This is a genomic window from Synechococcus sp. WH 5701 (genome assembly GCF_000153045.1).
In the GTDB taxonomy this organism is placed as follows: Bacteria; Cyanobacteriota; Cyanobacteriia; order PCC-6307; family Cyanobiaceae; genus Regnicoccus_A; species Regnicoccus_A antarcticus.
This window is the reverse complement of sequence record NZ_CH724159.1, coordinates 507,413-560,939: the sequence shown is the minus strand read 5'-3', so window position 1 is coordinate 560,939 and position 53,527 is coordinate 507,413. Positions and strand designations below refer to the sequence as shown.

52 protein-coding genes and 5 pseudogenes (1 of these 57 only partly in view) are annotated in these 53,527 nt (G+C 63.2%); 27 read left to right on the top strand and 30 right to left on the bottom strand.

Features of this window, described 5'->3' with window-relative positions; translation table 11 throughout:
• The 8 genes from WH5701_RS03755 to fmt form a co-directional block, all read left to right on the top strand.
• A partial coding sequence (locus WH5701_RS03755) for a S1 RNA-binding domain-containing protein (protein ID WP_006170623.1) occupies positions 1-361 on the top strand: 361 nt, incomplete at its 5' end.
• A 4-nt stretch (positions 362-365) separates the two neighbouring features.
• A complete protein-coding gene (locus WH5701_RS03750; protein ID WP_006170622.1) occupies positions 366-989 on the top strand; it encodes a flavin prenyltransferase UbiX in 624 nt (207 codons plus the stop codon).
• Positions 990-1,028: 39 nt separating this feature from the next.
• Positions 1,029-1,529 carry a hypothetical protein gene (locus tag WH5701_RS03745; protein WP_006170620.1) on the top strand — a complete coding sequence of 167 codons (501 nt, stop codon included), beginning with the start codon at positions 1,029-1,031 and terminating at the stop codon, positions 1,527-1,529.
• Between the two features lie 76 nt (positions 1,530-1,605).
• Positions 1,606-2,016, top strand: coding sequence for a DUF2996 domain-containing protein (locus WH5701_RS03740; protein ID WP_037980213.1), 411 nt, complete (start codon positions 1,606-1,608; stop codon positions 2,014-2,016).
• 72 nt (positions 2,017-2,088) lie between these two features.
• Entirely contained in the window at positions 2,089-3,180 is a 1,092-nt protein-coding gene (gene acsF, locus WH5701_RS03735) for a magnesium-protoporphyrin IX monomethyl ester (oxidative) cyclase (protein WP_006170613.1), read from the top strand.
• Positions 3,181-3,220: 40 nt separating this feature from the next.
• Positions 3,221-4,666, top strand: coding sequence for a TldD/PmbA family protein (locus tag WH5701_RS03730; protein WP_006170612.1), 1,446 nt, complete (start codon positions 3,221-3,223; stop codon positions 4,664-4,666).
• 2 nt (positions 4,667-4,668) lie between these two features.
• Entirely contained in the window at positions 4,669-6,060 is a 1,392-nt protein-coding gene (locus WH5701_RS03725; RefSeq protein ID WP_006170611.1) for a TldD/PmbA family protein, read from the top strand.
• A 24-nt stretch (positions 6,061-6,084) separates the two neighbouring features.
• Positions 6,085-7,110, top strand: a complete 1,026-nt coding sequence (fmt, locus tag WH5701_RS03720; protein ID WP_006170610.1) for a methionyl-tRNA formyltransferase — start codon at positions 6,085-6,087, stop codon at positions 7,108-7,110.
• 67 nt (positions 7,111-7,177) lie between these two features.
• Here fmt and WH5701_RS03715 read toward each other — a convergent pair whose 3' ends face one another.
• The 3 genes from WH5701_RS03715 to WH5701_RS15650 all read right to left on the bottom strand — a co-directional run bounded on the left by WH5701_RS03715 (position 7,178) and on the right by WH5701_RS15650 (position 10,843).
• Positions 7,178-8,179, bottom strand: a complete 1,002-nt coding sequence (locus tag WH5701_RS03715; RefSeq protein WP_198005127.1) for a toll/interleukin-1 receptor domain-containing protein — start codon at positions 8,177-8,179, stop codon at positions 7,178-7,180.
• A 437-nt stretch (positions 8,180-8,616) separates the two neighbouring features.
• Positions 8,617-9,651 carry an IS5 family transposase gene (locus tag WH5701_RS03710; protein WP_006170608.1) on the bottom strand — a complete coding sequence of 345 codons (1,035 nt, stop codon included), beginning with the start codon at positions 9,649-9,651 and terminating at the stop codon, positions 8,617-8,619.
• 289 nt (positions 9,652-9,940) lie between these two features.
• Complete coding sequence (locus WH5701_RS15650; RefSeq protein ID WP_006170607.1) at positions 9,941-10,843, bottom strand: tetratricopeptide repeat protein; 903 nt, start codon at positions 10,841-10,843, stop codon at positions 9,941-9,943.
• A gap of 26 nt (positions 10,844-10,869) precedes the next feature.
• Here WH5701_RS15650 and WH5701_RS03700 point away from each other — a divergent pair.
• Positions 10,870-11,406, top strand: a pseudogene (locus WH5701_RS03700) (IS630 family transposase); the annotation flags it as partial.
• 267 nt (positions 11,407-11,673) lie between these two features.
• Here the strand turns inward: WH5701_RS03700 and WH5701_RS17495 are convergent.
• The 4 genes and pseudogenes from WH5701_RS17495 to WH5701_RS15645 all read right to left on the bottom strand — a co-directional run bounded on the left by WH5701_RS17495 (position 11,674) and on the right by WH5701_RS15645 (position 14,311).
• Positions 11,674-12,699 (bottom strand): STING domain-containing protein, encoded by a 1,026-nt coding sequence (locus WH5701_RS17495; protein WP_156776529.1) that lies wholly within the window; start codon positions 12,697-12,699, stop codon positions 11,674-11,676.
• A 96-nt stretch (positions 12,700-12,795) separates the two neighbouring features.
• Positions 12,796-13,356, bottom strand: coding sequence for a hypothetical protein (locus WH5701_RS17490; RefSeq protein ID WP_156776528.1), 561 nt, complete (start codon positions 13,354-13,356; stop codon positions 12,796-12,798).
• 300 nt (positions 13,357-13,656) lie between these two features.
• Positions 13,657-13,962: pseudogene (locus WH5701_RS03685) on the bottom strand (transposase); the annotation flags it as partial.
• 22 nt (positions 13,963-13,984) lie between these two features.
• Entirely contained in the window at positions 13,985-14,311 is a 327-nt protein-coding gene (locus WH5701_RS15645; protein WP_006170601.1) for a hypothetical protein, read from the bottom strand.
• A 152-nt stretch (positions 14,312-14,463) separates the two neighbouring features.
• Here WH5701_RS15645 and WH5701_RS03680 point away from each other — a divergent pair, with 152 nt between their 5' ends.
• Positions 14,464-14,802, top strand: coding sequence for a hypothetical protein (locus WH5701_RS03680; protein ID WP_156776526.1), 339 nt, complete (start codon positions 14,464-14,466; stop codon positions 14,800-14,802).
• A gap of 12 nt (positions 14,803-14,814) precedes the next feature.
• On the opposite strand, the gene WH5701_RS17125 is transcribed toward WH5701_RS03680, so the two are convergent.
• Positions 14,815-16,575, bottom strand: coding sequence for a peptidoglycan-binding protein (locus tag WH5701_RS17125; RefSeq protein WP_006170599.1), 1,761 nt, complete (start codon positions 16,573-16,575; stop codon positions 14,815-14,817).
• A gap of 209 nt (positions 16,576-16,784) precedes the next feature.
• On the opposite strand from WH5701_RS17125, the gene WH5701_RS17485 reads away from it, so the two are divergent.
• On the top strand, positions 16,785-17,219 hold the full coding sequence (locus WH5701_RS17485; protein WP_156776525.1) for a hypothetical protein: 435 nt from the start codon (positions 16,785-16,787) through the stop codon (positions 17,217-17,219).
• A 591-nt stretch (positions 17,220-17,810) separates the two neighbouring features.
• Here WH5701_RS17485 and WH5701_RS17480 read toward each other — a convergent pair.
• Positions 17,811-17,969, bottom strand: a pseudogene (locus tag WH5701_RS17480) (IS5/IS1182 family transposase); the annotation flags it as partial.
• A 448-nt stretch (positions 17,970-18,417) separates the two neighbouring features.
• A complete protein-coding gene (locus WH5701_RS03650; RefSeq protein WP_006170593.1) occupies positions 18,418-19,881 on the bottom strand; it encodes a hypothetical protein in 1,464 nt (487 codons plus the stop codon).
• A 407-nt stretch (positions 19,882-20,288) separates the two neighbouring features.
• Between WH5701_RS03650 and WH5701_RS15640 the strand changes: the two genes are divergently transcribed.
• From WH5701_RS15640 to WH5701_RS17475, 3 genes are read left to right on the top strand one after another with little or no spacing between them, the layout of a single operon-like run.
• A complete protein-coding gene (locus tag WH5701_RS15640; RefSeq protein WP_083781811.1) occupies positions 20,289-20,714 on the top strand; it encodes a patatin-like phospholipase family protein in 426 nt (141 codons plus the stop codon).
• 33 nt (positions 20,715-20,747) lie between these two features.
• Positions 20,748-21,014: a hypothetical protein gene (locus WH5701_RS15635; RefSeq protein ID WP_006170591.1), complete on the top strand. Its 267-nt coding sequence runs from the start codon at positions 20,748-20,750 to the stop codon at positions 21,012-21,014.
• A gap of 54 nt (positions 21,015-21,068) precedes the next feature.
• Complete coding sequence (locus WH5701_RS17475; protein ID WP_006170590.1) at positions 21,069-21,776, top strand: hypothetical protein; 708 nt, start codon at positions 21,069-21,071, stop codon at positions 21,774-21,776.
• A 26-nt stretch (positions 21,777-21,802) separates the two neighbouring features.
• Here WH5701_RS17475 and WH5701_RS03635 read toward each other — a convergent pair whose 3' ends face one another.
• From WH5701_RS03635 to WH5701_RS03620, 4 genes are all read right to left on the bottom strand, one after another.
• Complete coding sequence (locus WH5701_RS03635) at positions 21,803-22,426, bottom strand: Uma2 family endonuclease (RefSeq protein ID WP_006170588.1); 624 nt, start codon at positions 22,424-22,426, stop codon at positions 21,803-21,805.
• A gap of 425 nt (positions 22,427-22,851) precedes the next feature.
• The gene (locus WH5701_RS17120) at positions 22,852-25,773 is read right to left on the bottom strand and encodes an SUMF1/EgtB/PvdO family nonheme iron enzyme (protein ID WP_006170587.1); all 2,922 of its coding nucleotides are present in this window, start codon (positions 25,771-25,773) and stop codon (positions 22,852-22,854) included.
• A gap of 4 nt (positions 25,774-25,777) precedes the next feature.
• The gene (locus tag WH5701_RS03625) at positions 25,778-27,055 is read right to left on the bottom strand and encodes a patatin-like phospholipase family protein (protein ID WP_156776523.1); all 1,278 of its coding nucleotides are present in this window, start codon (positions 27,053-27,055) and stop codon (positions 25,778-25,780) included.
• Positions 27,056-27,086: 31 nt separating this feature from the next.
• Positions 27,087-29,084 (bottom strand): TRAFs-binding domain-containing protein, encoded by a 1,998-nt coding sequence (locus WH5701_RS03620; protein ID WP_156776522.1) that lies wholly within the window; start codon positions 29,082-29,084, stop codon positions 27,087-27,089.
• 313 nt (positions 29,085-29,397) lie between these two features.
• Here WH5701_RS03620 and WH5701_RS03615 point away from each other — a divergent pair, with 313 nt between their 5' ends.
• Positions 29,398-30,729 carry a toll/interleukin-1 receptor domain-containing protein gene (locus WH5701_RS03615; protein ID WP_198005124.1) on the top strand — a complete coding sequence of 444 codons (1,332 nt, stop codon included), beginning with the start codon at positions 29,398-29,400 and terminating at the stop codon, positions 30,727-30,729.
• Positions 30,726-32,699: a lysozyme gene (locus WH5701_RS03610; protein ID WP_006170582.1), complete on the top strand. Its 1,974-nt coding sequence runs from the start codon at positions 30,726-30,728 to the stop codon at positions 32,697-32,699. The genes WH5701_RS03615 and WH5701_RS03610 overlap by 4 nt, the downstream gene beginning before the upstream one ends.
• Before the next feature lie 143 nt (positions 32,700-32,842).
• Here the strand turns inward: WH5701_RS03610 and WH5701_RS16620 are convergent.
• The 4 genes and pseudogenes from WH5701_RS16620 to WH5701_RS03590 all read right to left on the bottom strand — a co-directional run.
• Positions 32,843-33,218: pseudogene (locus WH5701_RS16620) on the bottom strand (hypothetical protein); the annotation flags it as partial.
• Positions 33,219-33,385: 167 nt separating this feature from the next.
• A complete protein-coding gene (locus WH5701_RS03600) occupies positions 33,386-33,778 on the bottom strand; it encodes a type II toxin-antitoxin system VapC family toxin (RefSeq protein WP_006170579.1) in 393 nt (130 codons plus the stop codon).
• Positions 33,778-34,044 carry a type II toxin-antitoxin system Phd/YefM family antitoxin gene (locus tag WH5701_RS03595; RefSeq protein WP_006170578.1) on the bottom strand — a complete coding sequence of 89 codons (267 nt, stop codon included), beginning with the start codon at positions 34,042-34,044 and terminating at the stop codon, positions 33,778-33,780. Before WH5701_RS03595 ends, WH5701_RS03600 begins: the two co-directional genes overlap by 1 nt.
• A 472-nt stretch (positions 34,045-34,516) precedes the next feature.
• Positions 34,517-35,800: a DEAD/DEAH box helicase gene (locus WH5701_RS03590; RefSeq protein WP_006170577.1), complete on the bottom strand. Its 1,284-nt coding sequence runs from the start codon at positions 35,798-35,800 to the stop codon at positions 34,517-34,519.
• A gap of 205 nt (positions 35,801-36,005) precedes the next feature.
• On the opposite strand from WH5701_RS03590, the gene WH5701_RS03585 reads away from it, so the two are divergent.
• On the top strand, positions 36,006-36,512 hold the full coding sequence (locus tag WH5701_RS03585; RefSeq protein WP_006170576.1) for a hypothetical protein: 507 nt from the start codon (positions 36,006-36,008) through the stop codon (positions 36,510-36,512).
• Between the two features lie 24 nt (positions 36,513-36,536).
• On the opposite strand, the gene WH5701_RS03580 is transcribed toward WH5701_RS03585, so the two are convergent.
• From WH5701_RS03580 to WH5701_RS03570, 3 genes are read right to left on the bottom strand one after another with little or no spacing between them, the layout of a single operon-like run.
• Positions 36,537-37,949 carry an NAD(P)(+) transhydrogenase (Re/Si-specific) subunit beta gene (locus WH5701_RS03580; RefSeq protein ID WP_006170575.1) on the bottom strand — a complete coding sequence of 471 codons (1,413 nt, stop codon included), beginning with the start codon at positions 37,947-37,949 and terminating at the stop codon, positions 36,537-36,539.
• Positions 37,949-38,245 carry an NAD(P) transhydrogenase subunit alpha gene (locus WH5701_RS03575; RefSeq protein ID WP_006170574.1) on the bottom strand — a complete coding sequence of 99 codons (297 nt, stop codon included), beginning with the start codon at positions 38,243-38,245 and terminating at the stop codon, positions 37,949-37,951. The genes WH5701_RS03580 and WH5701_RS03575 overlap by 1 nt, the downstream gene beginning before the upstream one ends.
• Positions 38,242-39,393, bottom strand: coding sequence for an NAD(P) transhydrogenase subunit alpha (locus WH5701_RS03570; RefSeq protein ID WP_006170573.1), 1,152 nt, complete (start codon positions 39,391-39,393; stop codon positions 38,242-38,244). Before WH5701_RS03570 ends, WH5701_RS03575 begins: the two co-directional genes overlap by 4 nt.
• Positions 39,394-39,613: 220 nt before the next feature.
• On the opposite strand from WH5701_RS03570, the gene WH5701_RS03565 reads away from it, so the two are divergent.
• On the top strand, positions 39,614-39,895 hold the full coding sequence (locus tag WH5701_RS03565; protein WP_037980199.1) for a 2Fe-2S iron-sulfur cluster-binding protein: 282 nt from the start codon (positions 39,614-39,616) through the stop codon (positions 39,893-39,895).
• 30 nt (positions 39,896-39,925) lie between these two features.
• On the opposite strand, the gene WH5701_RS03560 is transcribed toward WH5701_RS03565, so the two are convergent.
• The 4 genes from WH5701_RS03560 to WH5701_RS03545 all read right to left on the bottom strand — a co-directional run bounded on the left by WH5701_RS03560 (position 39,926) and on the right by WH5701_RS03545 (position 43,078).
• Positions 39,926-41,596 (bottom strand): NAD-dependent malic enzyme, encoded by a 1,671-nt coding sequence (locus tag WH5701_RS03560; protein ID WP_255346390.1) that lies wholly within the window; start codon positions 41,594-41,596, stop codon positions 39,926-39,928.
• Positions 41,597-41,657: 61 nt separating this feature from the next.
• Positions 41,658-42,050 (bottom strand): MAPEG family protein, encoded by a 393-nt coding sequence (locus WH5701_RS03555; protein ID WP_006170570.1) that lies wholly within the window; start codon positions 42,048-42,050, stop codon positions 41,658-41,660.
• An 11-nt stretch (positions 42,051-42,061) separates the two neighbouring features.
• Positions 42,062-42,241 carry a hypothetical protein gene (locus WH5701_RS03550; RefSeq protein WP_037980197.1) on the bottom strand — a complete coding sequence of 60 codons (180 nt, stop codon included), beginning with the start codon at positions 42,239-42,241 and terminating at the stop codon, positions 42,062-42,064.
• A 297-nt stretch (positions 42,242-42,538) separates the two neighbouring features.
• Positions 42,539-43,078, bottom strand: a complete 540-nt coding sequence (locus tag WH5701_RS03545) for a hypothetical protein (protein ID WP_006170567.1) — start codon at positions 43,076-43,078, stop codon at positions 42,539-42,541.
• A 192-nt stretch (positions 43,079-43,270) separates the two neighbouring features.
• Here WH5701_RS03545 and WH5701_RS03540 point away from each other — a divergent pair, with 192 nt between their 5' ends.
• Positions 43,271-43,783, top strand: coding sequence for a L,D-transpeptidase family protein (locus WH5701_RS03540; RefSeq protein ID WP_037979543.1), 513 nt, complete (start codon positions 43,271-43,273; stop codon positions 43,781-43,783).
• On the opposite strand, the gene WH5701_RS03535 is transcribed toward WH5701_RS03540, so the two are convergent.
• Positions 43,725-44,660 (bottom strand): PfkB family carbohydrate kinase, encoded by a 936-nt coding sequence (locus tag WH5701_RS03535; RefSeq protein WP_006170565.1) that lies wholly within the window; start codon positions 44,658-44,660, stop codon positions 43,725-43,727. The two genes, WH5701_RS03540 and WH5701_RS03535, sit on opposite strands and share 59 nt — an antisense overlap.
• Before the next feature lie 23 nt (positions 44,661-44,683).
• Between WH5701_RS03535 and WH5701_RS17950 the strand changes: the two genes are divergently transcribed.
• On the top strand, positions 44,684-44,845 hold the full coding sequence (locus tag WH5701_RS17950; RefSeq protein WP_006170564.1) for a hypothetical protein: 162 nt from the start codon (positions 44,684-44,686) through the stop codon (positions 44,843-44,845).
• Positions 44,846-44,865: 20 nt separating this feature from the next.
• Here the strand turns inward: WH5701_RS17950 and WH5701_RS17465 are convergent, their stop codons facing one another.
• On the bottom strand, positions 44,866-45,021 hold the full coding sequence (locus WH5701_RS17465) for a hypothetical protein (protein WP_006170563.1): 156 nt from the start codon (positions 45,019-45,021) through the stop codon (positions 44,866-44,868).
• A gap of 82 nt (positions 45,022-45,103) precedes the next feature.
• Here WH5701_RS17465 and WH5701_RS17460 point away from each other — a divergent pair, with 82 nt between their 5' ends.
• The 3 genes from WH5701_RS17460 (at position 45,104) to WH5701_RS16615 (ending at position 46,834) form a co-directional block, all read left to right on the top strand.
• Positions 45,104-45,280 (top strand): hypothetical protein, encoded by a 177-nt coding sequence (locus WH5701_RS17460; protein ID WP_006170562.1) that lies wholly within the window; start codon positions 45,104-45,106, stop codon positions 45,278-45,280.
• Between the two features lie 139 nt (positions 45,281-45,419).
• Positions 45,420-45,926: a hypothetical protein gene (locus tag WH5701_RS03530; protein WP_006170561.1), complete on the top strand. Its 507-nt coding sequence runs from the start codon at positions 45,420-45,422 to the stop codon at positions 45,924-45,926.
• A gap of 116 nt (positions 45,927-46,042) precedes the next feature.
• The gene (locus tag WH5701_RS16615; protein WP_156776519.1) at positions 46,043-46,834 is read left to right on the top strand and encodes a hypothetical protein; all 792 of its coding nucleotides are present in this window, start codon (positions 46,043-46,045) and stop codon (positions 46,832-46,834) included.
• A gap of 578 nt (positions 46,835-47,412) precedes the next feature.
• On the opposite strand, the gene WH5701_RS03520 is transcribed toward WH5701_RS16615, so the two are convergent.
• Complete coding sequence (locus tag WH5701_RS03520; protein WP_156776518.1) at positions 47,413-47,613, bottom strand: hypothetical protein; 201 nt, start codon at positions 47,611-47,613, stop codon at positions 47,413-47,415.
• Positions 47,614-47,703: 90 nt separating this feature from the next.
• Here WH5701_RS03520 and WH5701_RS03515 point away from each other — a divergent pair, with 90 nt between their 5' ends.
• The 4 genes from WH5701_RS03515 (at position 47,704) to gghA (ending at position 52,732) form a co-directional block, all read left to right on the top strand.
• Positions 47,704-48,135, top strand: coding sequence for a hypothetical protein (locus tag WH5701_RS03515; RefSeq protein WP_006170558.1), 432 nt, complete (start codon positions 47,704-47,706; stop codon positions 48,133-48,135).
• Between the two features lie 861 nt (positions 48,136-48,996).
• A complete protein-coding gene (locus WH5701_RS18305; RefSeq protein WP_255346389.1) occupies positions 48,997-49,185 on the top strand; it encodes a type II toxin-antitoxin system RelE/ParE family toxin in 189 nt (62 codons plus the stop codon).
• A gap of 113 nt (positions 49,186-49,298) precedes the next feature.
• Positions 49,299-49,607, top strand: a complete 309-nt coding sequence (locus WH5701_RS03510; RefSeq protein ID WP_006170555.1) for an addiction module antidote protein — start codon at positions 49,299-49,301, stop codon at positions 49,605-49,607.
• A 572-nt stretch (positions 49,608-50,179) separates the two neighbouring features.
• The gene (gene gghA, locus WH5701_RS03505; RefSeq protein ID WP_006170554.1) at positions 50,180-52,732 is read left to right on the top strand and encodes a glucosylglycerol hydrolase; all 2,553 of its coding nucleotides are present in this window, start codon (positions 50,180-50,182) and stop codon (positions 52,730-52,732) included.
• Positions 52,733-52,759: 27 nt separating this feature from the next.
• Here the strand turns inward: gghA and WH5701_RS17455 are convergent.
• A pseudogene (locus tag WH5701_RS17455) lies at positions 52,760-52,927 on the bottom strand (IS5/IS1182 family transposase); the annotation flags it as partial.
• A gap of 458 nt (positions 52,928-53,385) precedes the next feature.
• Positions 53,386-53,527 carry the 3' end of a hypothetical protein gene (locus WH5701_RS03500; RefSeq protein ID WP_006170553.1) on the bottom strand. Its footprint extends 836 nt past the window's final position, so the window shows 142 of its 978 coding nt (coding positions 837-978); its start codon lies off the right edge, out of view; the stop codon is at positions 53,386-53,388.

Genomic DNA, 53,527 nt, shown 5'->3' with positions numbered 1-53,527 from the left:
CCGCTTCGCCGCCGAGGTGGAGGCCGACCTGCTGGCCATGGCCCAGGCCCGCGCGGCGGAACCCCTGGTGGGTCAGACCCTCAGCGGTGTGATCAGCGGCGTGCAGAGCTACGGCTTCTTCGTTGAGATTCCCCCCTCCCAGGTGGAGGGTCTGGTGCACGTCAGTTCCCTCAAGGACGACTGGTACGAATACCGCTCCCGCCAGAACCGCCTGGTGGGCCGCAAGAACCGCCGCACCTACATGCTCGGCGACCAGGTGGACGTGCAGATCCAGAACGTCGATGCCCTGCGCCATCAGATCGATCTGGCCGTGCTGCTGCCGGAGGGCGACGAGGAGAGCGGCGAAGACGGGGAGGACTGAGCGGATGGATCCGGTGGTCCTGGCGGTCACGGGTGCCTCCGCCATGCCGCTGGCGGAGCGGGGTCTGCAGTTGTTGCTGGAGGCCGGCGAGACGGTGGAGCTGGTGGCCAGCCGCGGGGCCATCGGGGTCTGGCTGGCGGAGCAGGGGGTGCGCATTCCCTCTGAACCGGATCTGCAGGCCTGCTTCTGGCGGGAGCGCACGGGCGTGACAACGGGCCAGTTGCGCTGTCACCGCTGGAACGATCAGGCGGCGGCAATCGCCAGTGGCAGCTTTCGGACCCGCGGCATGGTGATCCTGCCGGCGAGCATGGGAACGGTGGGCCGGATCGCCAGTGGCGTGGCCCTCGATCTGGTGGAGCGGGTGGCCGATGTGCACCTCAAGGAGGGACGGCCGCTGGTGATCGCCCCCCGGGAAATGCCCTGGAGCCTGGTTCACCTGCGCAACCTCACGACCCTGGCCGAGGCGGGTGCGCGCATCGCCCCACCGATTCCCGCCTGGTATCACCGCCCCACCAGCCTGGAGGACATGATCGACTTTCTGGTGATCCGGGTGTTCGATGGCCTGGGCTACGACCTCGGCTCCCTGCGCCGCTGGGATGGCCCGGTGGCCGCCGCGGCCAGCCTCTGAGCCCCGCCCGCCGGTCTGACTCCCGGACTGATCCCCTCCGTGCTGCAACGCCTCCTGCTCCTGCCTCTGCTGGCCCCGCTGCTGGCCGTGCTGCTGGTGGCGGCCCTGAACCCCACCCCCGCCAGCCGCCTGCGGCTGCTGATCTGGACCTCCCCAGCCCTGCCGATCGGGGTCTGGCTGGCCCTGGCGGCCAGCGGCGGAGCCGCCCTCAGCGCCGGCCTCACGGCCCTGGCCCTGCAGCAACCGGGCGATCAGCCCCTGCGGCGGCGATCGGTTCAGCCATCCGGCGGCGGCGACCGGCGCGAGCCAGAGCCCTGGGATGACAGGCCCCAAGCGAGTGCCAGACCTGCACCACAGCAACCGCCCGGGGGATACGCAGGACCCGAGCGCGCGCCCCAGGAGCCACCACCCACCCTCTCGGTGCCCTTCCGGATCCTGCGCACAGGCAGCGGCGGAGCGCCGGCCTCAGCCACCGCAACGGCCAGCCCCGGCAACGGCGACGCCGAGGGCTGGGACACACCCCCCAGCGACGACTGGTGAAGCGGAGCCCCTCGACAGTCGCGCGGCCGGAGATGCCTAGGATTGATTGCAGTGTTTCGAGCTGAGGCTCCAGCCCGTGAGCGACTCCGCCAGCCCCGCGCCGAATCCCGTCAAGGTCAAGCCACCGGCTCCGGAAGACAAGCCCTTCGCCGAGTTCATCCCTCAGCTGTTCCTGCCTGCCCTGCTCAAGGAAATCGAGGCCTTCGGCGGAGCAACCCCGCAGCTGAGCTTCGAGCAGGGGGCGATGCCGGTGGTGGGGAGCCCCTGCTGGCTGGTGATGGGGAGCTTCCCTGGTGACCGGCGCTTCTGGCTCTGTTTCACCGAGGCGAGCATCAGCTCCGCCAAGACCATCGCGCTGGCTGAGGCGGGCAGCGAACCCAGCCTGCTGGAGTCGTTCCTGATCGATGAGAAGAAGACGACCCTGGCCCTGCTGATCTCGAGGGTGGTGTCACGGCTCAACAGCCAGAAGTGGCTGGGCCCCAACTGAGCGCTTCACATCCAGGCCGGATGCGCGGAAAGCCCACCTACGATGGGCGGAACACCCCACCGTTCTGCTCGCATGGTGCCCCCCGTCGCTGCGCCCACCGCCACCCGTGGCACCAACGCCGCTGAGGCCAAGGCCTTCAAGGAGCCGGTCAAGGACACGATCCTCACCCCGCGCTTCTACACCACGGATTTCGAGGCGATGGCCGCCATGGATCTGCGGCCCAACGAGCAGGAGCTCGAAGCGATCTGCGAGGAGTTCCGCAAGGACTACAACCGCCACCACTTCGTGCGCAACGAGGAGTTCGAGGGCGCCGCCGACAAGCTCGATCCCGAGACCCGCAAGGTGTTTGTGGAGTTCCTGGAGCAGAGCTGCACCTCCGAGTTCTCCGGATTTCTGCTCTACAAGGAACTGAGCCGCCGGATCAAGGAGAAGAATCCGCTGCTGGCCGAGTGCTTTGCCCACATGGCCCGCGATGAAGCCCGCCATGCCGGCTTCCTGAACAAGGCGATGGGTGATTTCGGCCTGCAACTGGATCTGGGCTTCCTCACCGCCAACAAGGCTTACACCTTCTTCAAGCCGAAGTTCATCTTCTACGCGACCTATCTCTCCGAGAAGATCGGCTACTGGCGTTACATCGCCATCTACCGCCACCTGGAGAAGCACCCGGAGAGCAAGATCTTCCCGATCTTCAACTTCTTCGAGAACTGGTGCCAGGACGAGAACCGCCACGGCGACTTCTTTGATGCCCTGATGAAGGCCCAGCCCGATACCGTCCGCGGTCTGCAATCCAGGCTGTGGTGCCGATTCTTCCTGCTGGCGGTGTTCGCCACCATGTACGTGCGTGATGTGGCCCGCAAGGAGTTCTACGAGGCGCTCGGCCTCGATGCCCGCGAGTACGACAAGATGGTGATCGCCAAGACCAACGAAACTTCGGCCAGGGTGTTCCCCGTGGTGCTCAATGTGGAGCATCCCAAGTTCTACTCACGCCTGGAGCGGATCGTCACCAACAACGCCGCCCTCAGTGAGGCTGACGCCAAAGGCGGCCCAGCCCCGATCAGGGCCCTGCGCAAGCTCCCCCACTGGATGGCCAATGGCCTGGAGATGGCCAAGCTGTTCCTGATGGCACCGATCCGCAGTGAGGAGTTCCAGCCCGCCGTGCGTTGAGGCTTGGCCTGGTTAGCCTGACGGTCCTCTCTGAACCGTCTTGCTCGCCACTCCCACTCCTTCATTCACGGATACCCTCACGGGCGAGAGCCTCGATCAACGCTGGCGGGATCGGCTCGAAACCGTGCTGGCAGCGGGTACCTCCGCCGGCGCCAGCCTGGTGGAGGTGTTCCTTGAGAGCACCGACCACATCGGTCTGCTGGCGGAGCAGGAGAGGATCACCAACGTCAGTCCGGCCTTCGGTCGTGGGGCTGGCCTGCGGGTGTTCCTGGGGGAGCGCGATGGCTTCGTGTCCACCAACGACCTGAGTGAGGCGGGCCTGCTGCAGGCCCTGGATCAGGCCCTGGGAATGCTGGGCCTCACGCGCAGCAACCTCGGCACCCACAGCTTTGCCGGACTCGCTTCCCTAAACGATCACGGGGCCAGCAAAGAGGCCTGGCTGCAGCACTGCCCCGGTCTGGATGAATCCACGGCCCGGCTGCTGGAGGCCACGGCGCTGCTCGATCGCCACGGGGATCATCTCCAGGCTCGCCGCGGCAGCTACGCCCGCGACTGGCAGGAGGTGCTGGTGGCCGCCACGGATGGCACGTTCGCCCGTGACATCCGCCTGCACCAGTCGGTGGGGATCAACGCCCTGGCGGCCGACGGCGACCACCGCGCCAGCCTGGGGCGCCGCTACGGCAGCTCCGGCCGCCCCGATGACCTGCGCCAGTGGGATGCGGAGGCCTCGGCGATCGATCTCTGCGCCAGTGCCCGCTCAATGCTCTACGCCGACTATGTGGACGCCGGCAATTACCCGGTGGTGCTGGCCAATCGCTTCGGGGGCGTGATCTTCCATGAAGCCTGCGGCCACCTGCTGGAAACCACCCAGGTGGAGCGCGGCACCACCCCCTTCGCCGACAAGGTGGGCGAGACCATCGCCCATGAGGCCGTCACCGCCGTGGATGAAGGACTCAGTGACGGCGCCTTCGGCAGCCTCTCCATGGATGACGAGGGCATGGAGCCCCAGCGCACGGTGCTGATCGAGAACGGTGTGCTGCAGCGCTTCATCTCCGACCGTGCCGGGGAACTGCGCACCGGCCACGCCCGCACGGGAAGCGGCCGCCGTCAGAGCCATTCCTTCGCCGCCGCCAGCCGCATGCGTAACACCTTCATCGCCGCCGGTCCCCACAGCCCCGAGCAGCTGATCGGCTCGGTGGATCGGGGCCTCTACTGCAAGTCGATGGGGGGAGGCAGTGTGGGACCCACCGGCCAATTCAACTTCGCCGTGGAGGAGGGGTACCTGATCGAAGACGGCCAGCTGGGCAAGCCGGTGAAGGGGGCCACGCTGATCGGTGAGGCCAAAGAAGTGATGCCCCGCATCTCCATGTGCGCCAACGATCTGGAACTGGCCGCCGGCTTCTGCGGCTCGGTGAGCGGCAGCATCTTTGTGACCGTGGGCCAGCCCCACATCAAGGTCGACAGCATCACTGTGGGGGGCCGCTGATCATGGGAACCGACACCATCACCGCCAGCCCCAGCGCCCTGCACGCCAGTGAGCTGGCCGGGCAGCTGGAATCCCTGGCCAAGGACCTGGGCGTGAGCCGCTGGGACCTGGGTGCCTCCTGCAGCACCGACACCTCCGTGCAGGTGGATCGGGGTGAGGCCAAGCAGCTCAAGGGCGCCCAGCGGAGCTCGATCACCGTGCGGGCCTGGAACAGTGATGGCCTGGTGGGCATCACCAGCACCTCCGATCTCTCCCCCGCGGGCCTGGCCCGCGCCCTGGCCGGCGCCGGTGAGGCCAGCCGTTACGGCAACCCCGACGACACCCCCGGCTTCTCGCCCCTGGCCAAGGCACCACTGGCCCAGCTGGAGCAACCGATCAGTGAACCCAGGGGCATCCTCGAGCTGCTGGGCACCCTCAAGCTGGCTGAGGCCGAGCTGCTGGGCCGCCACCCCGCCATCAGCACCGTTCCTTACAACGGTCTGGCGCAGCGCAACAGCCAGCGCCTCTACCTCAACAGCGAGGGGGCCTGCCGCGAGCAGCAGCTGAGCACCGCCAGCCTCTACCTCTACGCCCGCGCCGAGGAAGATGGCCGCAAGCCCCGCAGCAGCGGGGCAGTGCGCCTGGCCTACGGCGCCGAGCAACTGGATGTGGCCGGCTGCATCGAGGAAGCAGCCGAGCGCACGATCCAGCACCTCGACTACGCCCCGATCGCCACCGGCCGCTACACCTGTGTGTTCAGCCCGGAGGCCTTCCTTGATCTGATCGGCGCCTTCAGCAGCCTCTTCAATGCCCGTGCCGTGCTCGATGGGGTCAGCCTCAGCCAGCGTGAGTCGCTCGGCAGCCAGCTGGCGGTTCCCTTCCTCTCGATCCACGACAACGGCCTGCACCCCGGCAACATCGGTGCCGCCAGCTTCGATGGCGAGGGCACGCCGGTGGCGCGCCTGCCGCTGGTGGAGGGCGGCATCCTGCGCCACTTCCTGCACTCGGAAGCCACGGCCCGCGCCTTCGGCGTGGCGCCCACCGGCCATGCCGGTCTGGGGGCGAAGGTGTCGGTGGGGCCCCACTGGTTCGAGATCGGCCCGGCCGGCAGCTCCGATGAGCAGACCGGTGCCAGGGGTCTCGATCGCTTCAGCCAGGATGGGATCGTCTGGATCGATTCACTCTCGGCCCTCCATGCCGGCGTGAAGTCGAGCCAGGGATCGTTCTCCCTGCCCTTCGATGGCTGGTTGATCCAGGGTGGTGAAGCCCGCTCGATCGAAGCCGCCACCGTGGCCGGCGACATCCGCGCCGTGCTCAAGGGCCTGGTGGGCTTCGAGGGCGAGGCCAAGGTCACCCCCGATGGCGTCTGCCCGCTGGTGTGGGTGGATGGGCTCTCGATCACCGGCGACGCCTGAGGCCCGCCAAACGAGGAGCCGGCGATGAAGATCCTGTTCTGGGGCACCCCGGCCTACGCGGTGCCCAGCCTTGAGGCGCTGGTGGCGGCAGGCCATGAGCTGGTGGGGGTGGTGAGCCAGCCCGACCGCCGCCGGGGGCGCGGCGCGGCACTGATGCCCTCGGCGGTGAAGGCCCGGGCCCTGGAGCTGGGGGTGCCGGTGTTCACGCCGGTACGGATCCGGCGGGAACCGGAGATGCAGGCGGAGCTGGGGGCACTGGGCGCGGACGTCTCGGTGGTGGTGGCCTTCGGGCAGCTGCTGCCGAAGGAGGTGCTGGCCGAGCCGCCGCTGGGGTGCTGGAACGGCCATGGCTCACTGCTGCCCCGCTGGCGCGGCGCCGCCCCGATCCAGTGGTGCCTGATCGAAGGCGACGCCGAGACCGGCGTGGGGATCATGGCGATGGAGGAGGGCCTCGACACGGGCCCGGTGCTGCTGGAGCGGCGCCTCGCGATCGGGTTGCTGGAGACCGCGGCCCAGCTGGGCGAACGCCTGAGCCGGCTGACGGCGGAGCTGCTGGTGGAGGCGATGCCCCTGATCGCCGCAGCGGGGCCCGGCCCTGAAGCCGACCGCTGGCGGCAGCTTGGCCTGCATCCCCAGCCGCAGGAGGGTCTCACCCATGCCCGCCTGCTGCAGAAGGACGACTACGCGATCAGCTGGAACGCCCCGGCGCTGGCCATCCACCGGCGGGTGATGGGACTGCATCCCGGCGCGCGCACCACCTGGAGAGGCCAGCGGCTCAAGCTGCTGGCCACCGAACCCCTGGTGCGGCGACTGGCCGATCAGCTCAGTGCCGAGGGGGCCTCATTGGCCCAGCGCTGGGGTCAACCTGCGCAGACGGCATGGCCTGCGGTTGGCACGGTGCTGGAGGTGGCGGAAGGGGTTGGTCTTGTGGTGGCCACCGGGGGCTGCCCACTGCTGATCCGCGAGGCGCAGCTGGAAGGGAAGAAGGCCAGCGGCGGCGGGGCGATGCTGCAGCAGTTACGGGCGCGGGTGGGGGATGGTTTCGGCTGAGCTGGCGCTGGATGGGTGATCCATCTTCCCAACAGTCACTTGGATCGACACGCAGCTGAATCGTCGGCTACTCCGGTTTGAGCGTCGACGCTTCGAGCGCCTTCGCCAGCCCCTCGGCGCTGCCAGTGAAGAGGTCATACCACTGAAAGCTGGCAAGGTCCTGGGGCAGGGGCACGTCTTCGAGTCGTACAGGGACGACGAAAGCCGACTGTGCCCCGCGCTCCTTCTGAAGAGCGACGGCCGTGTCAACTTCATGCCGGAAAACACCTTCGCCCGAGAGTTTGGCAATCGCGTGCGCCGAGAGGAACACGAGGAAACGATCAGACTCGCGCAGCGCTTCAAGGATCTTGCTGTCCCAGACATCGCCCGCGACCAGCTTCCCCTGGTCGATCCAAGGTGTGAACTCGTGGCGCACAAGCGTGGCAAAGACGTCCTTGACGATCGCTTCGTCCTCGCGCACATAGCTCAGAAAAAGGCGCGGGCTGCAGAGGAGGTTCGCAACCAGGCCGACGACCGGCTCGTCCTGCCGAGTGGGTTGGATCATCGTCACGTGGTCGCCAGGCACCGTGCGTCTGACCGCACGTGGAAAGTCGTAAAACACGGATTCCCGGAGGACGGTCACGTCGTCCACCGCAGCGACGATGCGCCAAGCAAAAGTGGGATCCTTCCATTGTCTGGAGAGATCAGCCTGGAGCGTGCGCAGGAAAGTGCTCTCTGCGGCAACATCTCGCAACTGCGGATTGAGGAAGGCCAGGCGCCGAGCGGCCCTGACGCCACCTGTCGGAGCCCCGAACAGGGCCACGTGGCGGACACGGTTGCGCAGCCACTCGCTGTCCATCAACGCCCGTTCAATGATCAGGCCGCCGGCACTGTGCCCAAGCAGAGACAAATGCTTGTAGCGGTTCAGCGTTGACATGCAGTAGGTGGAAAACGAGTCAGCGATGTTGGTCAGACTCGGGCTCCAGACCAGCCGGTAGCGCAGCCAGCGCGGCATCCATGATGAGACGTATTGGAACGAGTCGATGTCCCAGCTCGTAAGGTTTGGGTGCTCCAGCAGTTGATCGATCATGGGTTGCCAGGCTTTGTCACCGGCAAAGCCGTGGACTAGCACGATGGCTGAATCACTTGCCAGGTCTCGGTACTTCATACGGTTCCGGGGCGGAATGGGGATGGGTTGGTGGAGGTTTATTGACAGCCGGGCTCCTATCATCACTGAGCCCTGACGGGGACTGAGTCTGATGTGATTGTAACCTTCACAATGAGTTTTGACTCCCAGTGAGCCGCGGGGTGCTACATCCGCATATCTCCAGAAAAAGCCAACCAAGTTTAGTTCTCCCATCCAACCAGATGCATAGGCATTTGGCTGCACTTTGTAGGGCACCTCGAAATATTGCCACTACCCAGGCTGCCTTGAGAAGCAAAATGCTCATCCTCTGCACGTGCAGATCCGCCTGATGACTGACATTCATGACTTAAATGCGGGATAATTATCCCGTTGCCGAATGATCAGACAGCCAGCATTGCCTTTGAGTTGCAATGCAGGTATCGAAGAAAGTTGTAAGTCAGATTACGCAGTCCCCACCAAGCTTTCGTTCTGGCCAGTCCAATCCGCCTTGTCAGCTTGCCGCGCATGCAGGTTGTGATTGCACCAAAGACATGCTCAACCCTGGCCCGTACAGTTGATCGGACCTTGTTCCGTTCCTTGGCCTCCTCGCTCAAGAGATGGCAGCGTGAGCCCTTTTCATGAATTCGGCTCTCAAAACCACCCAGGTCCAGGAGATCCTCAAACTGAGCACCTGCATAGCCAGAATCAGCCCAGACAAAGTCATCCCTATTTTCAGGGTCTAGCACCTGCGTAAGCATCTGGCTGTCGTGAATATTAGCTGGGGTAATGGCAAATCTGCGAATGAAGCCGTGAGTGGCATCAATGCAGATGCTGTTCTTGTAGCCGTAGTGGTTGACGCCATTCTTCTTGACCCAGCGAGCGTCAGTGTCCTTCTGGCGCAAGCGGTTTGGCTTGTCCAACCACTTCTCTGGAATGGCTCCATCCTTGATGGTCTTGTTCTCCTCCCTTGAGTTTCGCTGTTTGGGAACTGGGACAAGTGTTGCATCGATGATCTGCCCACCACGGGCCTCCAGCCCATGGGTCCGCAGGTGCTCCTCAAAACGTTCAAAAAGCTCATCGACAACACCCGCCTTGCGGAGCCGCTCGCGGAAGAAGGCAATAGTGGTGGCATCGGGAATGGTGTTCATCACTCCCAGTCCGACAAACTCCTCGAATGAGCGTCTGTCGTTGACCTGAAATTCCAGCTCCTCATCACTGAGGTTGAACAGCTGCTGCAGCACCAGCATCTTGAAGAGGATGATCGGATCAATCCGCTTACGGCCAGCATTGCTCTTGCGTTCATGGCTGTAACCCTGCTCCAGCAGTGGCCTGAAGGCATCCCAGGGAATCGTCTCGGACAGGGTCGCTAACGTGGGCTTCTTCTGCTGAAGCCTGTGGATGCGCTTCTCCTCATCCCAGAATCCACGCTGTCCCATTCAGCTGTGTTGAACTGAACCAATTCTATTGCATATTTCATAGGCTGTCAGGGAGCGACGTAGATTTTTCGAGGTGCCCTGTAGTTCCTCCGATTTCGTGCGCACTGATCAGGGGTTCGCAGGGGTGGGTGTACGAGCAGCGATGAACTGCTTCTTGTCAATGAACCGGCTGAGGTAGTAGATGGTTAAGTGACTGATGACGTCACCCTTGCCGACTTGTCCAGAATCCTGGGGAAGCCCAGGTCAAGCCCAGGGCAAGGTAATGAAGGCATGGGGTTCATTGGTTCAGTCAGCCGGCGTGGAGAGCCTCGAGAATCAGGCTGAGGTTGGATGCCGCGCTCAATGTGTCCGGGTGTCCCTCGCCCAGCACCCGGCGCCGGACCTCCAGCACGCGTTCCTGAAGAGCGCGTGCACCGATGAGGTCGCCCTGTGCTCTGAGCGTGTTGGCAAGGTTGTTCATCGATTCCAGCGTCTGTAGTTGCTCTTCGCCCAGCACCCGGCGCCGGACCTCCAGGACGCGCTCGTGAAGCGCTCTGGCGCCGCTTAGGTCGCCCTGCTTTCGCAGTGTGTTGGCGAGGTTGTTCATCGCGATCAGCGTGTCCAGGTCTTCCTCGCCCAGCACCCTGCGCCTGTCCTCCAGCACGCGCTCGTGAAGCGCTCTGGCGCCGCTGAAGTCGCCCTGTGCCAGGAGCGTGTTGGCGAGGTTGTGCATCGAGGTCAGCGTGTCGGGGTCTTCCTCGCCCAGATCGGCCCGATCCATCGCGACCGCCTGCTCGAGGTACTGGCGTGAGGCGGCGAACCCCGCTGGCCCGCGTCGCAGATAGACCCCCAGGCGTTCAACCAGCCAGCTGTAGTTGCGTCTGTTCAACCAAGGCTCTTCCCTGAAGGCCGCGAGGCGCTGGATGTTCGAGGTGAGCGCAGCGAAGCGACGCCAGGTGGCCGGATCCTCGGGTGCGGCCGGACAGGCCTTGTTCAGCACAGCGACCAGCATCGGCCCGTCGAGGTTGGCCTCCGCCAGCCGGCAGCAGACCACCTGCTGCGTCAGGCGGTGCATCGTCAGCGCCTGCTCCTGCTCCTGCTCCTGATGAGAGGCTGAGGCGGGGCTGCCGCCGAGCGTCGTGATGGTGTCGCGCTCGGCAAGGCCGAAGCGGAGCCGCTCGCTGATGACCCGGTCCCAGGCGATGGTCTGCACGGCTGCGGTGCCGAGTTCGGTGGGAAGTCGACGAGAAGACGCAGATCCAGGCGCTGGATCGAACCCAACCGCTGCTGCCCATGGGCCTGGGCTGTGTGGAGGGCGTCACCCACCACTACATCCGCCACGGCACCACCACACTGTTTTCCGCCCTGGACGTGGCCACTGGCGATGTGATGACCCAGTGCAGACCGCGCCACCGGCACCAGGAGTTCCTGGGGTTCCTGCGCCTGATCGAGAAGTCCGTTCCCGAGGATCTGGACGTCCATCTGATCGTCGACAACTACTGCACCCACAAGCACACCAAGGTTCGCTCCTGGCTGGCGCAGCGACCGCGCTTCCACGTCCACTACACGCCCACCTATGCCTCCTGGCTCAAGCAGGTGGAGCGCTGGTTTGGGATCATCACCCAGCGGGCCATCCGCCGGGGCAGCTTCTCGAGCGTCAAAGAGCTGATCGCCAAGATCGAGCAGTTCGTGGCGGCCTACAACAAGACCAAGGCCCCTTTCAACTGGACCGCAACGGCCGATTCAATCCTGGAGAAACTCCAGCGACTTTGCTAACAAATCTCCGGGACACCACACTAGGGCAGTTTCCCCATTTTCGCAGGGACGGCCGGATTTATCAGCAAACTCCTAAAAGTCAGCCCTGTAGATGGTGCTTCAGGCCATAGAGCTGACAAAACAGCGGATGAATCCAGCACTTGGTTACCGCCCGGAGATATTGGTATCTACACCAGCCATGATTGCCACATGGCTGTCGTTGGCCTCAGCCCTCAGCAGTGCCACCAGCGGCTGCTGATCGCTGAATGAGCTGGTGAAACAACACACCTAGATGTCGAACATGCCAGGATTGCGGCACTCGTCAACCATCAAGACTTTCAATCGCCTTTCGATATTAACGTCTCGTATATTTTCATTTATCTTGTGCTTGAGATATCGAAGAAACTGTTTGATCTCATCTTTTTCAAGCAACTTGTAATCGTCTGCGTCTACATTTAGATCTTGGAGGCCGAGTCTCATGCGTACGTTTTCTTCAAGTTGTACGAGAGCCGTAGGTATGTCTAGGAGAGCGATATCGTGATTACCAGAGAGCTCCGGGTTCCACACGAAGGCCTTCACTTCACGCCCATCGGCTTCAAGAGTAACTGGCAAAATTATTTTCTTAACTTTCAAACGCTCAACTCTGCTACGATTAGCTAATCGAACTTTATTTGGAATTACGATCTCTAGACTTAGATCATCCGCACCGACGCAGAATGGAGGCCCCTCTGTTACCTTTCCTTTCAGTGTTGGCATTATAAAGTTGTCGAAGTATCCCGTAACAAGCCCCCTAGTCGGAGCCATGCTATTTAAGGGCGCTCGGAAGAAGTTTGTTAGTGGATTTTCTTGAATCTGCGATTCTTCTTGACGTTTTAAAGTATCCTCAATCACATCTCTGAGTTTTTCAATAGCCTGATCTGTTTCGCCTGTCGTTACAGAGAAATACCGATACTGGGCACGGTCAAATGCCATTTTATCATTTTCTTTGCGATTTTCATCAGCTTGTGATTCGACTTGTTCTACTCCCTCGTTCTTATTTTGCTTGACCAGTACGCAGGCTCGACCCATAGCATCTAATATAGCAATTTCATACAGTACGTTTGGATTGTTCCCTGTTGTATCAGCAACCACAAGCTCCGCACGATCGGCAGAGCGAATCACATGATCCATGATGTTTCCGATTTGTTGTACATCAGGAGTAAATACTTTGAAGTTCTTGTCTTTAAGAATTTCGGACACCACTTTGTTGGCAAGCCAATGGAGCTTCGGCAAGTGATCTGGATTCATTGGCCCAATCACGAAGCAGGTTTTCATGGAAAAGAGTAATATCTTTAAACAGTGTAGACTCCTTTAAAAAGGCTGTCATTAAGCTCTTATCATACCCACAAGGATAACCTCATGGAAGAAACATCAGAATGGAACCCTTGCGGCCCACTGAATTAGGATGGAGGCTGCCTTTGTGTAGCCATACTTTTCCAGCATGCTGGCGCCTTCGATGACCGCCTGAATAGCAATCATTCTTTGCTCAGTGTTTGCTTCGCTCCCAGACTGGTATATCTTCATCATGTTGCTCTGTGCCTTTACCAATGGCTCAGGGTCGTTGCTGTCGGGTTTGCCAGGCATCGCTATGCCCGTCCGTTCAGAGGGAGGCAGCAGTCCACGTAGGCCGGCTTGAATCAGCAAGGCAGATGGAATTAGATCTGGTTCGGATGATGAAGGATCCTGCCGGCCGCTCCTCTTGATTGCATTCACCATTTCACCTGTCCGCAAGCTTGCGGTAGCAACTGGATCAAAGGGTGTATCAAATCCTGCGGAGGAAGCTATCATAAAGTGGAAGTCATTATCAACATTACGTTGCGCTGTTCGTGTTGATTCAACCTTTTCCATTCCTGAAGCCGGCGGTAGCAAGTGTGCTGGAAGCACCACCAACGAACCAGTGAGGATAAGTGGCGTGACGAGAAACTTAATCATGTCTATCAAAAAGGGTGAGGCTAGCGCCCCTCCGAGTGGTGTAACTCAGGAGGTCCTGTGACCCTTTATGGAGGGTGAACAGGAGCAGTCAAAGGCTGACTGCGTGGAAGCTGATTGCGCAGCTCCAGCTATCCATTATGGCCCCTGATCGCTGAATTTGCAACTCAGTGATCGAGGATTCTTGGTGTAATGCGGCTGGCGGCTGCATCGGCTGATTCTGCCGGATCACCATCGGTGAGCTCCCGCGGCTCCTCGGGGTCCGGGATCTTGGTCATCGTGGCCTCGGAGAATAAGCGCACGCCGCCGCTCCAGCTGCCATTCCTCCTGCTGCTCCAGCAGCTGGCTGCCTACCAGCCGCACGATCGCCGCGTCGTTGGGGAAGATGCCGACCACGTTGGGGCGGCGTATGGTCTCCTTGTTGAGGCGCTCGAGTGGGTTCGTGCTCCAGATCTTGCGCAAGTGCTCCTGGGGGAAGTACAGGAAGGCCAGCACATCGTCACGGGCGGCTTCCATCACGGGCACGGCGCCGGGGAACTGCTTGCGCAGCATCTCGGTTCCCTGCTGCCGGTGGGCTCTGACCTGCTCAGGCTGGATCACGAACACCGCTCATGGCCGCCGGCCGACGCATCTACATGGCCGCCGCTACTAAGTCTTTGTCAACCTTTGGGACGTAACTCAGGAGACTGACTGCCCGAAACATCTCAGGCGAGACGCTCATGCGACAACCAGCTGCGGCGCCTGCAGTGGCCTCGGCCGCCGAGAGGATCACCCCCAAGCGCAGGAGCAGGCCAAACCACTTCTTGGATCCCTTCTTGCGGTAGTACCAGCTGATCGAAGCACTGCATTCCTGCATCACAAAGTCATACAGCCTCCGCAGCGTTTCCTCCTGATTGCCAGCGCTCCAATCCAGCTCAGGGGGGAAAGCGCTTGGTGAGAGATCGTAGGCCTGGTTCATTCCGAGATCCAGTGTTCTGCCAAACGCCTCGCCGGTACACTAGCCTTTATCTTCCAGGCCAACCCATGCCAGCGGCTGCCGGACGTCTTGCTCTTCACCTCTTTGTGATGGTGACAGGAGTTGCAGCGTGGCCGGCCTTGAGCCAGGCCCAGGTGAGGCTGCCTCCCCCTGCCCCACAGATTCCTCGTGATGCATGGAAAGACTGTGCCTACAACGGCGAGACGATCGGCTGCATCGACGCGCAGCTTGCCGAGGGCTTCCGCGTGGCTTGGAAGGATGGCCTGCGGATGACCTACACCCGCCTGACACGCAGAAACCCCACAGAACCCCAGCACTATCGCGACAGGCTGGGGGGAATCTGGAGTGAAGAGATCTTCCAGCAGGGCAACAAGGAACTCACGAACGTGAGCACGGGCAACCGCATCTTCATCCCCCTGCGCTTTCCCTGCAAGCCTCCCCTGAAAGGGGAGGTCGGCTACTGCCATCACTGAACGGACTCGGGCTCAGGCCGGGATCAGCTTCTCGCCGGTGACCTCCTCCAGGGCCTTGATCGTGGCGGGGCCGGCAATGCCGTCCGCGGGAATCCCCTTCGCCTTCTGAAACTCCGACACCCGGCGCTCGGTGTTGGGGCCGAACTGGGAGTCGGCTGGGAGATCTGCTGGGGTGAGGCTCAGGGCCTTGCGCAGCATCAGTTGCAACCGACCGACCTCCGTGCTCATCATCCCGCGTGTGAGGGCCAGCGGGGCCCCGAAACCCATGGCGGGGGAGCGATCCACGCAGGCAGCTGTGCTGGGCCCCCATTGCCCATCCACCTTGATCTGGTTGGCAGGATTGTGGTCGTTCCAGAGTTCCTGGAAGGCCTCCACCTGAAGTTCGCCGAGGTCCACACCACCGGGGCTGTAATCGAAGTGCATGGGGTCGAAGGAACCGATCCATCGCCAGCCATGACGCTCCATAAAGGGTCGCCAGCCTGCGGCATCCTCCACGTCGATGGCCAGGCCACTGTTGTGGTTGCTGTTGGGAGGAGGTGCGGCCGCCATAATCCCGCAGATGCCCCGCTGCTTCTGCTCAAAGAGCATATATTGCTGCATCGGTGTACGCAGGCAGCTGTTGATCAGCAGCTTGCTGCCCCGTTCCTCCACGACCTTGACAAGATCCTGAAGGGCTTTCTTTTGCAGATAAGGATTGTTCTGCTTGCCGCTGCAGTCAATAAGGGGATGATTGATCCGTGCCAGAACACCCGGCTTGTCCGCCATCAATTTCTGCAGCACCTGCTCGGACAATCCCTGAATCAGGCCGGTGCTGCAGGCTGGGATCTGAGCACCGACCTGAGAGCTCCTCGGCAGGGGGCGTGACGCCGTAGCCATGCCCGGTGCGGAGGCTGGTGCCGGAGCAGGGATGGCGGTTGCCGGCCTCGGAAGGGGCGGCGCCGTGGTGGGGGTGCCCGCCACCGGCGGAGGCACCAACGCACCGGTGAGTCGCCTGCCGGTCGTGAACGCTGTGGAGAACGAGGCCAGCCCGTGGGTGCCCCCATTCACGGCACGCCGGGCCTCGGCGAGGTCATCAATGAGCAGGGCTCCACGAACCCGGCGCTCCTTGTTCTTCAGGAACGTTGCCAGGATCAGGGCGGCGACAGCGGGTTCATTGGCCTTGGCGGGATCGGCGATCAGATTCACACCGATCTGATCGCCGATCCGCTGATAGTTGTTTCGGCCCGTGAGCTGCACGAATCCGCGACCCTTGAAGTCGGCTCCATCAGTGGGGCCCTGGTTGCCCAGATCGGAGCGATTGTCGTAAAGGCCGAAGGGTGGGCCTCCGGGTGCCGTGTTGAACCTGGACCTGAATTCATCGATCGGCTCGAACCCCTCCGTTTCGGCGCGGATGGTGGAGAGGGCCATCAGCAGCATGTCGCGATCGGCGAGGCTGACCCTCCGCATGGCCTCGAGAACATGGGGGAGATGGGTGCTGATGTTGCGCCGTGGTGTGGCCGAGGAGAACATCTGGGCCACCAGTTCCACGCTGAACAGTGCCGTGGCATCCGGCCGCGCGTCGTCAGGCAGGATCTCCTCCTCAAGCGCCCCAAGCGTTTCCACGCCGGCAATACCGTCGGCGAACAGGCCTTCACTCTTCTGGAAGGCGATCACCGCCGCTTCCGTTCCAGGCCCGAAGGATCCATCGATCGCTCCGGGATCGAACCCAGCTTTCTTCAGGCTGGTCTGAAGAGAGCTCACCCGATCACCGCTGTCGCCTCGCCGAAGTGCCATAGCTGGGAGCCATGCAAAGGGGGATGGAGGGAGAAGAGGGATGACCCAACAGATGGGTGACTCCTCTCCACTCAGTTATGACCACAAGGCGTCTGGAGGCGCTCTCGATTCATCATTCGTAATGTGTATGTGCCGCCTGAGGCCCTTCATGACGCTGCGCACGAACTGGAGATCCTTACCATCGAGTTCTGGCCGTCCCCGTACCCCTCGTGGTTGCCCATCCTGATCCATTAGCTGGCCGCAGCCGTCGGGCACGATTGCGGCGGCTCGCTGCCGTTGTGGGCCTTTGTTGTCCGATCGTCCTGATCAACGCGTCTGCTCAGGCCCAGTTTTCACCACGTTGCCGGCTCAATGGACACGAAGTGTTCTGTGCGATGGCGGCTTACGGCACCGGCTCCGATGGCTGGCAGAAGACAACGGTCGTCCTCGCCGACAGCCGAACCATTCAGCTGCACCACAACGACCACAATTGCAGGCCAGCGCAGCCCGCAAACGAGAGCATCTGCCCAGCACGGCTGACCATGATTGATTCGAAGGGATCCCACACGTTCTTCGGCACCTACCGGTTGCGAAGCTACGAAGGTGGCGTTACCCATGAGTATCAGGCAGGCCCCGTGGATCTGCAGTTCTTCTACATGGATTGATCATCTTCACGTCATTTCAACCCTGTCTGGCTCTGTGGTGCCACCCAACAGCCCGAGATCTCACACCTCATACCTCCCCAGCCCAATGCCCGCCACACGCCGATCGGTCGTGAACGCCTGAACCAGCCGCATCCCGTCGAGGGAAGAAGTTTCGCTCACCTCGCCGCTGACCACGGCATCAGCGAGTGCACTGACCGCAAGTGGCTGGTGCGCGTTGGGCGGGGCGATCTGTCACCCGATCACCGGCGATCCGCGTCGGGGTACCTCTCCTGGATTCGGCCACGGGAGGCTCCACGTCGCCGTTGGCGAGAAGGGAGCACCACGGCGGGGTTGCTGAGCGGCCCGGAAGCCAAGAGCGCTAATGCCACCGGGTGCTCAGCAACAACGGATCGGCCCAGAAGACCCATGGCTGGCAAGCAGCCTTGCAGACACGCGATTGGAGAACCCTGTGATGCAGAGATTGAGCTCAAGGAGGGCTTGCATCGGCGCGAGCCTGCCAGTTACTCCTTGATGCCTTCTCGCCCTCAGCAGGCGCTGCTGAGCTGCTGGCATATTCATGGTGGCGCATCACGATCAGCGGGAACTCAAGCTGCCTTCTGCGGCATACAGCTCACAGAAGGTGGGATTGAGGCAATCAAGGGCATGATCCGCCAGTTTCCGGATCCGCCGCAGCGGATGACTGGCCGGGATCCGATCCTTGATCAACACGTAGGAGAACAGAGAGCCGCTGCGCTCCCGTTGACCTCGCATCTCAGCTGGGCAGTTGCCCCTTTTTCGCAGGGGGGGCGGGTTTTTCAGCAAATTCTTAAGGCCCTCCGCCACGGCGCGGGCCGTGGCGGAGGTGCGGATGCCGCCGAGCTTGGTGCGGCGGGCAAACCAGGCGCCCACCCCCGCGAGGAAGTACAGCACCGTGCCCCACCCCGGCGTCGGGCCCCAGGGGGTCGGCAGGTCAGCCGCCTGCCCCGCCGCCACCGCCAGGATCGCCGTGGCGATGGCCAGGACCAGGGCAATGCGCCGGGCCCGGACGATCCGCTGCCGCAGGCGGTTGGCCGTGAGCGACCAGATCCTCTACCGCGCCCAGGCGTTGCGCAGGGCTTCCTCGAGGACAGTGGAGAGAGTCGTCGAGGGTTTCTCAGCCATCGAGGCCCTGCCACCGCGCCTGGCGCAAAACCTAGATCGCCTCCGATAATATAGCCAGTCATGACCAGCTCCTGACTCTCAGTGCCTCATCAAGGGCTTCGATGCCTTCGCCAAGGCCATCGAGCTCGATGCCCTTGGCAACGAGAGTGCCCTTCAGAGAATCACGAAAGGTCTGAACCTGCCAGGCCGCAGTTGAAGCATCAATTCCCTGGCGGAGTGAGGCAAGAAATTCATCTTTCCGGTGGCGGTAAAGTTGTATTTCCGCCAGATCGAAATAGCACCATGGGGTATCGGCGGGAGGAGTGGCCATGGTCTGCGCCCTCCGAATATCTTCTGCGTGCTGCAGTTGTTCGCCTGCGGCCTCCAGATCCATCTTTCCAGTGTTGAGCGCTTCCAGTTTCAGGGCATTGAGGAGTGGGTAGGGATGGCCACCGGAGAGTTTCGCTGCATGAGCGTACATCTGATGAGCGGCGGCGAGGTCCTGACGTACGTTTTTCAAGAGGCCTCCAAGTGATGACCAGGCATCAAAGTCTTCAGGGATCAGCAGGGTCGCTCGCACCAAGGCATCGTGTCCATCGGGCAACCACCCGGCCTTGGTGCGTGCATTGGCTGGAATCATCCGGGCAATCAAGCCTTCAACGACACCCTTTTCCCGCCATGCTTCACCATAGTTGGGGGCCAGTTTGGTGATCATGGTGAAGTCACCCAGCGCCTCGTAATATTTCCCCTGGCTCTTCAGTGTCAGCGCGAGTCGCATGCGAGCGATGATGTTCAGTGGGTCAAAACGAAGTGCACTCCAGTAGTTGATTCGCGCCATTTCGAGATCGCCGAGGCGAGTCGCCTCTTCACCGTCACGCATCAACTGCTGAACAAGCTGCTTGGTCCACCGCTCTTTCGCTGCTTGCGGATCCACAATGGGAGGCTCCCCGGCAGCAGCGGGTTGGGAGGCTCCGGCAGGAATGTCCGCCGGCTGTGCCCCTACGGAAGGAGCCCGAGAGGGTGCGACAACCGGCATGAGGGGAGCCGCCCACTGCGCTCGCAGAGCAAGTCGGACCGGACTGTCAAGCCGGTTACGCCGGAGCGACTCGGACAGCACCTGCGTGATAAAAATACGCGAATCGTCGACCTGATCCGGTTGTTCATGACGATATTCGAAGATCTTGATTGTTCGGATGTCGAAGGGGATTTCATGGCCGGCCTGTCGGAACACCACCGTGCCCGACTCCTGCACACTGTGACGGGCACCGATTTCATAGAAAACGTTGGGATTGAAGCCACTGATATCCGCAAACGCCATACGGCTGTACATGATGTACTCGAACATCTCCTGGTTGATCGAGGAAGAGAAGGCATCCATATCGGTGCGTGCCGGAATCAACTCTCGCCCCTCAGGCGTTTTCACATTGCGGATCGCAGGCTCAAAGATCTCGTTGTAGATTGCGTTGAAGTCCACCTGCTTGCCGCCAACATCTTTCTTGCCGAATGGCATGATCACAAAGCAGGTTATCTCCAGCTCGGCCATTCGCTCCGACACCCGTGGAGCAGTGTTGCTCAATCGAAGATCCATAGCGCAACAAACAGATCACTGGGAAAGACCACTGGCCAGGAACCAGGCGGTCATCAGCCACGCTAGATGAGGTGCTGATCGTTGCGCCGCACTGACAGGCGGGGGAGATACCGGCGCCGGCGAGCGGGGATGATGGGCGTGAACCACGAGGCTGACGCCGCCCATGTCATCGGTGACATCCCCGTGCCCCTAACCCCGGGCCTTCCGGGCACCGAGCCTCGAGGAGCACCTTGCCGGCTCAGGCTGCAAGCGGATCCTTCTCTCGATGGCGAGGGTGTGCGGAGCATTCTCACGCTGGGGATCCTCCGCCCCATCGAGAGTCTGCTACGCGAGCGCCATGGGGATGATCCGGCTTTCCGGCTCTGCGATTACTTCGATCTATCGCCGGCACCTCCACCGGCTCGATCATCGCCGCCCTGCTGGCCCAGGGCCTGCGTGTGGATGAGGTGATTGAACTGTATAGGAACCTGGCGAAGTCGGTGTTCATCCGGCCCTGGTGGCGGCTGGGACTGTTCCAGCCCCGTTACAACAAAGCCGCCCTTGAGGGATACCTGAAAAAGAGGCTCGGTGCCGCTTGCCCCCTCGGAGACAGGCAAAGCCTGCGCACCGGCCTGCTGGTTGTGACCAAGCGGCTCGCCACCGGCAGCCCATGGCCGCTCACCAACAACCCCCGCGGCAGATATTTCAACGCCCGTTCAGGCAGCCACCCCATTCCCAACGCCGACTATCCCCTGTGGAAGGTGGTGCGGGCCTCCACGGCCGCTCCCACGTTCTTCGCGCCGGAGTGAATCGAAATCGCCAATGGCTCCGAGGCCAGAGCCGTGCGGGGGAACTTCGTGGACGGAGGGGTCCGCCTCCACAACAATCCATCACTGCAGGCCTACCTCTGCGCCACGCTCAAGGGGTATGGAATGGTGTGGAACACCGGAGCGGACCAGCTGCTCATCGTGTCGGTGGGAACGGGACGCACCCTGGAGGCCCGACACCCCTCGACGATTTCTGTTGTGAGCGGAGTGAGCGCCCTGCAGAGCCTGATGGATGACTGCTCCGCCCTGGTGGAGGCGCTGATGCAGGGGATGGGGGAATGACACCAGCCCCGACGCATCGATGCGGAACTGGGCACGCTTCCCCCCAATGAGCTGGTGAGCGAGCCGCGATTCCGTTACCGACGCTACGACGTGAAGATCTACTCCGATCCCAACCCCCGCGATGGCATCAGCGATGATGCCTTGCACAGGGAGGCGTTGGGCGGCGTTGCCGATAGGGAGCGGGTGTTGAAGCGCATAGCCCGCATGGACGATCCGTCCACCCTCCAGCAGCTCCTCAAGCTTGGCCTCCTGGCTGGGGAGAGCAAGGTGGGGAAGGATGACTTTCCTGCGCTGTTCGATCTACCCGCCGCGGCCACGCCATCCCCATCGTCCGCAGCGGCGGCAACCTCAACAGGGCGCAGGCCCTATCAAAGGCAGCCTGGATTGCCGGTGCAGGCGATCCAGCTCACGCTCCTCACCGAAGGCTTCCACTACGACAAATGGGGAGGGCGACAGACCTGCATAGCCGGCGACTGGATCGTGAACAACCACGGCGATGTCTACAGCATCGATGCCGAGACCTTCGCCCTCACCTATCGTCCGGTCGGCGGCGGTTTGTACGAGAAACACACCACCATCTGGGCAGAGCCGGCCGCTGCCGATGGCGTGGTGACCACCAAGGAGGGTGAAGCCACTACCGCACCGGTGATGTCCTCGTGTTCAACCAGCCCGACGGCCAGGACCCCTACGCGATCTCCCGCGAGAAATTCGAGCAGCTCTATGAGCCATTGGAGGACAACGGGGACGACGCGAAGGCCATGAGACCCTGATGTGTCGGTTGTCCCGTGTCAATCAGGTTGATGCAAAGCGCCCCTCAAGCCAGATTGTCGTCGGATAGTCGGTGGACAGGCGTGGGTACCGGCAGAGGCTTGTCCTGCCTGCCGCAGCGAGCCGGCATCCCCCTGCCTGGCCTCAGACCTCCCAGATCTGGCGAAGGTCGATCGCCAGCCCCGGGAACTCCGGGCCCCCTCCAGCAGGGTGAGATCGCTGAGCAGCCGGGGCTCCCTCTCCCCCGCCGAACGCACCTCCACACAGCGGGTCTGACGCAACAGCAGCCAGCCCAACCGGGCGCCGTTGGCGAGATAGGAAGCCATCTTCCGCCTCAAAGCCTCCCACGGATCCGACGGGCTGGCCAGCTCTACCACCAGATCCGGACACAGCGGCGGGAAGCCCTCCTGCTGGGCCTCGCTCAGCGCCTGCCAGCGATCCAGGCGCACCGCGCTGGCATTGGGGCTGCGGATCGAAGCATCGGGCAGAAGTAAGCCGGTGGAGCTGTCGAACAGCTTCAGCGGCAGACGGCTCTGCTCCACCGCAAGCCAGAGCAGGGCTCCGAGCATCTGGTTGCGGGCCCCTCTGGAGCCGACTGTGGCGGTCATCTCGATCAGGGTGCCGTCCGCCTCGAGTTCCAGCACCGCCTCCGGATTGGTGGCACATACCTCGGCGAACTGCGACGGCGTGAGGTGAAGCGTGGGGGCAGGGTGAGCATGGGGCCCTGCGGAGGGAAGGGTCTGGTGGGGCAGCTTAGTTGCGAAACCTGGCCGGCCAGGCGTCAGTGCTCTGAACCTGTGGGCCGATGCCCCGTGAGGAAGCACTCAGCGACATTCACCCATCAGGCTGAGCACCTCCTGGGAAAAGGTCCGGAACCGGTACAAAGCGGACCTTTGCGGAACGGTGACCACCTCAGGCGGCTGGCGGGGGCAGATCTGACGTTCGGTTGTGGTGAACCCGGTACCTGGGGGTGAAATCCCGAGGGCAATCGAGCAGCGGCGCCACACGGAACAGCCGACAGCCGAGAGCAGAAAGGACCCAAGGGCCAAGGGCTTGAGGGAATCAGGGCCTAAGAATGCCCTGGGGGGAGGCAGCAGACGCGGAAGCCGACGCAGTTGACGTGGTCGCCCGGGCGGCCGCGGCACCGGGAGGCCGAGCGGCAGTCCCTGGGCTTGTTCTCCCAGGAGCCGCCGCGCAGCAGCCTCGTGTCATCCTCCGGATTCAGCCAGGCGCTCCCATCCTCCGGCGCCCCCTCATAGCTGTCGTGCCAGTGGTCGAGACACCACTCCCACACGTTGCCGTGCATGTCCTGCAGGCCCCAGGCGTTGGCCGGGAAGCTCCCCACCGGCGTGGTCTGCTCCCGGCAGGGGCCCCCGTCGCCATAGACGAAACGCCCGTCATAGTTGGCCAGGTCAATGGTGATCGTTTCGCCAAAAAGAAACGGCGTGGTGGTGCCCGCACGGCATGCGTATTCCCACTGGGCCTCGCTCGGCAGCGTGTAGGTGCGGCCGGTGCGCTGGCTCAGACGGGAGCAGAAATCCATCACCTCATGCCAGCTCACCTGCTCCACCGGGCGCTGGTCGGTGTTCAACTCTCCCTCCAGCAGGCGGGTCTCCTTCTCCACGCCCTGGAACGTGGAGGGATCGCGGTAGGGATCGGGGTTCAGTTCCCGGCCCCAGCTCTCGCCCTCCCGGGGTTGCCAGAGCGCAACAGCCCGCCACTGGGCCTGAGTGATCGGTGTCTGGCTCATGAAGAACCCCTCCAGTCGCACCAGGTGCAAGGGGCCTTCATGGTCGTAGAGCTTCGACTCGTTCTCGGCTGAACCCATCTGGAAGTTCCCCGCCGGAATTTCCACCAGCGTGAGCGCCACCCCTGGCGTCAACTCCTCAAACCAGGCCCCCTGCGCTCCCTCAGGTCGCAGAGGTGGAGGGGAGCTGGCTTCCCTGGGGATCGGCCCCAGCTTCAACCTCACCAGCCGCGTACTCACCGCCAGGCCATCAGCCTCCAGCGTCGCGCTGGGAACCAGCAGGGTGCAATCTGGTGGCCCGTGGGAGGTTCCCCGCCTCTGCTGGAGATGCAGGAGGTCAGTGGCGGCTGTGGTGAGCATCTTCAGTTTCTCCCCAGCCAGCTCACGATCGGCCTGCTCCCTCAGCTGCTCGCCATTCAGCAGGCCCCTAAGTGCCTGCTCCGCCATGGCGCCACCAGACGTTCCCATCAGACGTGCTGCCATACGGCGCTCCTGGGGGAGTCGATCTGCATCGAATAGGACCACGCTCAGGGTCTCCTCCGCTGTCTGGAGAGCACTGGGGTCGTCCTCGGCCAGGCTCTGCAGGCTCCGGAGAGCATCGAGACGGACCTTCACTGGGGTTTGCGGGCTTTCCACGTCTTCGCAGAGCCGCTTCACCCGCCGCCGCTGCTCCAGCTCCATCCGGCTGTCCTGCAGCCATTCCTGAAACCGGGGCCAGGTGCGCAGCAGGGCCTCATGGGCCACTTCGATGGTGCCCTCCTGCTTGCCGGAGACCAGCAGCCGATCCTGCACGAACTCCCGAAGAACGGGGTGGCAGGCCGGAGGCACTTCACTCCAGAGGGCCGTGCGGCGGGTGACCCCACCCTCGTCATTGAGGCGAGCCAGTTGCAGGAAGGCCGCTCGCAGGGCGTCGAGCTCCTCCTCGGTCCGCCGTTCCGGTGCGAGGACACGGTCGGCGGCCCGTTGCACGGCATGCTTCAGGCCCCCATGGGTCAAATACTCCGCCTCGGTGAGATCGCCATCCTCTTTTCCGTGCTTTTCCCATAGGTCCCACAGCGTGTAGGCCAGCAGCGGCAAGGCATCGCCGGTGTTCGTCTCCGCTGCCATCCGTTGGCTCAGGCCCGGTTCCAGATCGAGGCCCACCCTGCGGGCCGGGCCTTCGATCACCTGGAGGAAGTTCTTCTCCCGCATCGGTCCAAGCAGATACTGGTCGGCCGGACCGCTCAGATCGGCTGGATGGAGCTGAAACGCACCCAGGAAGTCTGAGCGAAGGGTGGCCATCACCAGCACCAGGCCTTCGTCATGGCGGAGAAGGCCGCCCAGGAACGTCAGGAACTGATCCGCGTCGCCGGCATTGCGCCCACCCTCGGATGCCCCTCTGTCCGCCAGGAGTTCTTCCAGCTGATCGATGACGATCACCACGGTGGCCTCCCGCCGACCGCTTCGGCGGCGGAGCTGTCGCAAGAGTCGCCGGAACGATTCCACCGACCTCGGCACCTCAGGTGGGCTCTCACCAAGTCTTTCGAACGCAGCGGCGAGCACGTCTTCCAGCTCTTCGAAGGATTCAGCTCCAGGACGGAACGGCTCCAGCACCAGCCAGGTGGCGGGATCCTGCCGCAGCTGGGGAACGACCCCGGCCCGCACCAGCGACGACTTGCCACTGCCCGACGCCCCCAGGACCAGCAGCAGGGAGCCTCCCCGCCGGCGCAGGCTCCGCAGCCGCTCCACCACCTCCTCGCTTTCCCGATCCCTGCCGAAGAACAACGGCGCATCGATCTCCTGGAAGGCTTTAAGGCCGGGATAGGGAGGTCGATCGGGGGCGAGGGGCAACTTGTCCTTCCACTCGAGGCAGGTGGCGAGCCCCTGCGCCAGGCGCTGAAATCCCAGCTCAGGGTTCGTGCGGAAATCAATCGCCTGGATGTGCTGGAGGAGCTTGGGAATGGGAAGCTCGCTCGCAGGGTGAATCTGCAGTGGGATGAGAGCCTTGCCCTGATCTGTGGCGATCGCCACCTCCGACAGACACCACTCGGAGGCCACGAAGTTTTGGCTGCAGAGGGCAATCACCGCCCGGCTGAGGCGCAGCTTCTGGTAGAGGGTTGTCCTCCACTGGCGCCCGCCAACAATGCCCGCCTCTGGGTCGAAGTCGAGGAACAGCGACCCGTAGCCCTGTTCCTCGAGCCAGGTGGCGATCCGCTTTGCCCAGGCGTTGTCCTTGCTGCTGTGGCTGATGAAGATCGCGCTCAATGGGTCACACGAAGCCGGCCAGATGATCGAGGCTCACGTTCTTCTGCGCATAGGCCGCTCCCACCCGCTGGAGCTCGGGAATCAGGGAGACGTCATCCATTTTGGCCAGCTTCTCCACCATCGGCTTGAGGCTATCCCTGATACGTTGCTTCTCCTCCATGCTCATCGTTTCAAATTCTTTAAGGCTCACATCAGCCAGACCAATCTCAATCAATCCCTCCGCGTTGGTGAGGGGGTCGTAGCGCACATAAGCGAACTGCTTGGCCCCCGTCCAGTTGCTCTGATCCGCCGGCGTAAGAGGCTCTTGGATCATGGCGCCGAACTCGCGGTCCACCTCGCCCCCGAAACGGCATTCGCCCATCACACGGCAGACCATGTCCCAGCCCGCAATGGCGGCATTCATCAACGCCGAGGGAATCGTCTTGGCATGATCGAGCAGCCAGAGCTCCTCCGGGCGGAGGTCCGGCCGGGCGGCAGGGGCATTGCCCGTGCCAACCGACACGATCAGCAGCTGATCGACGCCTGTCTTCCAGTTGATGTGGTAGGGCTTGGCGGTGGCCATCTGGAAGGCCAGGTAAGCCGGGTTGTTGTAGGTGGTGATGCCCCCGTCCACGAACACGAACTGATACTCCCTGTCGGTCCCTGGCGCGAAGCTGACCATTTCCGGAGGGAAGAACGTGGGCGCCGCCGTGCTCGCCCTCACCAGCTGCCAGAGCGGCAGATGGAGGTTGCAATCTTTGCGATCGAGTTGATTGTATTTCGCCAGGGGATTGTTGCACACCGGCCAGGGAGAATCGGTGCTGTGGTTGCGCAGCACAAGCATCAGCAGACCCCGCAGCCTTGGATCACCGAGTTCAACGGGGGGTGCGCTTTCGTTGAAGATGGAACCGGGGCCGTTGAGCTGACAGGTCAGCGCCTGCTGCAGCAGCAGGGCTAGGGGTTCAGCTTCATAATTCTGATGTAGCTTCATGTACCACTTGGCCCGCTCGAACATGCTGGCGCCGTTGTTCACGTAGAAGTCGCGAACCTGGCTCATCGACATCCCGGATGACAGGCATGCGGCGATGATGCCCCCCGTGCTGGTGCCGCAGATGAAGTCAAAATAGTCGCCCAGCAGCAGATCGGGCTGGCCCAGGCTCTGCTGCAGGTCGTGCTCCAAACGGGCCAGGATCTCAACACTGATGAGCCCCCGGATGCCGCCCCCATCACACGCCAGGATCTTCTTGGGCCCTTCTTGAGTCATCCGGGCCAGGATGGGGTGATTCGCGGGGACGTCAGTCATGATGTCGTGATCCTCGGGGCAATCAACGGGCCTAAGTGGAAGGTAGGGAGCGTGTGTCGATCCAGCTCACCCGCCCGGTGCGGCGTTGCACTTCTTGATGGAGATGGGCCGTGCCGCCAGGGCCATCGCCTACAGCACCGTTCCAGAGGGCGATGAACCGCACACGATCAATGCCGCAGGCCAAAGCGGAATTCAGTACCCAGAGATTGCAGCGTTCAAAGGCATTCACCTGCGGCGGAGTGGGTCCGAGCTCCACGGGCATCAGACGGATGGGCAGCGTCAGTTTCTCCTTCATGGCGTAGTAGCGATCACGCCACTGGTCTCCATGCACCGAAGGCAGCACCGAGCGCTGCAGGAACGTGGCCTCATCAAAAGGCAGCAGCACCTGGCATCGCACCTGCCTCTGCAGGGCGGCCTCCAGGAAGATCAGATCACCGCCCGCGGCTGCCTGGCAGTAGGCGATGTCATCGCCACCGGCGCCGAGGGCATCGAGGGCAGAGCCGATTCTCTCCGTGGCTGCGGCCTCCATGGCGGCCGGGAACCGGGGCTGGGGGCGATCGGGTGTATCCATCATGTGGCCGCTGAACAAGATGGCCTGGCGAGGCCGCCAGCGAACCGTGGCGGGCTTCGTTTTCTCGATGGCACGATCGAGGGCTGTGATGGCCGCACTCACTGTTTCAGGCCGGAACTCAATATCCTGCAGGAGCAGCAACTGGGTGCGCACGGATTCGAGCGCAAAACGATCCTTGTCATTGCGGGCGATGGCCTTGCGATAGGCAACCTGTACCCCCTCGGGGTTCCCCACCAGCACCTCAAGATCAGCAAGGGTGGCCAGGGCCCAGAACTGCTGAGCGGGATCCGCCTCGGACTCGGCGGCGAAGCGCACCGCCCCCGCCATCACCTCCATCTGGTGCACACGGCTGCGCTCGCCGGTGAGATGGCGGGCAAGATGCATCAGGGTGAGAGCATTGATGCCGGAGTAATAGTGAGCCGGATTGGTGCGAAAGGCCGCCGCGTACTGATCCATCGCCATCGTGAGCAAGTCGATTGCTTCGGCGGCCTCCGCCCGATTCTGCTCCGGCGTGCCATCGGGACTGTGCCAACCTTCTACCCAGGCGTCCTTGTCCACCCGGGCGGCAAGGGCCCTGGTTTCTGAGTCCTTCGGGTTCGCTTCGAGGACCTTCTGGTAATGGTCACGAGCCCGATCGAGGCTGTGGCCCGGCTCCCCGGTGATCGCCAGGCGCTGAAGACAGATGCCCTTCTCCTGGAGTGCCTTGATCTGGGTGGGCTCGATGGCCAGGCCTTTCTCCAGCTGCTCCAGGGCGAGCCGGAATCGCTCTGCCTTGCGCAGAGCGGTGCCGGCAGCAATCCAGGCCTCGGCACGGAACGCGGCCACGGGGCCCTCATCGGCGAGCACGAGCATGTCACCGATGTGGTCGGCTCGGCGGGCCCGCTCGATTCGCTCCAGCCAGGCATCATGCTGCTCCCAGAATTCGCGTACGTCCCCAACACGCAACCTCGTCCAGTCGGGCTCCTGAAGATTGGGCAACAGGGCATACACTGGGCTGATCCGCCGGCCCTGCCAGCTCTCCATGGTGGCCCGCACCATGTCCGCCAGGTTCTCGATATCGCTCGGCAGGGTGGTGGGATCGGGAACACCATCAAGCAGGCCGTAGCGGAGTTTTCGGTCTGGTTGGAGATCAAAGGCCGTGGGGACCTTGCCACCGCAGATCAGCACCACCCCTCGGGCGCGCAGGGCGTGGCGAACGCCGAGCTCATACCAGACATTGGGATTGTCGATGGTGAGATCGGCCACCACCAGATCGGCGAGCAGCAGTTCCTGGAACATGTCGCTGTGGATGTTGCCGGCACGCTGCTCCTTGTCAGCGCGAAACGGTTCCAGACCAGCCTTCGTCAGGGCCGGATGAATCAAGTCGGTGTAGATGTGATTGAAGTCAATCGGCACCCCATCGCCTCCAGGCTTGCGACCGAAGGGCATGACCACGAACGCATGCGGCAGTACTGGCATGGGGAGTTACGCATTCAGGCACTGAACCAACCCTAGCCAAAATCAAAGATCTGACTGATTTGATTGAAGGATTACACAACGCTGGATCGACATGAATGCTTTGCGTGTTGGTGGAGCGGCTAACGGCCAACCAATCTCTTGACGCTCAGGCAGGCCTTGCCTACTGTTGGAACAAGATGGTGATGGCATGTGAGACCGTTATCTTCAGTTCGTAGACGTCACTCCCAAGCCGAAGATCTTCATTCTGAACTTCTTGGGCCTTGGCGAAATGCCTGAATCACTGGAGCGATTCTGGGAAGACCTGCTGCTCTTCGTGGAAGAGGGCAAGGTGATTCCTGTGATCGGCCCGGAGCTGGTGGCTGTTGAAGAGGGTGGAAATTCGATTCCTTTGTATCACTGGCTCGCCCGAAGCCTGGCGGAACGAATCGATTTGCCCTTCTCCGATCTTCCGGATCCGTTTGACCTCAACGATGTCGTGGCTCAGAGCATCCGCCGCGGTGACGAGCGGGATGAACTCAATCCGAGGCTTCTCCAGATCCTCCGCAAGGCGCCCACGACACTCTCCCCGGCCCTCCGTGCCCTGGCCAGTATTCCCACATTCAAAGTCTTTGTGTCCCTCACCTTCGATAGCCAACTGGAGCTGGCCCTAGCCCAGGCTTGTCACGGTGCGAAGCCCAGGACGATCGCCTGCGCGACCAATACTGTCCATGATCTGCCGGAACCCTATGAGGATCTGGATGAGCAGGTGATCGTTCAGCTGCTCGGCCGTGCATCTTCAACGCCCGATTACGCCATCTGCGACGAGGATCTGCTGGAGTTCCTGCACGCGCTTCAGGATGGCCAGCGGCGCCCGGTCAAGCTCTTCGATGCGCTTCGAGCCAACCACCTGCTGTTCCTCGGTTGTGGCTTCGGCGACTGGCTGGCACGTTTTTTCCTGCGGACGGCAAGGGGAATGGCTCTGTCACAGAAGCGCAAGCGATGGGTCGTCATGGCCGATGAGCGGGCAACCAGTGAGCCATCCCTGGCCGAGTTTCTCTCCTGTTTCAGTGCCGATTCCCATGTACTGGAGATGTCGGCGGGTGCGTTCGTCGAGGAATTGTCGCAGCGGTGGCATGCGGCGCATCCTGTTGAAGCCGGGGCGGAGGTTGGGGCGATGCAAGCGACAGCGGGTGAAACGGGACCGCGGGAGGGTGCCGTGTTCGTGAGCTATGCGAGCGAGGATCGCAACGCCGCCCAGCGCCTTGCGGAAGGCTTGCGAGCGGCCCGCCTTGACGTGTGGTTCGATCAACACGAGCTCAGGCCCGCCGATGACTGGGCCCTTTCAATCGAGCGCGGCATCGAGCGCTGCTCACTGTTTCTGCCCGTGATCTCTCACGCTTCGTTGGCTGAGGAGAATCGGCGCCGCTACTTCTGGCGCGAGTGGAACGCCGCCAGCAACAGGGCAGGTGGAATGGCTCCCGATGAGGAGTTCATCGTTCCCGTGGTGGTGGACGATACGCGGCTTGATCAGAGCCTTCTCCCCGAGAGCTTCCGCCGCAAGCAAGGCCCTTCTCTGCCGGGGGGCGAACTCACCCCCGAGGTGGCCCAGCGCCTCACCGAGATCGTGCGGAACTTCCACCGCCGGCTCAGGGATACCTCGCGATGAGCGATCTCTCCCATGCCCATCTCAGCGGCGAAGAACCCTGGCCGGGCCTCGCCTGGTTCGAGGAGGTGGATCAGCCGTTCTTCCGTGGCCGCGCCGCGGAGACGGCCGAGCTGATTCGCCTGGTTCGGCGAGAGGCGCTCACGGTGCTGTTCGGCCGCTCGGGCCTGGGCAAGACCTCGCTGCTGAAGGCCGGGCTGTTCCCGGCACTGCGTGCGGAGGATTTCCTTCCCGTCTACATCCGCCTCGATCACGCCGCCGAAGCGCCGTCGTTGCGCCAGCAGGTGTGGCAGGCCCTTGGGGCGGCTGTGGAACGGGAAGGTGTGCAGGGCTCAAGGCCCCGGCCGGAGGAGGAACTCTGGACCTTTCTGCACCGCCGCGATGCGGAATTCTGGAGCGAACTCAACCGGCCGGTCATACCGGTGATCGTGTTCGATCAGTTCGAAGAGATCTTCACCCTGGGCCAGCAGGAGGAGAGCCTGCGGCAGCGGTCTGAACTCTTCCTTGATGAACTGGCCGATCTGGTGGAAAACCGGCCTCCAGCTTCAGTGAAGCAGCAGCTCGAGCAGGAACCCGAGGCCGCCGGCCGCTATGAGTTCCGTCGTGCCACGGCGAAGCTTGTCCTCAGTTTCCGTGAAGACTTCCTCGCCGAAATCGAACGGCTCAAGACGGCGATGCCCTCGCTGATGGTGAACCGCCTCCGCCTGCTGCCGATGAACGGAACCCAGGCCTATGCGGTGGTCACCGAAGCCGGTGGCCGACTGGTGGACGACGAGGTGGCGCGTCGCCTCCTGCAGCTGACCTGGAAGAACGCCCCTGATCCGCCGGCGGATCCGGCGGAATTCCCGCAGATGGAAATCGACCCCGCCCTACTCAGTGTGGTGTGCCGGGAGCTCAACACCAAGCGCCTTGAGGCGGAGCCACCGCTGGAGCGGATCACCGCCGAGCTGATGGCCGGTGCCGACCGCGAGATCCTCAAGGGGTTCTACGAACGGGGCATGGAGGGGCTGGATCCAGGGGTCCGTACCTTCGTGGAGGAGGAGCTGATCACCCAGCAGGGCTACAGGGACAGCCACGACTGGGAGGACGCCCTCGTGCTTCCCGGGGTCACTGCAGAGGAGCTGGAATTGCTGATCGCCCGCAGGCTGCTGCGAGCGGAAGAACGTCAGGGGCGGCGACACCTGGAACTAACCCACGATGTGCTGGCCAGGGTGGTGAAAGACAGTCGCGACGATCGCCGCGCGCGGGAAGCGGAGGCGGCTCAGGCAAAGGAGGCTTTGGCGGCTGCGGAACGGGATATGACAAGGAAACTTCTATGGTTGAGCAGTGTATATTTGGTGATTAGCGCAGTCCTCCTCGCTATTCTATATAATGAGTGGCAAAGGGCGGACCATAATCTAAAAGAAGCTCAACTCAACCTCAAAAAATACGAGGAACAAAAGACAGTCAATCAGCGGCTTTGTGAGCAGATCCCGACCCAGACGATTAACCAAAAAGCTCTGGATCTCTGCGAACACGAGCAACTTGTAATATCCTATGAAGGGCTGGATCTGAAGCCAAGAATAGATTCCCTAGGGAACACGGTCATCGGTTTTAACCATGTCCTTACTGAGAAAGAAGTATCCACAAAAAGGATCAGCATCAAGGGTAAAGAAATTAATTTTCAGGGCGGAATAACAAAAATACAGGCAGAAGATCTGCTCAATCAAGACCTTGAACCCTCTCGTAAGCTTGTGAAGGAACTGGTCAAGGTCCAATTAAATAGTAATCAGAAGACAGCACTTGTTCAATTCATCTTTAGCATTGGCTTAGAAGCATTCAAAGAATCCGAATTGCTGAAAGTCCTTAATGAAGGCCGGCATAATGAGGTACCAGACCAAATGAGACGATGGACAAATGTGGGCGACAAAGCAAGCCTTGGTCTTAAAAAGAAAAGAGAAAGCGAAATAGAACTATGGAATAAAGCACCATAAGCGACAATCACTCGACTCAAGGTAGCGGCACGGATTGCGCAATAGCATGTCGCTATTGCGCAATTCCTTTGTAGATTCATTGATTGCCACCCCCCGAAGGATGTAGCAAGGCTGGAATATCCTTGGTGGTCCAAGTATCTCAGTTACACCAGCGCCGGCACCCGGGCGGCCTCCCCCTGCCGGAACCGCAGGAGTGAGCTCTCACCCTGTCCCGTGTCAATCAGGTTGACGCCCCCTCAACCAGATTGTCGTCGGACACACCCTGGGCCTCCACCTCCACCGCGATGGTGGAGCCGGCTGGGAACGTGCCGGCCTGGATCGCCTTGGCGATCGGCGTTTCCAGTTCGCGCTGGATGGCGCACTTCAGCGGCCGGGCGCCGTACACGGGGTCGTTACCCACCGAAGCGAGCCAGTCGAGGGCTTCGCCATCGACTGGAGAGCCAACTTTTTGTCTTCGAGGCGCCATGCCAGGCGCTTCACCTGCTGCTCCACGATCTGGCGCAGTTCCTGCGCATTGAGCCTAGCGATCGCCCCATGTCGCGCCCCCATCCAGAGCGCTTCGCCGCCGGGGCTGGTCCCCCTGAAATACCGGACCAGGGGGTTCATGGCCCTGGTCGAGGATCCCGGCCACGGGTACCCGTGTCAGCTGGTGGGCAGCCGTTGGAGCCCGGAGCCAGGCGTTGGAATCAACAGCCAGCCGCTTGGAGCGGAGCTCCGTAGGAGCTGAAGACGGCATCGGCGCTGAGGAGGGTGAGGTCCTCGCTGATCGCCTGGGCGATGAGCAGGCGGTCGAAGGGATCACGGTGGTGCGGTGGTAGGTCCTCCAAGCAGAGGATGTGCCCAGGGGCGAGGGGGAGCCAATCGAAGCCGGACTCTTCGGTCCAGGCCAGAGCCTGGACGGCGGTAATCGGCATATCGCCCCGGCCGAGGCTGTGTTTGATCGCGATCTCCCAGAGCGATACCAGGCTCAGCAGCACCGCTTCTGCCCGGCTGTCGATCAGCTCCCGGCTGATCGGGCCAAGCCGTGGGTCATCCGCAATGGCCCAGAGGAAGGCATGGGTGTCCAGCAGGATCCGCATCAGGGCTGCTCGAACAGGTCGAGGGTCAGCGGATTGTGGTCGTCGATTGAGGCCGGCACACGGAAGCTCCCCTTGGCAACGCCGAGGCGGCGCTGCTGAATGGCTGGCCGCAGGGTGGTGAGGCGAGCCACAGGGCGACCATTGCGGGCGATCACCACCTCGCTTTGCTCACCGGTTTCGATGGATTCCACCAGACGGGACAAATGGGTTTTGGCCTCCAGCATGTTCACCACCGGAGTCGGGCCGATGGAAGGGGGGCGGGGCATGGTGGAGCCATCCAGGCGACCAGACCAGACTAGACCAGGCAGTCATCCTCTGAATGCTCCTGTTCACCCTCCAGAAAGGGTCACAGGACCTCCTGAATTACACCACTCAAAGGGGCTCTACCTGTTTCCACTGATTGAGTCAAGTTCCTAGATCGGAATCTCCCGCACCAGGTCCCATGTGCCCATGGTGCCGGACATGCAGAAGCGCGGGCGGCTTCAGGTCGGCTCCGTGGCCAATCTCACGATCTTCGATGCGGCCAAGGTCATCGACAATGTCGATTGGAAACCCGAAAAGGCCTCACTGCCGTCAACAGCGAGCGATTCGTTACGTGATCCTCAACGGCACGATCGTCGTCAAGCACTCCGAGCGGCCAGAAACCTGTGCAGGGCATCCATCACCCTGAGGACAGCTGAAGGGATGGTGTGTGGGCCGTAGATAGCTTGAAATCAGCCATCACCGTACCCGCCTTGATCAGCCCCGCCCCCGGGGCCTGCTTTCGCGCGAGATCGGCTGGCTGCGGGGGGAGCCGCTGCGGGGGCCGTTGCGGCGAGGTGCTGAGGCGCCAGGGCCACTGCGCTGGCCGCCGCCTCGGCGGCCGCCCTTGCCGCGACCACCGCTGAGATCCAGCGGTGGCGCCGAGTGGATCGTGGGCTCGAAGCCGGGGATCTCCGAGCGGGGCAGTGGGTTGCCGATCACCTTCTCGATCGCCCGCAGCAGTTCGTGTTCTTCGGCGGCCACCAGGGAAAGGGCATGGCCGCTCTGGCCGGCACGGCCGGTACGGCCGATGCGGTGCACGTAGTCCTCGGCGACGTTGGGCAGATCCAGGTTCACCACATGGGGCAGCTGCTCGATGTCGAGGCCGCGGGCAGCCAGGTCGGTGGCCACCAGCACCCGCAGTTCACCGCTCTTGAAGCTGGCCAGCGCCCGGGTGCGGGCCCCCTGGCTCTTGTTGCCGTGGATGGCCATGGCGGCCACACCCTCCTGGCTCAGACGCTCCGCCAGCCGGTTGGCGCCGTGCTTGGTGCGCGAGAACACCAGCACCTGCTGCCAGTCGTTGCTGCGGATCAGGTGGGAGAGCAGGTCGCCCTTGCGAGCCATGTCGCAGGGGTGCATCACCTGCTCCACCAGGGGCGCCGCCCGGTTCTCGGGTGTGGCCTGCAGCTGCAGGGGCTGATGCAGCAGCCCATGGGCCAGCTTGCGGATCGAAGGGTTGAAGGTGGCCGAAAACAGCAGGTTCTGACGCTTCGGCGGCAGCAGGGCCAGGATCTTCTGGATGTCGCGGATGAAGCCCATGTCAAGCATGCGGTCGGCTTCATCCAGCACCAGGATCTCGAGCCGGTCGAAGCGGATCGCGTTCTGCTGGTAGAGATCCATCAGGCGGCCGGGGGTGGCCACCAGCACGTCGGCGCCGCGGCGCAGCCGCTGCATCTGGGGATTGACCTTGACTCCGCCGAAGACCACGTCACCGCGCAGGTCGAGGAAGCGGCCATAGGCCTGGACGCTCTCCGCCACCTGGGCCGCCAGCTCCCGGGTGGGGGTGAGCACCAGGGAGCGCACCTGGTTGTTGCGGGCATGGGGCCCATGCCGCAGCCGCTCCAGCATCGGCAGGGTGAAACCGGCGGTCTTGCCGGTTCCTGTCTGGGCGGCGGCCATGACATCCCTGCCGCTGAGCACAGCCGGGATCGCCTGCACCTGGATCGGAGAGGGGCAGGTGTAGCCCTTGAGCGCGATCGCCTTGAGCAGTGGCTCGGACAACCCGAAGGAGGCGAAATCCTGGACCGGGCTTCCGGAAGGGGCTGGATCGGCCCCTGAAACGGGCGGGCTGATCTGCTCCTCTCCCGGAGCTGGGTGGGTCAGACGGGAAATCGGAGCAGGCCTCACAAGACACCTACCCTAAGAGAACGGGGCTGTGACGATGGGAACAGCGGCCAGGCCCTGGGATCCATGTCTTGATGCGGCGATGATTCCCACCCTCTCCAGCCGTGGTCGTCCAGGCAGCGCTGAAGCGGCCTACTGGCGCCGCCATCCACCCACCTCCTGGAAAGCCAGCCAGGCCCTGCTGCTGGAGGAGAGCATCGCTCAGCCGCAGGGGCTCGCGGAAGCTGAGGAGGTTGCAGACACTCTCTCCAGCCTGGTTGTCACGGAGCCGTTCGCAGAGAGATCTGAGGTTCCCGCTGCGTTTCAGGCCGCCACTGATCAAGGTGCACCCGATCAAGGTGCACCCGCTCAGACCCCACAGGCACCGATCCAGCAACCCCAGGCCGACGCAGCGTCCTGCGAGGGAGGCTGGCTGCCGCTGCTGGTGTGGGCTCTGGTGTTGCTGATCGATGGGGCCATGGCCCTCAAGGAGCTGGCCGGGCCATGGGTGGCGATCTGGCGTGAGAAAGCCCCCTGGAGCCGCCGAGAAGGACGGGCCCAGGGGGCCATCAGAGGGGGTTGGCCGGCGCCCATGGCCGGCCAGCACTGAGCGGCAAGGCTGCTTGCCTCTGGCTCAGCGAGCGCTGCCTGCTCCAGCAGGCACCTTGCCCACGCCCAGGGAACGCAGCTCCTGCAGGAGGCTCTGCAGCACCTGCTTGGCATCGCCGAACACCATCGAGGTCTGGGGCAGCTCGAAGAGATCGTTGCGGATGCCGGCGTAGCCCGAGCCCAGGCTGCGCTTGACCACGAACACCGTGCGCGCCTGATCCACCTCAAGTACGGGCATGCCGTAAAGGGGGCTGGCCGGATCGTTCTTGGCGCGGGGATTGACCACGTCATTGGCCCCCAGCACGATCACCACATCGGTGCGCGGGAAGTCGGGGTTGATCGCATCCATCTCCACCAGCTGGTCGTAGGGCACATCGGCCTCCGCGAGAAGCACGTTCATGTGGCCGGGCATGCGGCCGGCCACCGGGTGGATGGCGTAGCGCACCTCGATGCCGTGCTGTTCCAGCAGGCGGGCGAGCTCCTTGAGACTGTGCTGGGCCTGGGCCACGGCCAGGCCATAGCCCGGCACGAAGATCACCCGCTCGGCCGCCTCCAGGGTGAGGGCACATTCCTCAGGGCTGCAGGACGTGACATTGGTGTACTCCTCACGGCCGCCGGCATCACCGGCCTCGCTCGATGCAGCCCCCAGGGCGCCGCCGAACAGCACCGAGGTGAGCGAGCGGTTCATGGCCGTGCACATCACCTGGGTGAGGATCAGACCGGCGGCGCCCACCATGGCTCCCGCCACGATCAGCAGCTCGCTGCCCACCACGAAACCGGCGGCAGCCGCGGCCACACCCGAATAGGAATTCAGCAGCGAAATCACCACCGGCATGTCGGCGCCACCCACAGGCAGGGTCAGGCCCACGCCCAGAAGGAGGGACAGCACGGTGAGAGGAACCAGCGCCACGGCCATGCCCTTGATCACCAGCACGCAGCAGGCCAGGCAGGCCAGAGCCAGAATGATGTTCACGGCGTGGCGCTGGGGCCGCAGGGTCCAGGCGGGGGTCCCCAGCCACTCCTGCAACTTGCCCATCGCCACTAGCGAGCCGCTGAAGGTGATCGCGCCCACCAGCACCGAAACCAGCACCGACACCTGGCCCACGAGATTCAGCGGCGTGGGCAGCTGCACCGCACCGATCGCCACCAGCAGCGACGACATGCCGCCGCAGCCGTTGAAGAGCGCCACCGTTTCGGGCATTGACGTCATGGCCACCCGCAGGGCGAGCACGGCCCCGAGGCCACCACCGATGCCCAGGCCCAGGAGCATCCAGGGCCAGCCACCCAGTCCCTGCTGCAGAAGCAGGCCCACCACCGCCAGGCCGAGCGCCAGGGCGGCGAGGCCATTGGCACTGCGGGCGGTGCGGATCTTGGCCAGGCCCTTGAGCCCGAAGGCCAGCAGCAGCACCGAGCCCAGTTCGATCGAGAGTTCAACCATCAGTTCGCCTCCCTGCGGCGGAACATCGCCAGCATCCGATCCGTCACGAGAAATCCACCCACCACGTTGAAGAGGGCAAACCCCAGGGCGACGGCACCGATCAGCTTCAGGGCTGGGGTCGGGGCCTGACCGATCAGGGCCAGGGCCGCCAGCAAGGTGATGCCGCTGATGGCATTGGCTCCTGACATCAACGGGGTGTGCAGGGTGGGAGGCACCTTGCCGATCAGTTCCAGCCCCAGCAGGCTGCCGAGCACGAGCACCCAGAGGGCGGCGGTGCCACTGAGATGACTGCTCATGCCGCCACCTCCTTGAGGCTGGGCCACAGTTCGGGGCGGCGACAGGCGCCCTGGTGGGAAATCAGGCAGGGGTCGAGCAAAGGATCCTCGGGATTGAGTTGCAGGCCGTCGTCAGAGAACAGGGGCTCGAGGAAGGCGGCCAGGTTGCGCGCATAGAGGGCGCTGGCGTGGTGGGGCACCGAAGCCGGCAGGTTGGAGGAGCCGATGATGCGCACCCCGCCGATCTCCACGGTGCGATCGGGCTGGCTGCCGGCGCAGTTGCCGCCGGTCGACACCGCCAGATCGACCACCACCGAGCCGGGCCGCAGCGCCTTGAGCATCTCCTCGGTGATCAGCAGCGGCGCAGGTCGTCCTGGCACCTGGGCGGTGGTGATCACCGCGTCGGCTTCCGCCAGATGGTTGGTGAGCTGCTGGCGCTGGGCCTCCAGGAAGGCGGCGCCGGCCTCGCGGGCATAGCCACCGGTTTCACCCGGCGCCTCACGGCTGGGAGGATCGATGAAGCGCGCGCCCAGGGATTCCACCTGTTCCTTGGCGGCAGGCCGCACATCACTCACCTTCACCACCGCGCCGAGGCGGCGGGCCGTGGCCACCGCCTGCAGACCAGCCACGCCGGCTCCGAGCACCAGCACCTTGGCGGGCTGCACCGTGCCAGCGGCGGTCATCAGCATCGGGAAGAAGCGATCCAGTTCGGCGGCCGCCAGCAGCACGGCCTTGTAGCCGGCGATGTTGGCCTGGGAAGAGAGCACATCCATCGACTGGGCCCGGCTGATGCGAGGCAGCAGCTCCAGGGCCAGGGTCGAGAGGCCACGGCTGCTCAGCCGCTCGATCAGGGCCCGGTTCAGATAAGGATCGAGCAAACCCACCAGCAGGGAGCCGGAAGCCAGCCGCTCGAGCCCGCCGCTGCCGCCGTCGCTGTCCTGGACCGGCGGTTGCACGCAGATCACGAGCTCAGCCGCGCTCCAGGTGTCTGGGCAGCCCTTGGCCACGATCGAGGCGCCGGCTTCGATGAAGGCCTCATCGCTGAATCCGGCCTCCAGGCCCGCGCCCGATTCGATGAACACCTCGGAGTTCTTCGCTACGAGCCGGCGCACCGTTTCTGGTGTGGCGGCGACACGCCGCTCGCCCTCCCGGCTTTCCGCAGGAACCAAGACCCTGACCACAGACGACTCCAGCGGCTCTCACTCTCTCTATTGATGGTCAGGGCGCTGGAGGGACGCAAGTCAGCAGTGAACGTTGTGTTCAAGCCACCACACAGGCACTGGTTCCGCCCTGTCTGCCGCGGCGATGGCGGCCCACTGTCACGAGGGCTACCCCAAAGCGGTCATGCGTTGCCTAGCAAGTGTGGGCAACTCTGAGCTGTTCCCAGCCATGGCCTCCTTCACGATCACCCTGGAAGACGGCAAGTCGTTCAGTTGCCCTGACGACCAGTACATCCTTGATGCCGCCGAGGAGCAGGGCATCGACCTGCCCTACTCCTGCCGCGCCGGGGCCTGCAGCACCTGCGCCGGCAAGATCCTCTCCGGCAGCGTTGACCAGTCGGATCAGAGCTTCCTCGACGACGATCAGATCGGCGAAGGCTTCGCCCTGCTTTGCGTCAGCTACCCACTCGCCGACTGCACGATCAAGCCCAACGTCGAAGACGACCTCTGAAGCCGGCGCGGAGGCACGGCCCCCAGGCCTTCAGATCGCCTCCAGCTCCCGGTAGGCCGCCGTCCAGGTGGCCTGATCGAGCCGCTCGATCGCCTCCTCGGCGCTGGCGGCTCGGCTGGCGAGGCCTTCGTGCACCGCCGCCAGTGCCACGGCTTCCGCCACGGCCCGCGACACCGCCTGCACCTGGGTGAGTTCGGGCATCAAGGGGGCTTCCGGATCCCGGAAGGCCGGAATGCGGTCGGCCAGGGCGTCGAGCCCGGCATCGATCATTCCCTCACTCACCTGGGTGGCGCCCACCGCCACGCTGGCGAAGCCCAGGCCGGGGAAAAGGAAACAGTTGTTGCACTGCCCGATCCGGCGCAGGCTGCCCTGCCAGCTCACCGGCTCGAACGGGCTGCCACTGGCCACGAGGGCCCGTCCTCCTGTCCAGGCGTAGAGATCAGCGGGGGTCGCTTCCGCCAGGCGTGTGGGATTGGAGAGGGGCAGGATGATTGGCCGCTCCACAGCCGCCGCCATCGTGTCCACCACCTCGCGGCTGAAGGCCCCGGTCACGGTGGAGGTGCCGATCAGCACGGTGGGTTGAATCGCGCGCACCACCTCCAGCAGGCCGATCCGGCCCTGCGTGTCGTGCTCGAACAGCGAACGCTCGGAGGGATCCCTGGCCAGCGCCAGGGCCATGGGGGAAAGGCCGGGCTGATCAGCCAGCACCAGACCCTCCCGGTCGATCGCCCAGATGCGGCGGCGCGCCTCCGGCTCACTCAATCCTGCCCTGGTGAGCAGGCGCACCAGCCCCTCGGCGATGCCACAACCGGCCGTGCCAGCCCCGAACACCACGATGCGGTGGTCCTCCAGAGGCAGGCCGGCGCCGTGGGAGGCCGCTTTCACCACCGCGCAGGCCACCCCGCGGGTGCCCTGGATGTCGTCGTTGAAGCTGGGCAATTGCAGTCGGTACCGCTCCAGCAGCTGGTGGGCATGGCCGGTGCCGAAGTCTTCCCAGTGCAGCAGCGCACCAGGGAACTGGCGCTGCAGGGCCTCCACGCTGCGGGCCAGGAAGCGGTCGTAGTCGAGACCATCCAGGCGCGGGTGGCGCCAGCCGGGATACAGGGGGTTCTCCAGCAGCTCGACACGATCGGTGCCCACATCCAGCACCAGGGGCAGCACCCGGGCGGGATCCAGCCCGGCGCAGAGCGTGTACACCGCCAGCTTGCCCAGGCAGATCTCGATGCCGCCGATGCCCTGATCGCCGATGCCGAGAATTCCCTGCGAATCAGTGATCAGAATCAGATCCACCGGCCCGGTCGCCGCCTGGCTCAAGACCGACTCGATCCGCTCTAGATCGGGCGCCGCCAGAAACACACCGCCGGAGGGCGTGCGGTAATCGAGGCTGAAGCGCTGGATCGCCGCCCCCACGGTGGGGGTGTACACGATCGGCATCACCGCCTCGATGTGATCCGCCAGGAAGCGATGGAAGAGGGTGAGATTCGCCTGGCGCAGGGCCACCGCGAAGCGGAACCTCTCCAGGTCGTTCCTCAGGCTGAGGAAGGCCTGCCAGTGCCTCTCCACCTGGGTCTCCAGGCTCTCCACGGCGTGGGGCAGCAGGCCTTCGAGCCCGAACGCCCGGCGTTCCTGGCGGCTGAAGGCCGTCCCCTTGTTCAGGCAGGGATCGGCGAGAAGATCGCGGCCCCGCAGGCGGGTGCTCAGGGAAGACGTTGGACGGGCCAGGAGGATTCAGCAACCTGGCAGCGGAGCGTAGGCCAGGGGCTCAGAGCAGGCGCATCACGCAGCCCACCAGGGCCATCACCAGCAGCACTGTCGAAGCGAGGAAGCTGATGGCGAATCCCGCCCCCCGCTGCTCCGGAGCCCGCAGATAGCCCACGGCATAGAGCACACGACCCAGCACCCAGATCGCCCCCAGCACCGAGGCCGCAGTGGCGTTGGAGACCAGGACCGCCAACCAGAAAGCCGGCAGGAACACCACCAGCTGCTCCAGGGTGTTCTGCTGCACCCGCACGGCCCGCTCAAAGGCCGGCGGTCCGGTCATCAGCGGCGGCTTCACCCCATCGCGCAGCCGCGCACGGCCCACCTGCATGGCAGTGGCCTGAAAGGTGATCACGGCCAGCAGGGTGATGAGCCCGGGAAGGGGGGCAATGGTCATGGAGCTCAAATTCAGCCCAGCGACCCACCATGACCCATGGCGGCCACTCCAGCCAGGACAGCCACCATCACCACCATGGCGATGACGGCCCAGGAGACATGGCTGCGGGCTTCCATCACAGGTTCGCTGCCCTGGATCGGCATTTCCTGGGCATAGAGATTGTCGTGGTTTTCAAGATCGTGGGTATGCATGAGGGGGTCCATCAGCTCCCTCCAGCGTGGCCGCTGCTGACGGGCCTTGCCTCTGAACGCCAGCACTTGTGACAGAGCTTTGCCGATAGTGATCGCCGCGCCGGGCGTGGCCTCAGCGCAAGGTGCTGATCAGCCCTCGACGCCGCAGTTCCCTGGCGAATTCACTGGAGAGCCGGTCTCTCGCCAGAACGGCACGCCAGCGGCCGTACCAGTCGAGGCAACGGAACAGCACCCAGGTGAGGAACAGAACCTGCAGGAAGGGTTTCAGGGTCGAGGAGGCCGGGCTCTGATTCGAATTTAGGCAGACGCATGGGCCCTGTCATCAGCCGGATCGAGGGTCCAGAGCGCCAGACCGCCACCACGGCCCCGGGCCGCCAACCAGCCCTGGTTCACACCGCCGCCGATCAGGGCGAAGAAGGGCAGCCCAGAGGCCCGTTGCTGATCAAATGGAAGCTGCTGGGGCAGAGCACGATCGAGGGCCCGCCAGGGGCCCAGCGCCAGACGCAGACGCTCGAAGCGGAACAGCAGCAGGGGCCGCTTGCCCTCCAGCCGAGCCTGGCCGGCAAAGGTGAGCTCAACGCCCCCCAGCTGAACGCTGTTGCGGATCGCCAGCTCCTCGCCGGGGCCGGGGGCTTCGATCACCAGCCTTGCCCCGAAGGCCCGCAGGAGCCCGCTGGCCAGATCCGCCGGCCGCTGGGATCCCCTCGGCCAGGTGCGCTGCAGGCGCCAGCTGCCGATCAGCTGGGCGGCCTCAACGGCACCTCCCTGTCTGCGACTGATCGCCTCCATCCTCAGCAGATCGGCCGCGTCAGGAGTGCCAGCGAGTGTCGGGTCCATGCGTTGGTGTCGTGTGGGGGCTCAGGCGGAACCCAGCCTGGCCGAGATCTCCATCGGCCTGCGCAGGGCCTGGGGTCAGTTCCGGTCCAGGCCCCATTGCAGGAGCTGGCAAGCCCGCTATGACCAGCCCCCTGCAAGGGAACGATGGGGAGGCGAATCAGAGCTGAAACAGGCCTTTGGCACCCAGGGCCCTTGGCCCGGGCTTGTGCCCGTACCTTCGCCGCGGCGATCACGTTGATGGCCGTGGAGGGCGCCATCGCCCAGACCGGCAGCGTCCTGAGCCTCAGGCGCAGCTCACGCACCCTGCCCGCCACCGGAGATCCCGTCTGGCAGCTGCAGCTGACGGTTCCCGGCCAGAAGACCTACAGCTTCGAGGCCGTGGTGGGTCGGGCCTCGCGTCAGCAGGCCGACCGTCACCGACTGGGCAGCCAGGCACCCCTGCCGGCGGGGCGTTACCGGCTCACCGAGGTCAGTGAGATCAGACCGGAAGATCCGGTGGAACTGGGGCGGGTGCTCTGGATCGGGCTGGAGCCCCAGTTCCCCACGGCGCGCCGCGCCCTGGGCATCCATCACGATCCCAGTGCCGGCATGGGCCCCGAAAGTGGCACCGATGGCTGCATCGGCCTGATCCGCGGCAGCGACCTGCTCAGCCTTGCGGCGCTGCTGGAGCAGAGCGGCACCCACGATCTGGTGGTGATCCAGTGAGGGGCGCGCGCCACTGGGAGGCATAGGCCCCGCGGCCATCGAGGGCGGCGGCTCCGCAGCGGCAGGCCAGCGCCAGGGCGCTTGAGCGCTCCCAGCCAGCTGCCAGCCCCGCCGTGAGCCCCGCGGCAAAACTGTCGCCGGCACCATAGGCATTCACCGGGGGATGGCTACGCTCGATCGCGCTGAAGCGACCTCCAGGCACGGTGAAGCCCCCTTGCTCGGCTTCGGTGCCTACATAAAGGTGAGGAGCGGGGCAGAGATCGCCGGCGCTATAGCGCTCGCCGGGATCCCGGGCACTGCCGATCAGCGCGTCGAGCTCCACGGCAGCCGCCTGCAGCACCGGCAGGCGCACCCGGGGGGTGGCCGCCAGCAGCCGCGCCCGGCGTGCCAGCCGCAGGGCGGCCGGATCGGCGGCGGTCACGAACACACCGTCGCAGGCAGCCAGCTCCGCCCAGGGCAGGGGATCGCTGGCGGCGGGCGCGAGCCGCTCGCCGATCACGGTGATGGTGCGCTCCCCGCTGGCCTCCACAAAGGTGATCGCCCGGCGGGTTGGGGCCTCGCGCCAGGCCACATGCAGCTCCAGTCCCATGGCCCGCAGCTCAGCGGCAGCCCGCTCGCCAAGGGCATCGCGGCCCAGGGCCGTGAAGAAGGCCACCGGTTGGTTCGTGAGCCTGGCGAACTGGGCGGCCACCACAGCACCGCCACCGGCAGGTTGCTCCAGTGTTTCGAGCGCGTGCTGGATCTGACCGGCCGACGGCAGGTGCTCCACCACCACAAAGCTGACCCACTCCACGTGGCCGACGACCGCCAGACGCAGCGACGGCAGCGGCGGCAAGGGCGGCAGGCCCGGCTGCTCGGCTGGGGCGGCAAGTGACATCCAGGCTCAGCGGGTGCTCCAGGATGGCTGCTCACCACGGCTTCGCCGCTGCCATGGCCCCCAAGGAACGGTCCGCCACCACCGTGAAACTTCAGATCGCCGGTGCGGTGTTTCTGCCACTGCTGCTACTGGGGTTATGGCTGAATTCGCTTGGTTTCTTCAGCTCACCGCTGCCGGGAGGCTGACGAGCCGGGCCTGATCTCCCTCAGCTCGCTTGATCAGTCGCCTCCAGGGAGGCGAGATAGCGCTTGCGTTGACCCGACGCCCCGGGCTCCTCGCGGCGGCTGGGCCGTGTGCTGCCCAGTTGGCTGGAGTCCTGAGGGAGATGGCTGAGCTCGGGGATGGGCTGAGATTTGGGCATGGCCGAATCGTAGGGGGACTGGCAGTACAGACCAAGGCAGATGTTCCCCGCAGGTTCTGCTCCTGACCGTTGCCATCCCGCCGTGGGCACCTGCTGGGGGGGAGTCGTCTCCGGGATCGACCTCGACCTGATCGGCATCGCCCTGCTGGACATCCGCGACCTGGATCAGGTCAAGGAGGAGCTGGTGAAGGTGCTGTTGCTGGCCCTCAGCGGTTACCTGGTGGCGAGCCGCGGAGCAAACAGGTCTCCCCTGAACTGAATGCCGATGATCGATGGAGGGCATCACTTTCCAATGGCACAAGTTGCCTTTGGCATTAGCTTATGAAGAAGAGTGTGAATTCCTTGGGGCTCGCTGGGAAACCCGCTGGTAGGTTGAAGAAAGAAGGCACTCCAGCTCCATGTCATTACGTCACCATCTGCTGCGCGGCCTGTTGCGCGGCGGGCTCGCCATGGCGGCGGTCACCACCACGGTGATCCTGAGCGCCGGCGAGGGGAAAAGCGAGGTTCTCTACACCCTCACCACCCAGTGCAGCCTCAAGGGCGAGCCCGCCAAAGCCTGCATTGTTGAAGCGGTCGATGAGGGCGAGTCGACCCTCTACCGCCACAAGATCGGCGGGGAAGTGATGACAGTCCGGGTGCGTGATCAACCCGTACGCATGGATCTCTGGTCGAATGACTCCAAGTCATGGACAAGCCTGAAGCGAGCCGAAGCCCGCTTCTCCACCAACACGGTTTGCTTCAACGGTAAGGATCTGTGTGTCGTCAACCCCAATTATCTCAACAGCGTCGTCCAGGACCGCCCCGCCCTGATGAAAGACCGTAACCATGTGATGGTCCACTTCGGCAGCGACGGACGTGTCGATGCCAGCTGCTACGACGACGGCTGCGATGTGGTGCGCAAATGAAAGGACTTGCGGGTTTAAGCTTCTTGCTCACTGGCGTTCTTGCCTTCCCCACAGGTGCAGCCCTGGCACTGGACACACCCCTTGGTGGCAGCCAAGGACCAATCAGTCCTGAGTTGGTGGCCCGTGGAGGTGGTCGTGGAGGGGGTGGAAGTCGTGGCGGTGGCGGCGGCAACCGTGGTGGTGGCAGCCGTGCCCGCACCGGCATCAGCGGCGGTGGTGCCAGCCTGAACCGCGGCAACAGCCGTCCCAGCGGCGGCTGGAGCAACAGGGTGTCGTCCCCCTCGGCGCGGCCATCGATCCAACGGCCCTCCGGCGGCAACAACATCGGCCGTGGGAACATCAATACCAGCGGAAACCGCAACATCAACCGCGACGGCAACAGATCCGTCAATCGCGATGTGAACCGGAACGTCAACCGGAATATCAACCGCGATGTCAATCGGAATGTCAACCGGAACGTGAACTGGGACGCGAATCGGCGTGTCAACATCAACAATGTCAATGTGAATGCCGGCTGGGCTCGCCCGGGCTGGGGCGTGGCGCGGCCATGGAATCACGGTTGGTACGGCGGGTGGTCGTCTCCCACCTGGGGATGGTGGGGGGCCAGAGCCGCAACATGGGGTGTGGCCTCCCTGGCCACGGCAGCCATCATCAATAGTGCTGTCGACAACGCGGTGAGCAGCAACACCACCTACATCGTGGTGCCCAACACCAATTACCAGTTGCTCTACGGCTCGGTTCAGCCCTCCGGCTCCCAAGGGGTCAACTTCGCCGTGACCGCCGATGGAAGCACCTACCAGCTCTCGGCTGATTGCAACCGGGGCCTGCTGGATGGCCGCGAACCGAGCAGCTCCGCCGAAGCGGAGCTGCTCAATGCCGCTTGTCAGGTGGCCTTCGGCTCCGTCTGAGCCTCCACAGCGTGGGACAGGGCCTGATGCAGTCTCTGTCCAGCGTGATCATCGGGCAGCAGGCCGGGGCACTGGCGCCGATGGCGACACCGAAGGCCAGAGCCATCGGCAGGGCGATCACGGCAGCGGTTAGGCCACCGAAGAAATCACCACGGATCCTATGGCGACCGATGTAGTTGAAGATGCGCTACTCCTGCCTGGCCGAGCGAATGAAGCAAAAGAAAGCATGCAATAACAAGCGAAGCAAGAATCAAAGAAGCAGGATAGCCAGCACCCAATGGGAAAATTCGCTCGGGCCATTAAGAGAGCAAATGATAAGCAGTTCAGCCCGTTGCAACTGTCCGAAACTGGATGATGGGTTTTCCTGCGCTCAACCCACAGGAATCGCTGGCACCACAGAGACGCACAAAGTATCGCTCTCCATTATCTTGAACCACGGCCAACGCACATCTTGGCCATGGCATCAAAACATAGGATCAAAGTACGAAGATCAGCCCAGATCAGTTCTGGCGCAAAGTAGGCATTCAGCACCATAAATAACTGCAGGCTGCCCGGATTCGCCCATCGCCTGATCAGGATTATGGTTCATGCAGGGAGTTGCCAATCCGCTCCGCCAGTAGCAGGCAGGCATCCATCTCGGCCCAGAGCAGTTCGCGCCGCTGGGCATCGACGGCGTAGGACCGCCGGTGCAGATCCCTGCCCAGATAGCGCAGGGCATCACAGATCCGTCGCCAGTCCTCGTGGGTGAACTCTGGCGGTTGCCGCGCGGTGTCATCCATCGAGGCTGAATGATCGAGAGGTTCAGCCATGCGCCATGGGATGGATCCAACAGACCACTGTACCGTTGAGTTTCCAGCCAAAACTCAGACATGGGGAGCTCAGCAATGGCGCGGCAAGGGTTCCGCTGGATCGCGGCTTCGTCGCTGGGACTGGCCGGACTGCTGCTGGGTGCCCAGGCCATGGCCGCGCCCTTCAGCTATGACCCCGTTTCGTTCACCAGCTTTGCCAACAGCCGCATGAAAGCTCAGGGCAAGGATGTGGTCTTCCGCAACCTGGCCCTGTGCCGGCGTGATGGATCGAGTAGCTATCGATGCCTGGAGGGAGACGTGCTCCGGCGTGAAGCCGGCCAGCCAGGGCGCGAGCTCTGCAGATTGCGCTTAGTTGGCTACCACCCAGCCACGCGAAGCATCAACTACGTGACCCAGGGTTGTATCAAGAAAACAGATCAGCAACGACTCAAGGAACAGTCTGAGAAGTTATTGCTCAAGGGGCTCGACGTGCTGGAAAACCTCAATCCATGAGCAGCTGATCTCTCCGCCTTGAGCAGGCACACCACAACGTCCGCTCGGATCAGTGAGCAATGGACCACCTGAGATTCGAACTCCGGACCAATCGGTGGTGCCAAATTGTAAAACAGGCAGATCCATTGCTATGACCAGTCTGTATTGACCAACTGACAGGACCCTGGCTATCCCATTCCAGTCTTACTGGTGGACCAAAGCATTCCGGGAGTCAGCGTGAGCGTTACTGACTGGACAGCCTCCTTCCCCATTCGGACTGCTGGAACCCCTCACCCTCCGCAGGTTCCGCGACACATGGGCTCAAGACTGGCCTGGCTGCCCTCCAAGAGGGAGGTAGAAGCTCCTCGCAGCTTCGCCTTTGACATTGACGATCAGAGCGTAGCCGCCCACAGACTGACTAACTTGCAGGCAGCGCAGGTCCCTGGCCAGTCGACTCATACGGAAGAAGAAGGAGGTCGGATAGGGAGGCTGTATTCAACCCACCCTTTTTCTACTTCCCTACGATGGCAGTTAAAGCCTCGAGAAAATGTTCAGCAAAACGGATGAAACTGAAGCAGGCCTAAGCCGCACAGACCAAGACCTTTTAGGCATCATCCACCAAGGTGAGATTATGCAACATACTGAACAATCTTATGCGGACCCAAATAAGATACTGGGACTCAATGCGCCTGTCCAAGAACCCATACCATCATAGGGGTTCGGCAGTGCTGGCCTCAGGGCCCAGCGCCCTTATGCTGCTAGAGGAAGAGGAGGGGGATGTTATGCGGATCCGTCTATTCAGCGCTCGAAGAATGTGTCGTCCATGATGGGTGCCAGCAAGGCAGCGTTGCGTTGCTGTAGCCAAGCGGCTACAGTTGGTTCATCGTTGAAGTCCGCCAGACAGAGCGCTTCGTCCAATGGCTTGAGGGTTTACGTGATCTGAGGGCCAGGGCGAAGGTTCAGGCCAGGATTGAACGCCTCATCTGCGGCAATCCTGGTGACGTAAAGCCCGCTGGGGCCGGCGTTTCGGAGTTGCGGATCAACTATGGCCCAGGACTCAGGGTCTACTAGCTGCAGAGGGGATCTGCATTGATCATCCTTCTGGCTGGTGGAGGCAAGACCTCACAAGTCAGGGACATTGATGAGGCCCTTCTGCTGGCAGACAATCTGACTGAGGAAATCTGATGAAAATCATGACCAGCCCCTACGACGTTGCCGAGCATCTACGAACTCCGGAAGAGATGGCGGCTTATCTCGAGGCATGTATTGAGGAGGCGGATGGGGATGTGGCCTTCATTGCTAAGGCACTGGGTGACATCGCACGGGCACAAGGTATGACCAAGGTGGCCAGGGATTCAGGGTTATCCAGAGAAAGTCTCTATAAGGCATTGTCTGGAGAGCGCAGTCCGAGTTTTGACACCATCCTCAAGGTCGTGTCGGCCTTGGGCCTGAAGTTGAGCGCTAGTGTGAGAAGTGAAGCGGAGGTAGCCTGAGTGTTGATGGCGAAGCGAAGGCTCGGAGAGGTTGCCTGAGGAGAAGCGACACCTTTGAACAAGCCCCTTGAGTGGACAGGCCGCGATCAAGTCTGCTTCGATAGCAATAGTTTCTTGTCCGCCCCCCAGGGGCAGCGATAGCCGGAGCAGATCGCCGCTTTATGGTACACAGCTTATCCACGACAAGCGCATTTTCATTAGTATATCTAAAAACAACTAGAGCAAGTTACGCTTAAAGCACTGGTCGCCTCATGCCTACACGTGATCGCCTGCAGCCTGCCATCAAAAAGTAGTCAGTCGAGACAATGTCGTGAACAACAAGGTGCACGCACGTGTATCAAAAGCGAACAATCAAAGTCTCGAGCGCGCCTCGTAGAAATGAAATCAAGCCCTCTGAATCTCCGCAAAGGTCTCGATCAGAACACTTGCACGGGCCATGACCCCCGCTACGGGAGCGATAGATACGCCTTTGAGTTCTGGTCGGCAGCGCCGCAACCGAGCCGTGGCACCCTGTGGCTGCAGCTGGGGCGGCTGGCAGCCTGCCTGTGTTGTGATCCCGCTCTGCAGACACCGTGTCCGAAGGCTCCCGTTCTCCCGTTTCCCCGGCTCCGGTGGCGCTCGAGGCCGGGCCCACGGCGGAGCTGCTGGCCTGGGCCGCGGCAATCGAGAGCAGCGACGCCACCACCCTCGAGAAGGCCCGTCATTTCGCCACTCGCCTCGGCGCCCACTGGCAGCCTGGCGGGCTCACCACGATCGGCTTCTGGACTCCGGAGCTCGCCGGGGACCTGATTCAGCCTCGCAACATCCTGCTGGAGGTATTCACCCCGCTGGAGTCGATGGATCCCAGGCGCCCTGAGCAGACGGTGCGCTTCCAGCGCGATGCGGTGCAGCTGGAGAAGCAGGGGGACTACCGCTGGGGAGTGGTGAGCGGCCTGCGCGCCGGCGACGCCGACACGATCGGCTCGCTCTATTGGCTGCGCTACCTCTCCCCCGACAGCAACGACGTGCGTGTGGTGGGTGATCCCCTGGCAGTGTCCTATCCGTTCGGGGTCCAAGCCCCTGCCGAGGTCTACGACCTCGAGGGGCTGCAGCGGCGCCGCGCCGACCGTGCCTACTACGAGGCGATGGCCGCCGAGCTGGCAACCCAGCCAGTGGACGAGCATGGCAGCAGTCCGTCGGTGGTTGAGATCCCTGCGCCCGGCAACATCCTCCAGCTGCATGTGCGCACCGCCTCCCCGAACAGCTACATCTCTGGTCTCACCGCCCTCTTCCAGGAGCTGGCCGGCAAAGTGCGCACGGGTTTGCCCCTCACCCCCGCCGAGACCAATCTGGTGGGGTACGACGCCGTGCAGCTGCTGCCGATTGAGCCCAATGTGGAGCCGAGGGCCGGCACGGCTGACGACGACGATACTTTCAGCCTGCGGCCCGACGACGAGAGCAGCCTGGATCCCGAGACCGAGGGGATCCTGAGCACCCCGGGGAGGGTCAAGGTGAGGCTGCGCCGCCCCGAGCTGCAGAACTGGGGGTACGACGTGCTGATCTTCGGCAGCGCCGCCACCAATCCCGCCCTGCTGGAGACCCTGCGGCCCGATGAGCTGGTGGACTTCGTCGCCGAGTTGCACAACTTCCCCACCGGCCCGATCCGACTGATTTACGACCTGGTGTACGGCCACGCCGACAACCAGGCGGCGGATCTGCTGAATGGGCGTTACCTCAAGGGGCCGAACATGTACGGCCAGGATATGAACCACCAGAACCCGGTCGTGCGCGCGATCCTGCTGGAGATGCAGCGCCGCAAGGTCAACACCGGTGCCGATGGAATCCGCATTGACGGCGGCCAGGACTTTAAGTACTTCAATCCGCTCAGCGAGCGGGTGGAGTACGACGATCCCTATCTCCTGGCCATGGGTGATCTGGTGCAGGAGATCGGCCCTGCCCGCTGGCGACCCTTCGTGATCTACGAGGACGGCCGCCCCTGGCCGGCGGAGGGCTGGGAGGAAATCTCCACCTACCGCGATCTGGTGGACCTGCGCCCGGATGCCTACCAGTGGGGACCGCTGATCTTTGCCCACAACACCCCGGCGTTGCAGGGGTTCTGGGCGCATAAGTGGCGGCGGGTATGCGAAATGACGAAGTTCGGCTCGCGCTGGGTCACCGGCTGCGGCAACCACGACACCCTGCGTCGCGGCACCCAGGTGGCAGCGACGCAGGCGATCAACCTTCGGCTGGGCAGCACGCTGCCGGACGTGCTGGCCAATGCCTACGACAACCCGGCGATCGGAGCGCTCAACTACGGATTCGCTCCGGGCTTGCCGATGGACTTCATCCACTGCCTGATGCGAGCGCCCTGGGGATTCTTCCGCAACACCGACGACCGCTACGGCGTGAAGGTGGTGGCGGAGGAGGGGCCAGGATTTCTCAACTGGCAGATCAGCCCCGAGCAGTTCCACGATCCCAGCCTGTTTCCGACCCTCAAGCAGCTGGGGTTCACGGAGTTCGATGCGCTGCGCCAGTTCCTTGCCGCCCTCGGCGAGGCGATCGCGACCACCGACTACGACCTTGAACGCATGGTGGCGGCGTGCCAGAGCGTCGCGCCGGCCGATGCCGACGGCGATGCCACGGTGCTTGATGTGGCCTGGTTGAAAGCCTTTTCCCGCCGCTTCATGGAGGACATGCACGCGGCCTGCAACATCTGGCGGCACGAAGATCGGGTGGAGCCCGTGCAGGCGAACTTCAACCTCGCCCTGCGCCAGTTCCGTCGGGCCCGGCCCTGGCTGGGCGAAAATCTGGCGGGCAGCGACGACCGCCTGGATCTGCTCACCACACCCACCACCACGATCTTTTATGGATTGCGGCGGGCACCGCTGCAGGCGGAACCTGCCGCCAGCCAGGTCACCTCCGGCGACGGGTCAGCGGTGGCCCTGGTCGCCCATATGGGCGGGGAGGCAATGGCCATCCGCCTGCCGGAGTTGTTCCCGGATCAGACAGCCGGCTGGAATCTGCTGCTGGGCTCTCCGGGGCTGGAGATCTCGGGCGACCAGCTGCTCGGAGCGCCGATCACCCTGGAAGACAGCCAGGCCCTGCTCCTGGAGCCGCTGGCTACCGCGCGATCCGGGGATCCGTAACCGAAACAGCTGCCACATGGCTCTCGGTGGGCTGATGTGAGGCTGAGTCAAACTGACGATTCGATCCTGAAGGCTTCTGGTGTCTGAGTGATGCAGGATCTTTTAGTGCCTCACCAGCTCACTGATCACCAACAACTTGCGATACCCATGGCGACCAGCCGTTAAAACTCTTGCGCCGGAGGCGATCTTGTGATCTTCAGGAAGCACTGGATACAACCCGAACTCCTTGTGACTGCTCATATCTCGATTCCGCTACTTAGCCTCTTAGTTCGGCTCTAGACTTTGCGCAGACTCGTCTCCGTAGATCATCTAAGAGCACCTCGAAAAATTGTCGCCACACCCTGGCAACCTGTTAAAGACACAATAGAATTGGTTCAGTTGAATACAGCTGAATGGGACAGCGTGGATTCTGGCATGAGAAGAAGCGTATCGTATCCACAGCCTTGAACAGAAGAAGCCCTCGTTAGCGACCTTATCTGAGACAATTCCATGGGATGCCTTCAGGCCGCTGCTCGAGCAGGGTTAGAGCCATGAACGCGAGAACAACGCTGGAAGGAGGCGGATTGATCAACGCCAACAGGGTGATAACTAGAGCGATTAATATCTTCCATTAAATCAGAATCAGGAGTTTTTTAGCTGGGGGAGCACCATAATCAGCGGGGAAAAAGAAACTGGAATTGTGCCCTCAGGGTCCAATCCCCTGCTCCGCTGGGCTTGACCACATTCCAGTAAGCCTGAAGAGTGGCGTTCACTTTCTGCTCACCGATTGCGAACACCCTGCCAACACCACCGCCG

Coding starts and splice junctions, on each gene's coding strand:
- WH5701_RS03750 (WP_006170622.1), top strand. CDS start 366: ATGGATCCGGTGGTCCTGGCGGTCACGGGTGCCTCCGCCATGCCGCTG.
- acsF (WP_006170613.1), top strand. CDS start 2,089: ATGGTGCCCCCCGTCGCTGCGCCCACCGCCACCCGTGGCACCAACGCC.
- WH5701_RS03725 (WP_006170611.1), top strand. CDS start 4,669: ATGGGAACCGACACCATCACCGCCAGCCCCAGCGCCCTGCACGCCAGT.
- fmt (WP_006170610.1), top strand. CDS start 6,085: ATGAAGATCCTGTTCTGGGGCACCCCGGCCTACGCGGTGCCCAGCCTT.
- WH5701_RS03715 (WP_198005127.1), bottom strand. CDS start 8,179: ATGATCGATCAACTGCTGGAGCACCCAAACCTTACGAGCTGGGACATC.
- WH5701_RS03710 (WP_006170608.1), bottom strand. CDS start 9,651: ATGGGACAGCGTGGATTCTGGGATGAGGAGAAGCGCATCCACAGGCTT.
- WH5701_RS17495 (WP_156776529.1), bottom strand. CDS start 12,699: ATGAAAACCTGCTTCGTGATTGGGCCAATGAATCCAGATCACTTGCCG.
- WH5701_RS17490 (WP_156776528.1), bottom strand. CDS start 13,356: ATGATTAAGTTTCTCGTCACGCCACTTATCCTCACTGGTTCGTTGGTG.
- WH5701_RS15645 (WP_006170601.1), bottom strand. CDS start 14,311: ATGAACCAGGCCTACGATCTCTCACCAAGCGCTTTCCCCCCTGAGCTG.
- WH5701_RS17125 (WP_006170599.1), bottom strand. CDS start 16,575: ATGGCACTTCGGCGAGGCGACAGCGGTGATCGGGTGAGCTCTCTTCAG.
- WH5701_RS03650 (WP_006170593.1), bottom strand. CDS start 19,881: ATGGCCGAGCTGGAGATAACCTGCTTTGTGATCATGCCATTCGGCAAG.
- WH5701_RS03625 (WP_156776523.1), bottom strand. CDS start 27,055: ATGACTGACGTCCCCGCGAATCACCCCATCCTGGCCCGGATGACTCAA.
- WH5701_RS03620 (WP_156776522.1), bottom strand. CDS start 29,084: ATGCCAGTACTGCCGCATGCGTTCGTGGTCATGCCCTTCGGTCGCAAG.
- WH5701_RS03610 (WP_006170582.1), top strand. CDS start 30,726: ATGAGCGATCTCTCCCATGCCCATCTCAGCGGCGAAGAACCCTGGCCG.
- WH5701_RS03600 (WP_006170579.1), bottom strand. CDS start 33,778: ATGCGGATCCTGCTGGACACCCATGCCTTCCTCTGGGCCATTGCGGAT.
- WH5701_RS03595 (WP_006170578.1), bottom strand. CDS start 34,044: ATGCCCCGCCCCCCTTCCATCGGCCCGACTCCGGTGGTGAACATGCTG.
- WH5701_RS03585 (WP_006170576.1), top strand. CDS start 36,006: ATGATTCCCACCCTCTCCAGCCGTGGTCGTCCAGGCAGCGCTGAAGCG.
- WH5701_RS03580 (WP_006170575.1), bottom strand. CDS start 37,949: ATGGTTGAACTCTCGATCGAACTGGGCTCGGTGCTGCTGCTGGCCTTC.
- WH5701_RS03575 (WP_006170574.1), bottom strand. CDS start 38,245: ATGAGCAGTCATCTCAGTGGCACCGCCGCCCTCTGGGTGCTCGTGCTC.
- WH5701_RS03565 (WP_037980199.1), top strand. CDS start 39,614: ATGGCCTCCTTCACGATCACCCTGGAAGACGGCAAGTCGTTCAGTTGC.
- WH5701_RS03555 (WP_006170570.1), bottom strand. CDS start 42,050: ATGACCATTGCCCCCCTTCCCGGGCTCATCACCCTGCTGGCCGTGATC.
- WH5701_RS03550 (WP_037980197.1), bottom strand. CDS start 42,241: ATGCATACCCACGATCTTGAAAACCACGACAATCTCTATGCCCAGGAA.
- WH5701_RS03545 (WP_006170567.1), bottom strand. CDS start 43,078: ATGGACCCGACACTCGCTGGCACTCCTGACGCGGCCGATCTGCTGAGG.
- WH5701_RS03535 (WP_006170565.1), bottom strand. CDS start 44,660: ATGTCACTTGCCGCCCCAGCCGAGCAGCCGGGCCTGCCGCCCTTGCCG.
- WH5701_RS17950 (WP_006170564.1), top strand. CDS start 44,684: ATGGCTGCTCACCACGGCTTCGCCGCTGCCATGGCCCCCAAGGAACGG.
- WH5701_RS17465 (WP_006170563.1), bottom strand. CDS start 45,021: ATGCCCAAATCTCAGCCCATCCCCGAGCTCAGCCATCTCCCTCAGGAC.
- WH5701_RS03530 (WP_006170561.1), top strand. CDS start 45,420: ATGTCATTACGTCACCATCTGCTGCGCGGCCTGTTGCGCGGCGGGCTC.
- WH5701_RS03520 (WP_156776518.1), bottom strand. CDS start 47,613: ATGGATGACACCGCGCGGCAACCGCCAGAGTTCACCCACGAGGACTGG.
- WH5701_RS03515 (WP_006170558.1), top strand. CDS start 47,704: ATGGGGAGCTCAGCAATGGCGCGGCAAGGGTTCCGCTGGATCGCGGCT.
- WH5701_RS03510 (WP_006170555.1), top strand. CDS start 49,299: ATGAAAATCATGACCAGCCCCTACGACGTTGCCGAGCATCTACGAACT.